This window comes from Ruegeria sp. AL1 (genome assembly GCF_056540905.1).
The window spans coordinates 226,285-282,405 of sequence record NZ_JBQFXP010000004.1 but is presented as its reverse complement, the minus strand read 5'-3'; the positions used below and the strand labels follow the sequence as shown (position 1 = coordinate 282,405).

Sequence of the window (56,121 nt, the reverse complement as noted above, 5' to 3'; positions counted from 1 at the left end):
GATAAAATTGGTGATCGCTGCCATTTGGTCGAATTTGTTGGCGTAAATCCCGGCCAGCAACCCCAATGCGCCCATGAAGGCTCCGCCGAGGGTCACGAAGATCAACGCAACAAACGGGTGCTGTGGGACGATGCCCAGAACCAGTGCAAGTGCGATCATCACGGCCAGCGCGATGAAGACGCCGCGGATTACGCCTCCGGCCAGATAGCCCAGAAGAATTTCCAGCGGCGACAAGGGCGGCATCAGTGTATCAACAATATTGCCCTGCACCTTGGCCACCACCATCGACGACGACGTATTGGCAAAGGCGTTCTGGATCACGGTCATCATCATGATCCCTGGGGCCAGAAATGTCAGGAATGGCACGCCCATCACATCTGCCCGACTGGGGCCTATGGCGATGTTGAAGATCAAAAGGAACAGGCCCGCAGTGACCAGAGGGGCCAGCAAAGTTTGCGTCCAGACCGCCATGAAGCGCTGCGTCTCGCGCTGCGCCAGCGTGTAAAGGCCCATCCAGTTGACCGCGCCGAACCGGCGCGCGTTCTCATCCATAAGATTCTGCATGATCTGCCCTATAACTGATTCGATGACCGCTTGTAACTCGGCCCGCAGTGATTAGAATAGGACGCTGAGACGAATTCCCAAGGCGGCCCGAATCCGGGGCCGCTTTCCGCTTTTGAAAGGCAAATGATGTCCTGGACTGACGAGCGTGTAGAGCTGCTGAAAAAGATGTGGGGCGAGGGCCAGTCGGCCAGCCAGATCGCCAAGGAACTGGGCGGCGTGACCCGCAACGCGGTGATCGGTAAGGTCCACCGTCTGGGCCTGTCGAACCGCGCCACCGGTGCCGCACCGGCCAAGGCCGAGCCCAAGGAAAAACCGGCCCCCGCTGCCCCCAAGGCCGAGGCCAAGCCAAAACCCACGCCCAAGACCGAACCGGCGCGCCCGGCCCCTGCGCCCGAGGCGAAACCGTCTGTTCCCGCCCGCCGTCAGATCATCCCCGCCGGTCAGCCACTGCCACCGCAGCCCTCGGCCAACGAGATCAGCCCCGAGGCGCTGGCCAAGGTCAACGAGGTTGAGAAGAAGGCCAAAAAGCTGACGCTGATGGAACTGACCGAGAAGACCTGCAAATGGCCCGTCGGCGACCCCGCGACCGAGGATTTCTGGTTCTGCGGCCTGCCGGTTGAAGCGGGCAAACCGTACTGCGAAGCGCATGTGGGCGTGGCGTTCCAGCCGATGAGCTCGCGCAGGGATCGTCGGCGGTAAAAGTTAGCTACGCACGCCGTTATTTACGGCATGACATTTTTCTTGTCTTAACCGCTTACCCGTCGCAAGACAGGTGGGCGGAAATTTTTGACCCGAGAGATTCTTTCATTCAGCCCAACCTGAAATACAAGGTCCTGTTCTGTGCCTATGGTGTGTTGATCTTTGCTGCCTACGTACAGCCCATAGATCCGTATCTTTTTGAAGCCGACACGGACAAGAAAACCCTGTTATTATTCTTTCAAGGCCTACTTTTATCCTTGTGGCTCGTTCCCGCAATACCCGCATTCATTGGCGGCCTCGCCTTTCTGGGAATATGGCCGATCCCGCGACTTCTAGCAGGTTTCTTGGGATTTCTGTCGGTCGTGGTTGGTCTACTTCTAACGTTGCTCCATGGTTCACTTTCACTGTTTTCAAAAACTGAGCAGGTGCATGGGGTGACCCTTACAATTGCGGTTGCATCCAGCTTTCTCATTTGGTCAGGCCGTGATGGCAAGCCACAGCCCTCATGGATAGCAAAATCTGGGATTTCGATCGCAACGCTGACCGCGTTTTGGTCGCTGCTGACAATTCCGGTGGTTCTTTTTCAGGCCCGCTTGACCGCGGATGGCAATCCATATTGCATCGCCAAACATGTAGAAAATACTCCGATAGAAACCCTGCACGAACTACGTGGATTCTCTTTCTACACCACGGCAACAGGCTATAAATCCACGTCGGAATGGTACTTTCACGGTCTGATGATCGTCGATCACCCTGATGAGCAGCGCATCTATAACTGGTCTCCAAGAAGATGGAGGTTCGATCTGGTTGAACGCCCAGATGCATTGATCATACCTGTCCGCGAGGTCTGCGTTCCAAACTGACCCCTACTGCGCCGGATGCGACGGCAAATCCGGCATCAGCACCCACCCCGGCAGTTCATCCGGCGAAACCGAGACATGCAGACGCTCGGACCTGTCCCGCCCGACCTTCCGGTGCTTGCGCAGCAGGAAAATCTTGCCCCAACCGCGCCAGGTGCCGACCGAGGGGCCAGTGGTCGCGGTCGGGAAACGGTCGCGCCAGCCTTCGGGCAGGGGCAAACCGTGCATCTCGGCCTTGTCCAGCATCCAGATCAGGGAGATGTTGCTGAGAGGGCGGGCCTCTTCGAACCCGTTCAATTGGCCCCCGACATCGCCGTGAGTGCCCCGGAACCAGACCTGTTCCACATGGCCGTTAAAGCCGGGGGTACATTTCCACAGCACCGGCTCGAACACCTCGCGGGTCTCGTCCAGTGCCATGGCGTGATAGCCATGGCGGGTGGCGGGGCCAAGCTGGTGGTTGTGGAAGGCGTGGCGTTCCTCGGCCCAGCGCCACAGCAGCGGCAGGCGCAGGCCCAGCGCTTTGACCGTATCCCAAACGCCGACCATCTCGATGGCAACATCTTCGTGGCAGAACTGCCTGCGAAACGCGGCGGCTGCAGAGCCGCTGGCGTTGCATTCGTAATGGCGATAGGCCTGCTGAATATTGCGTTCCGTCGCATGTTCGGCCTTGAGCAGGCCAATGGCGTCGATCACACCGGCCAGGCTGCGCACACCGTAAGCCCCGCGCGAATATCCTATGAAAAAGATGCGATCACCGGGTTTGTAGCGCGAAGCGAGATAGCCATAGGCACGGCGGATCTGCCGGTTGATCCCCCGCCCCATCATCACGTCCAGAGAGGACTTCCAGCTCTCCCACTGCACCCCGGCCTCGTAGAAGACCGAGACCTTGCTGCCCATCTCGCAGCATAGGCGAAAAGTCTGACCCGCATGGGTCTCGAACCCCTGCTCAAGCGTCGACATAGTGCCGTCGAGGATAATCACATGGCTGATCGGTTCGCGATGGCGCGACTCGGCCGAGTGCTCGGACCGTAAAGGCCGCCCGAGCCATCCCAGTACCTTTCTACTCAGCCGCGACAGAACCATGTGTCAGCAATTCCCATACTTTAAGGGGTGTGAACGGCATATCCGCCTGCCGCACCCCGTGATCCCAGAGCGCATCCTGAACCGCATTTGCCACAGCGGCCAGCGCGCCCACGGTGCCTGCCTCGCCACATCCTTTCATCCCCATCAGGTTGGACGTTGACGGAACCGGCGCCGAGGTAAACTTAATCATGGGTATCCCGGCGGCACGGGGCAAGGCGTAGTCCATCAACGAAGCCGTGAGCAGTTGCCCGCTGGAATCATGCACCACATGCTCGGACAAGGCCTGTCCGATCCCTTGCACAACTCCGCCATGCACCTGCCCTTCGGCCAGCATCGGGTTGATAAGGTTACCAAAATCATCGACCACTGTATAGCGCTCCACCCAAGTTTCACCGGTGTAAGAATCTATAACGATTTCGGCAACATGCGCGCCATTGGGATAACTGCGCGCATCAAGGTTGGCGCGCGCCTCATGGCGCAGCAGGTCGGTGCGGCCATCGGCGCGGGCCATGTCTGCGGCCTCGGTCAGCGTGGGTGTCAGGTTCGATCCCGGCGCACGGAAGGTCTCATGATCAAAACGCACGTCCTCCTCCTCGACGCCCATCTTATCGGCCAGATAGGGCGTGAATGCGGCAATCATCACGTCGATTGTGGCCAGAGTGGCCGTGCTTTGCACCGTAACGGACCGGGACCCGCCGGTGCCGCCGCCGTGGGACAGACGGTCGGTATCGCCCTGCACTACGGCGATCCGATCCACCGGAACCCCGGTCTGATCCGACAGGAACTGGGCATAGACCGTCTCATGCCCCTGCCCGTTCGATTGCGTGCCGACATAGAGGTTGACGGTGCCATCGTCGCAAAACTCGATCTTGGCGTTCTCAGACGGGTCGCCCAGAATGCTTTCCACATAATAACACAGGCCCTGCCCCCGGATCAGACCGCGTTCGGCATCAGCTGCTTTGCGCGCGGCAAACCCGCTGGTCTGTTCAGCCGCACGGCTCAGCACCATGTCGAACTCGCCCACATCATATGTTTCACCTGTGGCGGTTTTGTAGGGGAACGCCTCGGGTTTGATGAAGTTCCGGCGGCGCAGCTCCCACGGATCGACGCCCAGCTCGCGCGCCGCCCGATCCATGACACGTTCAAGGACATAGATCGCCTCGGGGCGGCCCGCGCCACGATAAGCGTCGAGCTGTGTGGTGTTGGTAAAAAACCCCTCAACCCGCAGATAGGTGGTTTGGACGTCATAAACGCCCATCAGCACCTTGCTGAACAGGCTGGTCTGGATCGCCTGCCCGAAATGACTGCTATAGGCCCCGAGGTTTACCTTGCTGTGCACCCGGTAGGCGGTGATCCTGTTGGTTTCGTCAAAGGCCAGTTCCGCCAGCGAGGTCAGATCGCGGCCATGGTGATCGGACAGCATCGCCTCGGACCGGTCGGACATCCAGTGTACGGTCCGGCCAAGTTTCATGGCGGCAACCGAGACACAGAAATATTCGGGGTAAGGCATGACCTTCATGCCAAAGCCGCCCCCAACATCTGGGGTCGTAACACGGATAGCCTCGGCCTCAAGCTTCAGCTTCTGCGCCAACTGCGCGCGCATGGCCCAGACACCCTGCCCGCCATAGGCAAAGTGCAACCGTCCATCGACCCAGCTGGCCTGACAGCCGCGCGGTTCAATCGAGGTGATGATCACGCGGTTGTCTACAACATTCAGCGACACCGTGCGGGCCGCCGCGCGGAACGCAGCCTCGGTCGCGGCTTCATCGCCCAAGCCCCAGTCAAAGGCGCGGTTGTCCGGGGCTTCTGGATGAAGCTGCGGACCGCCCGCCTGAATATCCAGCTTTGCGGGCAATTCGTCGATCTCGGCCCAGATCAGCTCGGCTGCGTCACGGGCCTGATTGAGGGTGTCGGCGATGACAACGGCAATCGGTTCTCCGACAAAGCGGACGCGCTCCGCAGCCAGCACATGCCTTTCGGTTTGGATGACATCCGAGCCATCGCGGTTCGGCACCGTAGCCGCGTTCATCACAGTGTCGATCCCGGCGGCCTTCAGGTCATCCAACACCATCACCAGATGTACCCCGTCAGCCGCCCGCGCCTCGTTCAGATCCAGCGCGGTGATCTTGCCATGCGCCACCTGACTGCGGACAAACACCGCATGCAGAGCTCCGTCAGGCACCGCGTCGTCCATGTACTGTCCCTGCCCGGTCAGAAATCGCAGGTCTTCGGTGCGCGTGACGGACTGGCTTTTACCGAACTTTTCCATGGGGGACCCTCTAATTGCCTACCGGCGCGACACTAGCCCCATGCGAAGTGATGTCCAGAGGCCCGCACATCTGCGTGAGACAATCCGAATGTCGCAATTGGCAAAGCAGAACGTATGTGCCGATTTCAAGATTGGGATAACACTCAGTTCATGGGAGGTATCATGACCGTTTCACTCACCCTGACGGATGGTCGTTTGGACAGAAATTCTGTGACTGCGTATTGGAATGACGGATACGTTTTTCCGATACCCGTATTCACCCCCGAAGAAACAAAGCTGTTCCGGCAAGAGCTGGAAGACATCGAACAAAACTGGCGTGAAGCAGAGCTTCCTTTGCCAATCAATACCTACAAGCGGGTCAATGCACATGTCGTGATACCACTGGCTGCGCGCATCGCAATGGACCCCCGTGTGTTGGACGTCGTTGAGGGTGTACTGGGACCCGACCTTCTGATCTGGTCCGCCGAGTTTTTCATCAAAGAGCCGCATACAACCCAGATCGTCGGAATGCATCAGGACCTGACTTATTGGGGAATGGGAGAGACGCCGGATCAACTGACAGCCTGGATCGCGCTGTCGCCGGCCACGGTCGAAAGCGGATGCATGGATTTTGTAAAAGGCAGTCACAGGAATCCGATCCTGCCGCATAACGATACGTTTTCCGAAAACAACTTGCTTTCGCGGGGTCAGGAGATCGCGGTGGATGTGGCGGAGGCAGACAAAACACATATAGAACTACAGCCGGGTCAGATGTCCCTGCATCATGGCCTGACAATTCATGGCTCGGGCCCCAACACGTCAGGCGATCGTCGGGTCGGTCTGGCCATTCGCTATTTGAACCCGAATGTGCAGCAACACGTGGCTGACCGTGACTATGCCATTCTTGCGCGTGGCGAAGACAAGGTCGGGAATTTCATCCACATACCAGCCCCGGCCGAGTTGTTTTCGCCCGCGGCGCTGGACCTTTATGCCCGCATTCGCGCCGATCAGGCCAAAGCGCTGGCCCAGGGTGCGGCCGAGAAACTGCATCTGTACTCTGCAGCAACCACTGCGCGTTAAGACTGTCGGAATGTAACCCGATGCGGTGGTGCAGGGCCTTTCCCTTCCCGCCTCCATTCGCTATTGCAGGCGCTGACCAAGGATTGATGACGCAGGACGCACCCCATGGCGATGGAAAAGACATTCAACGCGGCCGAGGCCGAGGCCCGTATCTACGAGGCCTGGGAACAGGCCGGAGCCTTCAAGGCAGGCGCGAACCGCTCGCGCGACGAAAGCTTTACCATCATGATCCCGCCGCCCAACGTGACGGGCGCTTTGCACGTGGGTCACGCGTTCAACAACACGCTGCAGGATATTCTGATCCGCTGGCACCGGATGCGTGGGTTCGACACGCTATGGCAGCCCGGGCAGGACCACGCGGGTATCGCCACGCAGATGCAGGTCGAAAAGATGCTGATGCTGACCCAACAACCCGGTCGGCGTGAGTTGGGCCGCGAGAAGTTCCTTGAGAAAGTCTGGGAATGGAAGGGCGAATACGGCGGCACGATCATCGAGCAGTTGAAGCGTCTGGGTTCATCCTGCGACTGGTCGCGTAATGCCTTCACGATGGCGGGTGCCGCGGGTGATCCGCGCACGGGCCACGAAAATTCTGCGAATTTTCACGACGCGGTGATCAAGGTTTTCGTCGATATGTACGAGAAAGGTCTGATCTATCGCGGCAAGCGTCTGGTCAACTGGGACCCGCATTTTGAGACTGCTATTTCCGATCTTGAGGTCGAGAATATTGAGGTCGCCGGTCATATGTGGCATTTCAAGTACCCCTTGGCAGGCGGCGAGACATATGAGTATTTGGAAAAAGATGAAGAAGGGAATGTGATCTTCCGCGAGGAGCGCGACTACATTTCCATCGCCACGACGCGCCCGGAAACCATGCTGGGTGACGGTGCGGTGGCGGTTCATCCATCGGATGAGCGTTATGCGCCAATCGTAGGGAAACTCTGCGAAATTCCGGTTGGCCCGAAAGAGCATCGCCGTCAGATTCCGATCATTGTGGATGAGTACCCCGATCCCGATTTTGGCTCGGGCGCGGTGAAGATCACCGGCGCGCATGACTTCAACGACAACATGGTCGCCAAGCGCGGCGGTATTCCGATGTACCGGCTGATGGACACCAAAGGCGCAATGCGGGCAGATGGCGCACCTTATGCCGAAGAAGCGGGCAAGGCGCAGGAATACGCGCGTGGGCGCGAGTTCACCGAGAACGAGATCGACGCGATCAACCTGATCCCCGATCACCTGCGCGGGCTCGACCGGTTCGAGGCGCGCACGAAGGTCGTCGAGGAAATCACCGCCGACGGTCTCGCCGTGATGACCCGCGCGGATGATCCGCGTCTGGGCACCAAACTGGCTGAGGATGACGACCCGGCGGCTCTGGTCCCACTGGTCGAGAGCAAACCGATCATGCAGCCCTTCGGTGACCGCTCAAAAGTGGTAATCGAGCCGATGTTCACCGACCAGTGGTTCGTCGATGCCGAAAAGGTCGTTGGCCCCGCGCTGGACGCGGTCAAGGATGGCACGGTCAAGATCATCCCCGAGTCGGGCGAGAAGACCTATTACCACTGGCTGGAAAACATCGAGCCCTGGTGCATCTCGCGCCAGCTGTGGTGGGGGCATCAAATTCCGGTTTGGACTGCCCAAGTGCCAGATTTGGACGGCACTGTGGGTACACATAGCGTCGGTATTGGCTCCGGGATTGAACTTTCAAGAGCTGTAGATTTTCTACGCGAGAACGCTCCTAAAGATTACCCGGAAGCTGGCTATCGAAGCCGAGGCGGCCTATTGGTAAAAGACTTTTGTGCTGCATCCATTGAGGAAGCTCAGGCACAGATTTCAAAAGTTTGGATGGATCGCGCGGGTTACACTCCTGCAAGTTTCTTCGACACCGAAGGAGATCCGGGTTCTTGGGAAATGAACTTCCCAGAAGCCCCAAGTGGTGCTTGTCCAATGTGGCGCGACCCCGACGTCCTCGACACATGGTTCTCCTCCGGCCTCTGGCCCATCGGCACGCTGGGCTGGCCCGAACAGACCGAGGAACTGCAACGCTACTTCCCCACCGACGTTCTGATCACCGGCGCGGATATCCTCTTCTTCTGGGTCGCCCGGATGATGATGATGCAACTGGCCGTCGTTGATCAGATCCCGTTCCACACCGTCTACCTGCACCAGCTTGTCCGCGACGAGAAGGGCAAGAAGATGTCCAAGACCACCGGCAACGTCATCGACCCGCTGGAGATCGTGGACGAATTCGGCGCTGACGCCTTGCGCTTCACCAATGCCTCGATGGCGGCGATTGGCGGCGTGCTGAAACTGTCGCGCGACCGCATCACTGGCTATCGCAACTTCGGCACCAAGCTCTGGAATGCTGTTCGATTTGCCGAGATGAACGAGGTCTTCACCGACGCCATCCCGCAACTGGATGTGGCCGACCTAAAACCCAAAGCCGCCGTAAACCGCTGGATTATCGGCGAAACCGCCCGAGTGCGGGCCGAGGTTGACGCGGCGCTGGAAAGCTATCGCTTCAACGATGCCGCCAATGGGCTTTATGCCTTTGTTTGGGGCAAGGTCTGCGACTGGTACGTCGAACTGTCCAAACCCCTGCTGCAGGGTGACGACGTCGAGGCTCAGGCCGAGACCCGCGCCACCATGCGCTGGGTTCTGGATCAATGCATGGTGCTGCTGCACCCGATCATGCCGTTCATCACCGAAGAACTCTGGGGCCTGACCGGCAACCGCGCCAAGATGGTTGTCCATGCCGACTGGCCCACCTACGGCACCGAACTGGTCGATGCCGAGGCGGATCGCGAGATGAACTGGGTGATCTCGGTGATCGAAAACACCCGCTCGGCTCGCGCGCAGATGCGGGTTCCGGCGGGCCTCTATGTACCAATGCTGGTGACCGAAATCGACGCCCACGGCCAGGCCGCCTGGGACCGCAACGAGGCGCTGATCAAACGCCTCGCCCGCATCGACAGCCTGACCAAGGCTGATGAATTGCCCAAAGGCACCATCTCAATCGCTGCCCCCGGTGCTTCTTTCGGCCTGCCGCTCGCGGATATCATCGACATCGGCGCGGAAAAAGAACGGTTGGAGAAAGCCAAAGGCAAACTGGCCAAGGAATTGGGCGGCCTGCGCGGACGTCTGAACAACCCCAAATTCGTGGCCTCGGCCCCGGAAGAGGTGGTTGAAGAAGCCAAAGCAAACCTCGCCGCCCGCGAAGAGGAAGAGGCCAAACTGAACGAAGCCCTCGCTCGTCTGGCTGAAATCGCCTGATCTTCTTCTCGTTCCAAATACGGAAATCCCAGCCTCACCGCCCTTGCCTGCGGTGAGGTTTTTCTTTGCCCTCAAAGCTTTCCCCTTGTTCGCGCCACCCGCTGCTTGTTAGCACTTCGGCACAGCAATCCTCTGAGGCTCTGATGGCGCGACCTCTCCCTCCGATGCAAACCGTCTCAACCGGGTTGGTTGTGGCCATTGTCGGGTTCTTCAGTTCCTTCCCCATCGTCCTGCAAGGGCTGGGCGCAATGGGCGCATCACCCGCGCAGGCAGCCTCAGGCCTAATGAGCGCGGCGATTGCCATGGGGCTGGCGGCGATCATCCTCAGCCTGCGGTACAAGCTGCCGATCAGCGTTGCATGGTCCACACCGGGGGCCGCGCTACTGGCCGTGTCCGCCGCCCCGGTCGAGGGCTATTCCGCCGCTATCGGAGCGTTCCTGTGCGCCGGGGCGCTGACCGTTCTGGCGGGCTCGTGGAAACCGCTCGGGCGGTTGGCGGCGGCAATCCCGACGTCGCTGGCGCAGGCGATGCTGGCGGGGGTGCTGTTGCCGCTGTGCCTTGTACCGTTCAAGGCGGCGGTCGAAATCCCGTGGCAGGCGTTGCCGGTGATCGTGACATGGTTCATCGCGGGGCGGTTCAACCGATTGTTCGCCGTTCCGGCAGCTGTGGTCGCCGCCGCCATCGTTGTGACCCTGAATGCCGGAGAAGCGCAGGTGATGCCTGACCGGCTGGTGGCGGCGCCGGTCTGGACCATGCCCACGTTCACCTTCGCCTCGGTCATCGGCATCGGTGTGCCATTGTTCATCGTCACCATGGCGACGCAGAACATCCCCGGCGTCGCGGTGATGCGCAGCTTTGGCTTTGCACCCGTCCCCGGACGTCTGTTCTCAGCCGTCGGCGGTGCAAGCCTGCTCTCGGCCCCGTTCGGAGCGCCAGCGACCTGCCTTGCCGCCATCACCGCCGCAATGTGTTCGAACGAGGACAGCCATCCCGACAAGGCGCAGCGGTATTGGTCGGCGATCATGGGCGGTGTATTTTATTGCCTGTTCGGCATCTTTGCGGTGGCGATTACCAGCTTTGCCGCCCATGCCGATCCGTTGCTGATGGGAACCTTGGCCGGGGTCGCCCTGATCGGAGTGATGGCAAACGCCATCCACGCAGCGCTGGACGTACCCGCCGAGCGTGAGGCGGCCATTCTAACGCTCGCCATCACCGCATCCGGCATCACCGTCTTTGGTTTGGGCGCAGCGGTTTGGGGACTTTTGGCGGGCGGCGTCGCGTATCTGGTCACAAACAGAATGCGTTAACCGCTTTCGCCCAATCATCACAGACGGTATAATCGCGGCATGTTCGGATCACTTGGAAAACTGGTGGAACGCCAGATCAAGAAGGCGCAGGCCGAAGGGCAACTGAAGGGTCTGGAGGGCGAAGGCGCGCGCCTGCCTGATCGTTCCTCCGAGGCGCAAAGCGATCCGGTCATTGCCGCGGGTCACCGGATCATGGCGCAGGCCGGCGTGCTGCCGCAAGAGTTCGACATCAAGAAACAACTGGACGCGGCGCGCAAGGACTATGCCACGCTGACCAAGGCAGAGGACCGCAAGGCCGCGATGGCAAAAAACGCTGATCTTGAGATGCGCTATAATATGGCCCGCGATGCGCGACGGGCATTCATGCGGTGATCATTTGAACTCGGGCTTGCGGCCCTGCATCTGCGCCATCACGACCTCCATCTGGTCCGGCTTGCCGATCAGGTCCACCTGTTCCGAGGACTCAGCCATCAGAACATCGGCGCGATCCCGGGTTTCGGCCACGTCGATCAGGCGTTTGGCAGCCCGGATGGCCGAAGGGCTTTTGCCTGCAATATCTTCGGCCAACGCCAGCGCTTCGGTCAGCGGGTCATCGGACAGCTTCGTCACCAGCCCCCAATCGGCGGCCTGCTGCGCGCCGATGGGACGGGCCGTGTAGGTGAGCAGCCGCAGCACGTCCGAGCGCACCAGCTCGGGCAGCAGCACCATGCCACCCATGTCGGGGATGATACCCCATTTCATCTCCATCACCGCCAGCTTGGCCTCGGGGTGGGCGATGCGGATATCAGCGCCCAGCGCGATCTGCAAACCTCCACCATAGGCCACGCCCTGAATGGCGCAGATCACCGGAACCGGCACGCGCCGCCAGATCAGGGCAAGCTCCTGCATCTCGTTGGCGTCCTCGTGGCTGCGGGTCATCAGCCATTCGGTCGGGTCGGTGTGAGCCATGCTGGCAAAACTGGCCATGTCCAGCCCGGCGCAAAAGCTCTTGCCCTCGCCTGAAAGCACCACGGCGCGGATATCTGCGGCGGCGACCTCTTGCCCCGCCGACAGGATCGCCTTGATCATCGCATCATCCAGCGCGTTCATCTTGTCGCCGCGTGTCAGCGTGACATGGGCGATGTGGTCTTTGTATTCGATGGAAACGCGAGACATCAGGACCTCCGGACAGCAATCTTGCGCCAACCCTGCCAGACCGCGGGCCCAAGCGCTACCGCGACGTCAGGGCAGATCGGCGACAGGGATGCGCCCGAACCATGGCGAGTCCAGCGTCATGACGTAGAACTGATCCCCGACGATCTGACCCGCCGTGGTGATCCCCAGACGCCCATCCGGGTCTTGAAGGGTGCGCAGAATAGTCCCATCGCCATCGAATTGCACCAGCATTCCCCGATGGATCGGCGCGGGACGGACCATCGGGCCCAATCGCCAGATCACCTTCCGCAGGAAGGGGTAAGGCATCAGAGCCTCGGCGGGTACGCGCGGGCTGGCGAAGGCCATCCAATAGGTCCCGTCACCCTGCGCCTTTATGTTGTCGGGATAGCCCGGCAGGTTGTCGAGCAGAACCTCTTGCGTGCCCGCCTTGGGTCCGGTGAGCCAGAGTTTGTGCACCCGCGCCCGGCCTGTCTCTGCGATCAGCAGAAAGTCTTCATCCGGAGACAGGGCGATGCCGTTGGTATAAACAAACCCGTCGGCGATTTTCTCGGCGGTGCCATCGGGAGAATAGCGGGCGACATATCCGGTGGGCGATTGCTCCCAGATGGTCATTACCGAGGTGGGTTTGGTGCCACCCATCGTTTCGGGATCAAACCGATCCGAGGAGTTCGAGAAATAGACTGTGCCGTCCTGCGCCACATCAAGATTGTTGGCATAGACCACCGGAGCGCCATCAATCTCGGACACCAGCGTTTCCAGCGTCCCCGGCCCGGTCCAGCGCATCAACCCGCGAAAGCTGTCAGCTATGTAGAGCGCGCCGTCCGGACCCGCACGCAAGCCAAGGGGGCGACCGCCCAGTTGATCAACCAATGCCGGCTGATCCCCATCGATACGATAGAGCGCGCCCGTCAGGCTGGTCGTATAGATCGTGCCGTCCGGCAGCACCGCAATGTCCTCGGGTCCGCTCTCGCCGTCCGGTAGCGAGATCAGTTGCGCTTTGTCCAGATACGTGTTCTCGGCAAAATCGCCGGTGAAACCGGGCGGTTCGGGCATTTGGTGGGCGACGGGATCAACCGGGACGGGCCAGAACAGCAGATAGGCAAGGCCAATAAGAATTAATCCAAGCAGATACCGCATGTCGCCTCCCTCATTTTCTGCGTAACCTGACGGCGAATGCTTGGCGTTGCAAGGCTTGCCCCGATTGGGCGGTTGCGCTTATCTGCGGCTATGACTGGTCCTCGCTATACCCCGCTTGCGCAATCTCTGCCCGCAACCGTGCCCTTTGTCGGCCCCGAAACGCAGGAACGCCAGCGCGGCGCGCCCTTTGTTGCACGGCTTGGTGCGAATGAAAGCGTCTTTGGCCCCTCGCCCCGCGCCATTGAAGCGATGCAGCGGGCGACAGAAGATATCTGGATGTATGGCGACCCCGAGAACCACGATCTGTGCCATGCACTGGCCGCGCATCATGGGGTTGCGCCCGAAAACATCATGGTGGGTGAGGGCATTGACGGGTTGCTGGGCTATCTGGTGCGATTGCTTGTTGGCCCCGGTGATGCGGTCGTGACGTCGGACGGGGCGTATCCGACGTTCAACTATCATGTGGCCGGGTTTGGCGGCGATGTGCACAAGGTTCCCTATCGCGATGATCACGAGGACCCGACAGCCTTGTTTGCCAAGGCCGCCCAAGTGGATGCAAAGCTGGTCTATCTGGCCAATCCCGACAACCCGATGGGCAGTTGGCATTCGGGTGCGGACATTGTTGCGGCGATGGAGGCATTACCGGACGGGTGCTTGCTGGTGCTGGACGAGGCTTATGTGGAATGTGCGCCTGAAGGAACCGCCGCGCCGGTTGCGGCGGATGATCCGCGCGTGATCCGGATGCGGACGTTTTCCAAGGTTTACGGCATGGCCGGAGCGCGGGTGGGCTATGCCATCGGTGCGCCAGAGCTGATCGCGGCGTTCAACAAGGTGCGCAATCATTTTGGTATGAACCGCGCGGCACAGGCCGGGGCCTTGGCGGCGTTGCAGGATGAGCCGTGGCTACAGGAGGTCCAGAACAAGATATCCGATGCGCGCGACAGGATTGCCCAAGTCGCGCGTGAGAACGGCCTGACTCCGCTGCCTTCGGCAACCAATTTCGTCGCCATTGATTGCGGGCGGGATGGGGCGTTCGCCAAAGCGGTATTGGATGCGCTGGTGGCACAAGGGGTGTTCGTGCGGATGCCCTTTGCGGCGCCTCAGAACCGGTGTATTCGGATAAGCTGCGGCGAATCTGCGGATTTGGAGGCTTTTGCGTCAGCCTTGCCCGGGGCGCTGACCATCGCCGCGGAGTAGTGTGGCTGATCGGTGCAGGGGGGCTGTCTGCCCCCCATCGCGCCATTTGGCGCGATTCCCCCCGAGGATATTTTTGGCCAGATGAAGCGACGGATCGGTGTTAGCTGGCGAGTGCCGCGGCGGCGGCTTCGAGCGCGCCTGAGCCGCGTGGGATGTCGAGCGCGGCCATAGCGGTTTCCATACTGCCAAGCATCGCCATGACCATCTGCGCGTTGACGTGGCCCATATGACCGAGGCGGAAGCATCCGTCCCAATCCTCCATCCCCAGGCCGATGCCGAGGGTCAGGCCAAGTTGGGTTTCGGTGAATTTGCGCAAGGGTGTGCCGCGCCCGTCGGTCAAGCGCAGGGCCGTCACGGCGTGGCTGCGATAGGCGCGGTCAGGCACGTTCATCTCAAGCGCACCGCCCTGGGCCCATGTCTCGCAGGCGGCCCAGATGGCTTGAGCGAGACGTTCGTGGCGGGCCCAGACATGCTCGATCCCCTCAGCGTGGATCAGTTCGAGCGCGGCGCGCAGGCCGTAGAGGTGGTGCGTCGGCGCGGTGCCGTTGAAATGCTGATAGAACAGTTCGGGGTTGGCGCGCGGTTCCCAGTCCCAATACTTCGAGACGCGGGGCATAGCGGCCCGTTTGGCTTGTGCCTTTTCGTTGAAGAAGACAAAACCGGTGCCTGCAGGTGTCATCAGGCCCTTCTGGCAAGCGGTGACCGTGACATCGACGCCCCAGGCATCCATCTCGAACCGGTCGCAGCCCAGCGAGGCGATGCAATCGGCCATCAGCAGCGCGGGATGGTTCAGATCATCCAGCAGGGCGCGCAGTGCGGGGATGTCGTTTCTGATCGAACTGGACGTATCGACATGGACGGCAAGAACCGCTTTGATCTTGTGGTCTGTGTCGGCCCGCAGCGCGTCCTCGATCCGGTCGAAATCCCACGGCGACGAGGTGCCAAAGTCGATCAGCTGCGCCTCAGCCCCGATCCCTTCGGCCATTTCCGCCCAGCCATTGGTAAAGCGTCCTGAGGCCGGGGCCAGCACGGTCTCTCCGGGGGCAATGATGTTGGACAACGCGGCTTCCCATGTACCGTGACCGTTGGCGATGTAGATCGCGACACTGTGCTGGGTGCGGGCGACACGGCGCAGGTCTTCCAGCAGCGCAGGCATCATCTCGACCAAAGCGCCTTCATAGATGTTGGGCGAAGCGCGGTGCATCGCCTGCAGCACCGCGTCGGGCATGACCGAAGGGCCGGGAATGGCCAGATACTCGCGCCCCTGCGCGAGGGAAATAGTGTTTGTCATGAGGGCAACCTGTTTGAATTGAGGCCTACCCTAGCGCGTCGTCCTGTGGCGTCAATCCATCAGGCTGGCGGCCTCGCGCGCAAGTGTTTCGATCCCGGCCCAGTCGCCGTTTTGGACCATCTGTTTCGGAGCGACCCAGCTGCCGCCCGCGCAGATCACGTTGGACAACGATAGGTAATCGAGGGCATTGGACGGCGACACGCCACCGGTCGGGCAGAAGGTGATCTGCGGCAGGGGTGCGCCGATGGCTTTCAGGGCGGGTGCGCCGCCTGAGGCCTCGGCGGGGAAGAATTTCAACATGTCATAACCCTTGGCCAGCAGAGCCATCGCTTCTGTCGCGGTGGCCGCACCCGGCAGCAGCGGCAGGCCTTCGGCCTCGCAAGCGGCAATCAAAGCGTCGGTTGCGCCCGGTGAGACGCCGAATTGCGCGCCGGCGTCCTTTGCCGCGCGCACGTCTTCGGGCGTGATCAGCGTGCCTGCGCCGACGACGCCGCCGGGAACGTCAGCCATGGCGCGGATGGCGTCGAGGGCTGCGGGGGTGCGCAGGGTGACTTCGAGCGCGGGGAGGCCTCCGGCAACCAGCGCTTGGGCCAGCGGGCGGGCGTGCGTGGCGTCATCGACGACGAGCACCGGGATGATGGGGGCCAGCGCGCAGATCTCGCGGGTGCGTTGGGTTTTGGACATGAAGTTAAACTCCGAAAATGCTGGCACCTGTGTCGGCGGAACCGACATTCTGGCGGAATGCACCGAACAGGTCGCGCCCGACTCCGTGCTGATTGGCCGAGAGATCGGCGGTGGCAGGGTCACGGTCGAGAACGCCGGGGGTGAGGATTTCAAGCTGGCCTTTGACGGCGTCGACGCGCAAGAGGTCGCCGTCTTGCAAATAGGCGATTGGGCCCTGATCCAGTGCCTCGGGACAAACGTGGATGGCTGCGGGCACTTTGCCGGACGCGCCAGACATGCGGCCATCAGTGACCAGCGCCACTTTTTGGCCCCTGCCTTGCAGGATCGACAGCATCGGCGTGAGCGAGTGCAATTCGGGCATTCCGTTGGCCTTGGGGCCCTGAAAGCGGACGACGACTATGGTGTCGCCAGTGAACTCTCCGGCTTTGAAGGCCGCTTTCACGTCGTCCTGATCGTGGAACACGCGCACCGGTGCTTCGACCACCTGATGTTCGGGCGCGACGGCTGAGACTTTCATGACGCCGGTGCCCAGATTGCCGGTCAGGCGTGAGAGGCCGCCGGTGGGCTGGAAGGGATCATTGGCGGGGCGCACGATCTTTTCGTTCAGGCTGTGGCCTGCACCGTCTTCCCAGACCAGTTCGCCATTTTTCAGCTTGGGTTCTTTGGTGTAGTTGTGCAGCCCCTGCCCGGCGACCGTCAGAGTATCGGGGTGCAGCAGGCCTTCGTTCAGCAGCGTGCCGATGGCAAAGCCCAAGCCGCCTGCGGCGTGGAAGTGGTTCACATCGGCCAGACCGTTTGGATAGACCCGCGCGACCAGAGGGACCACGGCGGAGATGTCAGAGAAATCCTGCCAGTCCAGCACGATACCGCCTGCACGCGCCATGGCGATCAGGTGGATCAGCAGGTTGGTGGAGCCGCCGGTGGCCATCAGTCCGACGATGCCGTTGACAAAGGCGCGCTCGTCCAGGATCTGACAGACCGGGGTGTAGTGATTGCCCAGCGCACTCAGCGACAAGGCGCGGCGGGCGCCTTCCTCGGTCAATGCATCGCGCAGGGAGGTGTTTGGATTGACGAAGCTGGAGCCCGGCAGGTGCAGGCCCATGAACTCCATCAGCATCTGGTTGGTGTTGGCGGTGCCGTAGAAGGTGCAGGTGCCGGGGCCGTGATAGGCGGCCATTTCGGCTTTCATGAGCTCATCGCGGCCCACTTCTCCGGCAGCGAATTTCTGGCGAACCTTGGCCTTTTCGTCATTCGGCAGACCGCTGGTCATGGGACCGGCGGGCAGGAACACGGCGGGCAGATGGCCAAAGGCCTGTGCACCGATGATCAGACCGGGCACGATCTTGTCGCAAACGCCGAGGAACACAGCCGCGTCATAGGTGTTGTGGCTAAGCGCCACGCCGGTGGCCAGCGCGATCACGTCGCGGGAAAACAGGGACAGTTCCATCCCCGCCTCGCCTTGAGTGACGCCGTCGCACATGGCGGGCACCCCACCCGCGACCTGCGCGGTACCGCCCGCGGCCCGGATCGAATCGCGGATCAGGGCGGGATAGCATTCGAACGGCTGGTGGGCCGAAAGCATGTCGTTATAGGCGGTGACAATCCCCAGATTTCCTGCCGTGCCGGTGGCCATCGACTGCTGATCTTCGCCAGCGCCAGCATAGGCATGGGCCTGACCGCTGCAGGACAGATGCGCGCGGGCGGGGCCTTTGGATTTGGCCTGCTCCATCCGCTCAAGATGCGGGCCGCGCAGATCGGCGCTGCGGTCGATGATGCGTTTGGTGACGTCAGAAATTACTGTATTGACCATGATTAACCTCCGATCTGCCGCCAACGGCGGCCATCGCGATGCATCAGCATCAATGCCTCTTCCGGGCCGGAACTGCCCTGATCATATTTCGCCGGCTTGTCGCCCCGATCTTCCCAGCCCTGAATGATGGGATCGACCCAGGCCCAGGCGGCCTCGGCCTCATCCCCGCGCATGAACAGGGTCTGGTCACCGCGGATCACGTCCATGATCAGGCGTTCATAGGCGTCGGGGGATTGCTGGCCGTCGCCCAGCGCATCGGCGAAGCTCATATCAAGCGCGACGTCGGACAGGCGGAAACCGCCCTGCCCCGGTTCCTTGATCGTGGTGCGCAGGGTGATGCCTTCGTCCGGCTGAAGGCGGATCACCAGCACGTTGCCGTGCAGAGGGCCCACGTTGGGGAAAATCGTATGCGGTGGGTCGCGGAAGAAGACCGCGATTTCGGATTCGCGCGCCCGCAGGCGTTTGCCTGTGCGCAGGTAAAACGGCACGCCCGCCCAGCGCCAGTTGCCGATATGGGCCTTGAGCGCGATGTAGCTTTCGGTCCGGCTGGCCGGGTCACCGACGTGATCCAGATAGCCGTCGCCGCCCTTGTCGGTGCGGTATTGGCCTCGGGCGATGTCCCTTGGCTCCACCGGCTCCAGCGCTTCGATCACCTTGACCTTTTCGTCACGCACCGCGTTGGGCGCGAATTTCGAAGGTGGCTCCATCGCCGTCAGACACAGCAGTTGCACCAGATGGTTCTGGATCATGTCCCGCATCGCGCCGGATTGATCGTAATAGGCCCCGCGCCCCTCAACCCCGACCGTCTCGGACACAGTGATCTGCACATGATCGACATGAGTGGCATTCCAAAGAGGTTCAAACAGGGAATTGGCAAACCGCAAAGCCATCAGGTTCTGCACGGTTTCCTTGCCCAGATAATGGTCGATCCGATAAATCTGATGTTCTTCGAAACAGGCGCGCAGACCTTCGTTCAGCGCCTTAGCCGAAGCGAGATCATGGCCAAAGGGTTTTTCCACCACAATGCGGCTGTCCGGCGTCGCCAGCCCGTGATCATTCAGGCGCTGCGCAATCCCCGCAAACAGGCCGGGCCCGACAGAAAGGTAGAACGCGCGCACCACATCAGGGCGCAGCGCCTTGGCCAGAGTGTCCCAGCCCCCTTCGCCCTTCACATCAACCGGAACATAATCGACCAGTTTCAGAAATTCATCCAACACGTCGCTTTTGAATTCTGGTGCGAATTCCTTCATCGATTTGCGAAGCTGGTCACGAAATCCTTTGCTGTCCATCTCGGACCGCGCTGTACCGATGATCCGGGCCCCTTCGGGCATCTGGCCAACCTCGAACCGGTGGTAGAGGCCGGGCAATATCTTGCGTTGCGCCAAATCTCCGGTGGCTCCGAACAGCACCAGATCAAAGGGGTTTACGGGAATGACGCGTGAAACCATCAGCGGTCTCCTTCAGATCACACTTACACTGCTCGGGCGCGGGGTCCAGCGATGCAGATTTATGTTATCGCTAACATTCATGGTGTGGATATGAAAATCCGGTGCATAAATCAACAGCGGATTTGAATAATATTTCAGACCGGGCACTCTCAGCTTTGATTGCGCAGCCAGTCCATCACGGAAGGCCGCACAGATTGTTCGCCTCGATGACGCGCATCGGCGATCACTTTCCGCAGCGATTGCAAATCGGTGCGCAGCAGCACGCTTTTGACCGGCCCGATCGAGGCTGGACGCATTGACAGCGAGCGAATACCCATGGCGGCCAGACACAGCGCCTCGACGGGGCGACCGGCATCTTCACCACAAAAACTCAGCGGAGTGTTCGAGATATTGCACCGCTCGACGATGCGTTCAATGAAGCTCAGAAAGCTGACATTCAGCGTGTCATAACGGCGGCGCACCAGCTCGTTCTCGCGATCGGCGGCAAAGAAGAACTGTTTCAGATCGTTGCCGCCGATTGAGACAAAGTCCACTTCGTCAAAGAACTTTTGCGGCGCAAAAGCCAGCGAAGGCGTTTCCAGCATCGCGCCGACTTCGATCTTCTCGGGCAAGACATGGCCCAGGCGTTTCTCGCGTTCGATGGTTTTATTGACTTCCCAGCGGGCCTCGCGGAACTCATCCGCCTGTGCCACGAAAGGAAACATCAGCGTCAACGGCCGCCCGTTTGCAGCGCGCATCAAGGCCTGCAATTGCATCCGCATCACGCCGCGCTTGTCCAACCCGACCCGGATAGCGCGCCAGCCCAGCGCAGGGTTCGGTTCCGCCACATGTTTCATGTAGGGCAAAACCTTGTCCGACCCGATATCCAGCGTTCGGAAGACCACGCGCTTTTCCCCGGCCGCATCCAGAACGCGCTGATATTGCGTTACAAGCTCTGACCGTTTGGGCATCTTGTTTCGGATCAGGAACTGGAGTTCAGTGCGGAACAGCCCCACCCCTTCGGCCCCGGAATTGCCAAGCGAAGGCAGATCGGCCATCAGACCGGCATTCATGACCAGATTGATCCGCTCGCCGTCGCGCGTCACCGTCGGTGTATCCCGGATCGAGGCATAACGCTCCTGCGCCTTGGCCTGCATCGCAATCTTGTCGCGGAACGCATTGACCACCTGATCTTCGGGGCGCAGATGCACCAGACCCTGATCCCCGTCGACCAGAATATGATCGCCGTTCAGCGCCTCGGTCGTGATGCGTCCCACATGCACCACCAACGGAATGGCCAGAGCCCGCGCGACGATCGTGGCGTGGCTGCCGACCGAACCTTCCTCCAGCACGATCCCTTTCAGTGAGCGGCCATATTCCAGAAGGTCCCCCGGACCGATATTGCGCGCGATCAGGATCGGATCGGGCGGCAGGTCCGCCCCGTTGGTATTGCCCTGCCCGGTCAGAATGCGCAGCAGCCGGTTGCTCAGGTCATCCAGATCGGCCAGCCGTTCGCGCAGATAGGGGTCGGTCACCTGCCCCATGCGGGCACGGGCCTGCGATTGCTCTTTTTCAACGGCCGCCTCGGCGCTGAGGCCGCGGGCGATGTCTTCTTCCATCCGGCGCATCCAGCCCTTGGAATTGGCAAACATCCGGTAGGCTTCCAGAACCTGCAGTTGCTCGGTATCGCCGTCTTTCGAAATCTCAAGCATCTTGTCGACGCCCACGCGCAGCTCGTCCACCGCATCCGTCAGACGTTCACGCTCGCGGTGCGGATCCTCTGCGATCGGGTTGGTGACCACGACGCGGGGCTCGTGCAGCCAGACATGGCCCTCGGCCGACCCTTCCTGCGCAGGACCACCAGTAAGCTGTACCGACTGCTGGTGTCGCGGCGACAGGGCCGCACCCTCGCCGACAAATGCGCCAAGTTCCGCCATTTCGGCCAGAACCATGGCGACGACTTCCAGCGCATAAACCTCATCTGCCGAGTATTCGCGGGCTTCACGGGACTGAACAACCAAAACGCCCAGATGCTCGCCCAGTCGCTGAATCGGAACCCCCAGAAACGACGAAAACCGCTCCTCACCCGTCTCGGGCATATAGCGGAATCCTTTGGCCGAGGGCGCGTCAGCGGTGTTGACGATCTTGCCCGAATTGGCGACGCGGCCCACCAGCCCCTCGCCGATCCGCATCCGCGTCTTGTGCACCGCCTCGGGAGACAATCCTTCCGTCGCACAGAGTTCCAGCGTTTCTTCATCGCGGAACAGATAGATCGAGCACACCTCGGCGGCGATGCTGTCTGCAATCAGGTGGGTGATCCGGTCGAGACGCTCCTGACCGGCCGCCTCGCTCGCCATCTCTTCGCGCAGCCGCCCCAGCAGCTTACGGGATTCAGTTTCGGTGCCGTCGGCCATGGCCCACCCAAATTAATGCGTCAGGCAAATCCTTTGGCAGAAAATCCTCAGGCCGCCTTATCCAGTTCAAAGGCATCATGCAGCGCCTGAACCGCAAGTTCCATGTATTTCCTGTCCACCAGAACGGAAATTTTGATCTCGGAGGTTGTGATGACCTTGATATTGATCCCCTCATCCGAGAGGATTTTGAACATTTTGGCCGCCACGCCCGATTGCGAGCGCATGCCGATACCGACAACCGACACCTTGCAGACATCCTCGTCCGCAACCAGTTCGGCATAGTTCAACTCACCCGCATCCTTGATCGCCAGCAGTGCCTTTTCCGCGCGGGCCACCTGATCGGTCGGGCACGAGAAAGTCATATCCGTGCGTCCCTCGTCCGAGATATTCTGGACAATCATGTCGACATTCACCCCTTCATCGCTGAGCGCGGTGAAAATAGTCGAAGCGATACCGGGGCGGTCGGCCACCGAAACCACGGTCATCTTGGCTTCGTCGCGGGAATAGGCCACACCGGCCACAACATTGGATTCCATGATATCCTCCTCGTCGCAGACCAGTGTCCCGGCCTCGTCGGATTGTTCTTCAAAGCTTGAAAGAACGCGCAGTTTCACCTTGTTGCGCATCGCCAGCTCGACCGAGCGGGTCTGCAGCACCTTGGCCCCCAGCGAGGCCAGTTCCAGCATTTCTTCGAACGAAATACGATCCAGCTTGCGCGCCTTGTCGCAGATGCGCGGGTCGGTGGTATAGACACCGTCCACATCCGTGTAGATGTCGCACCGTTCGGCACCGAAGGCGGCAGCAAAAGCAACGGCTGTGGTGTCGGACCCGCCCCTGCCCAGTGTGGTAATCCGGCCTTCGGGGCTAAGCCCCTGGAACCCGGCGACCACGGCAACTTTCATGCCTTCGTCGAATTTCTGGGTGATGTTCCCGGTCGGAATGTCTTCGATCCGTGCTTGGCTGTGGGCGCTGGTGGTCAGCAGCGGCACCTGCCAGCCTTGCCAGCTGCGCGCAGGTACATCCATTTCCTGCAAAGTCAGAGCCATCAGGCCAGCGGTCACATTCTCACCCGAGGACACCACGGCGTCATATTCCCGCGCGTCGAACAAGGGTGATGTTTCGTTGACCCAACCCACCAGTTCATTCGTCTTGCCCGACATGGCCGATACAATGACGATCACGTCATATCCCTTGGCCACTTCAACGCCCACGCGTTTGGCCGCGCGGCGGATACGGTCGAGATTGGCAACCGAGGTGCCACCGAATTTCATCACGAGTAAGGGCATGGGGGCAAATGTCTCCGCGCCTTGCATTTCTGGTTCCGTGCGTCTTATGCGAGGGGGGGCGCAAGGGCAAGTGCGCAAAGTCGTCTCACCGGATCGACGGCCGGCTTTACTTTGCCCGCCTGCAATGTCAGCCTGACTGCAACACCTTACGAAAAGAGGACATTCATGTTTCGCCTTGCTTTTGCCCTGACCCTGATGTCCGGCCCCGCGCTGGCGCAAGAGGCTACACTGTCTGCAACCGATGGGCAGAATGCGTTGGGCACCGTTCCCTGCGCCGTCATCGCAGGCGATCCGCTGCGTTCATGCAATGCCGAACTTCGCCGCCGTGACGACGGCACTGCCACCCTGGCCGTGGCCATGGGAAATGGCGAGGTACGTCGCATCTATTTCACAGATGGCGTGCCAGATTCCAGCAGTTCGACATCCCCTCTCAGCTATGAGACGCGGGGCGATATCATGGTGATCTTCATCGAACCCGGTGAAGTGTATGAAATTCCGCAGGTTGCGCTGAACACTCAGTAAGCGTGCGGCGTCCCGTCATATGTTTCAAAACAGCCCGTCGTTTCCAGTGACAGGGCAGCAAACCGGTCGACCAACCCGTCTGCGGATTGTTCGACAGTAATGTCCGCAGCCTGACCGCCCATGTCGGTCTGGACCCAACCCGGATGGTAGATACCAATCGCGACCCCATCCGCCTTCAGGTCCATAGCCAGGTTGCGCCCAAGATTTAACGCTGCCGCCTTGGACGCGCGGTAGATATAGCTGCCCCCCGGCGCGCGCGTGTGCGATGCCATTTGCGACGACATGATCGCAATTTTGCCCCGCGCGGCGCGCAACTGCGGCAACAGGTGCTGGATCGTCAGAAAAACCCCGGTGACATTGGCGGCAAAGCTCTGGGCCCACATGTCCACAGGATAGCCACTCAGATCCTGCCCTTTGTCCAGATAAACACCCGCATTGCAAATCAGCAAATCAACCGGCATATCGCTCAGCTGCCTTGCCATATCGGCATGCATCTTTGGGTCTGTGACATCCAATGCGATTTCACATTCCGCAGTTCTGGACGTTCCAGTTACCTCATGACCCAGAAGGCGATATTTCTCGGCCAAAGCTTTTCCGATGCCACGGTTGGCCCCCGTCACGACCACATGCATCGGTCAGTTGGTCTTGCGGCTGGGCACAAACGGCAAAGGGGCGACGGGTACACCGTCTTCGACCAGTGCTTTGGCATCTTCGGGTTTGGCCTCACCATAGATGGCGCGTTCCGGCGCATCACCCAGATGAATCTTGCGGGCTTCGCTGGCAAAATCGCCGCCCACATAATCCGCGTTCTGTTCTACTTTGCGTCGCAGTTCCGACAGAACCTTTTCGATTTCCGGCGCAGGTGTCGCGACATCAATTTCAGTTGGCGGAGCCTTTTTGACCTCGTGCCCCGTTTTAGCCTGACGGGCCGGGCGCACACGCGGCGTCATCACTGCCTTTTCGACATTGCTACACCCGCAAACCGCGCAGGTCACCATCCCCGCAGCGGCAAGTTTGTCAAACGCCGCTGCCGATTGAAACCAACTGTCAAAACTGTGGCCGTCTCTGCATTTCAAAGCATATTGAATCATGAATCGCCCATAAGCCGGATGGCGAATAGATACCGACGGGCCAGATAAGATCAAGCCTTGACCTTTGTCACTTATTGCAAGAAGCGCGCGAAATCGCTTAACGCTGCAGCAAGTTCTCGTGAAATGACCAAATTCGAGGCATCCTCCGGCGACACCCATCTACGCTGTCGTTCGCCCGCCTCGGGAAAATCCTTCGCCAGCGTCTGCACGTGCAGAGGAAAAATCCGGACATTGCACAGCGCTGGTCCTTTGGTCGCCCGGTTTTTCACATATGTAAACTGACCGATACTGTCTGATCCACACCGACCCGAAACGCCAGCCTCTTCCCAGGCTTCCCGTTCTGCCGTTTGCGATGGGCTCAACCCGGGAATCAGCCACCCTTTTGGAATAATCCACCGCCCTGATCGACGGGTCGTAATCAGCAGGATTTCCGGCTGACCGACCCGAAACCGATAGCACAGCGCCGCCGATTGCACATGCACTGGCAAAACATCTGTACGATAGCCCCGCCGCGCACCAATCTCTCCCGAGATCTTACTTTTCCGCCTGTCCAACACTGTTCAATCCAGTTGCCTTACCCGCTTATCTTGCGGTGTATGGCTTGAATGCTACAATATTTCGACAAAGCGTCAACTTTTTGACGAAAAAGCCCCAGATCACACGCCCATACGGTGCGACAAGCGCTGCACAAGCTCGGCATGGGGGATATCGGCATCAATGGCCAGACGCCGCAGGCCGAAATGAACCCGCGCGATCTGCTGGTAATAGCGCATGTAGATAAAGTTGGTGCTCCCACCCGCCAGCGCCCCAAGAACGGGGACGGATTGCGCGGCCAACTTCTGCCCCAAAACCACCGACAAACGGGGCGCGACAGCGGCAATCAGGCGCTGTATGGCCGGGCCGGTCAATGTCATGCGCGTGGAAAAGAAACCCAAATCCGCGCCATCGTCCTCCGACAACGGACCTGCAGCGGACAACACCCGGATACTGTCGAACCGGACATTCTCGGCGGATGGGTCGAACCCTTCGCTCGCAGCAACTCCTTGAATCGAGCGCAACAGCATTGCCGTCGTTGCCGGAAGCTCAACCAGTGCCGAGGAAACGCCGCCCAACCCTCCGGCGGCCCCCATCGCAGTGGTGACCGCGGTGTTCACCCAAGCGCTTTGGTCCGGAATCGCCCGCCGCGAACCTTGCGCCGCATGCATCGCAAGCCAAAGCGCCTGTTCTGTTGCCTGGGTCAGTCCAATCCGTAGCGAATTGGGCAATTGTTCCAAAAGTGACTCGGCCGAGCCGCCCAATCGGTTCAGCAGCATCACACCCGATCCACCGGCTGTGCGATACAACCGGGCCAGTCGGTCAAGCTCGGCCTCGGGGTCAATGTCAGCAACTAGAACAACGTCTTGCATTTGTGCCCTCCTGCCAGTCCAAGATCGGCACGGAACCCGCGCATTTCAACTCCTCAGCGGGTCCAGCGGGTGACATTGCCCGACACCCCTTGCCATCCGCCGACGGCCAGTTCTACGCCCAAAACACGGTCCGGGTTGGTCGGAGGCGGCATCTCGATTCCCCGAAGTCTGAAGAACCCGAACCGCTTGTAATAGGGCGCATCACCGACCAGCATCACGCGACGCCAGCCCAGTTCACACCCTGCATTCAGCCCTTCGTGGATCAGATATCCGCCCAATCCTTCGCCCTGATGCGTCGGGTGAACCGCGACCGGACCCAGCAACAGAGCGTCATGATTGCCCACATGCACAGGCCAGAACCGGATCGCACCCGCCACGATCCCTGCACTGTCGCGCACGACAAAAGACAGATCCGCAACAGGGGGCACGTCATCGCGCAACCGGTACGAGGACAAGGCCTCGCGCCCCGGTGCAAAGCACAGGTCATAAAGCGCCTCAACCTCCCACCAGTCCTCCGGTGTTTCCGGCTTGATCCCGAACTGCTGCACCCCTGCCCTCTTTTCCTTGCTGGAATTCGCCCTAGCACTTCGGTACGCCTTGGGCAAACGCTTGGAGACCACATGTTCTATCGCCCCGAAGATGGCCACGGCCTGCCTCATAACCCCTTCAACGCCATCATCACGCCACGCCCCATCGGCTGGATTTCATCCCGTGATGCGGATGGGATCAACAATCTGGCCCCATATTCCTTTTTCAACGGCGTCGCCTACACGCCTCCACAGGTCATGTTCGCAACAACCGGTGCCAAGCACGATCAGGATGGCGGCAAGGACAGCATCGCCAATATCGCAGCCACCGGTTTTTTTTGCGTCAATGTCGTGGCCCATGCGCACCGGGATGCGATGAATGCCAGCTCGGCTGGTTTACCCAAAGAAGTTGATGAATTCGCCCATGCAGGTCTGACGGCCGTTGAATGCGAAACCGTGCCTTGCGCGCGCATTGCAGATGCACCAGCAGCGCTGGAATGCAAACTGACTCAGATCGTGACCTTGCCTGGCGAAGCAAACCGCGTCGTGTTCGGAGAGGTGACAGGCGTCCACTTGCGTGATGATTGCCTGAAAGACGGCAAATTCGATGTGACAACCTTCCAACCTCTGGCGCGACTTGGATACAGGGACTATTCGGTTGTCACTGAATTATTCTCGCTCAATCGCCCGGATGACTGACGTAGCGCAACTGAGGCCGCTGCCCTGACGACGCCATCTCAAGGATGACGCCTTCCAAACAAAACAAGCGATCCTGCATTCATCTGGCTAAAAATATCCCGGAGCGCGAGGCAGAGCCTCGCAAAAAACTCAGTGTCCCCCAAGAATGCCGGTTCGGACCGAATAGTCCACAGCGATTTCATAATCCGGGTCGTCATCGCTATCGACCATCAGATGACCCGCCTTGTTAAGCAGCTTGTGACAATCACGGCTCAGGTGGCGCAGCATGACACGCTTGCCGGCAGTCTCATATTTGGCAGCGATATTTTCGATGGCCTGCAACGCCGACTGGTCAACAACACGGCTTTCGGCGAAATCCACGATGACGGTTTCCGGGTCATTGGGAACATCAAATAGCTCCACAAACCCCTCGGACGATCCAAAAAACAGCGGACCCTGAATTTCGTACACTTTCGCGCCTTTCTCCGTCTCGGATTCGCGCGTAATCGCGTGGATGCGCTTGGCGTTGTTCCACGCATATGCCAGCGCCGAGACGATCACCCCCACAACCACGGCAACCGCGAGGTCCTCCATCACCGTGACAACCGTCACCAGCACAATGACAAACGCATCAGTCATGGGCACTTTGCGCAGGATATTGAACGAGTTCCAGGCAAAGGTTCCAATCACCACCATGAACATCACACCGACCAGGGCAGCCAGCGGGATTTGCTCGATCAAGGGTGAGGCAAAAAGGATAAAGATCAGCAAGAACAAGGCAGCGGCGATCCCGGCGATACGGGTGCGTCCCCCCGATTTTACGTTGATCATCGACTGTCCGATCATGGCGCAACCGCCCATGCCGCCGAAAAAGCCGGTGGCGACATTGGCAACGCCTTGCGCGATGCACTCCTGCGATGCCCCGCCACGCTTGCCGGTAATCTCGCCCACAAGGTTCAGGGTCAGCAAGGATTCAATAAGCCCAATCGCAGCCAGAATGACCGCATAAGGCAGAATGATCTCGAAAGTTTCCCAGGTCAGCGGCACCATCGGGATATGCAAAGGTGGCAGGCCGCCCTCAATCGAGGCAAGGTCACCCACACGCGGCACATCCAATCCAAGGCCAATCACCAGCGCGGCCACCACGACAATCCCGGCGAGCGGTGCCGGAATGATACGCGTGATGCGCGGCATGACCCAGATCACCGCCATCGTCAGCGCCACCAACCCCAACATCGTATAGAGCTGCAGACCCGAAAGCCAATCTCCGCCGCCCATGCCGTGGCCGGTATTTTCCATTGTGCCCGGAACTTTGAACTGGCCCATCTGCGCCAGAAAGATCACAATCGCCAGCCCGTTCACAAAACCCAGCATCACCGGATGCGGCACCAGACGGATAAAGCGGCCCCAATGCATCGCTCCGGCGATTACCTGCAAGATGCCCATCAGAACAACGGTTGCAAACAGGTATTCGACACCATGTTCGGCAACCAGCGCCACCATGACCACGGCCAACGCCCCGGTTGCACCGGAAATCATGCCCGGTCGGCCGCCGATCAGCGCGGTGATCAGACCCACCATGAACGCTGCATAAAGACCAACCAGAGGATGCACGCCAGCCACGAACGCAAACGCGACGGCCTCGGGCACCAAGGCCAGTGCAACCGTCAGCCCCGACAGCAACTCGATGCGTACCCGCGACAGGGTGAACCCTTCGTCAGGCATCCAACGCAGATCGGGAATGGCGATACGGTTGGCAAAGCTTGCCAGCAAGGCTCGGGGCATTGGACGGTCCTGTCGGTCTGATGGGTTCGCGCGAAAGGGGCCTTCTACCTGCGATCCGCCCTCGGAGCCACCGCAATAGGTGGGAGGCTGGTATGCACCTGATGCATATCGTAAGCCTCTCAACTTCGTGAGTTGAAGACCGCATCACACTCCCGCAGGTTTGGATCATGCGATGGATTGTCCTGTTCTTGCTGGTTCCGACAGCTGCGTTTGCGCAGGATCTGGAAGGCAATGACACTGCAAGCAACTGGCGTGTGACTCACTACGAATCTTTCGGTGTCTGGAATTCGATCTGTGATGAGCGCGAAGAATTAGGCGCTCTGAAGCAACGGTGCTACATCCGTCGGGCCGAGGTGTTTTCATACCGCCCGAAATTCGGCGCGCAGTATCTGTTCATCACACCTTCGCCCACAGGCATCGAAATTGAATTCGGCATCGAGCCCGGCACGTTGTTTCGACCCTCCGGCTTTCGCATTGATGGCGCGGATGGCGTGATCTGGCGCACGCGACGACCCGGGTGCCTGACCGGGTTGAGTTGTACGTTCGGCGGCCCCGACGCCGATCAGATTGTCGAGGCAATGTTGACTGGCGTCGACTATCGTTTTGTCTTTCGCGACCGCCATGGGCAATCACAGGATCTGACATGGCCGCTGCAGGGGTTTGATGCAGCCTGGAGCGATTTTCAGAGCGAAGCGCAGGCCCGCGCGCTGTTGCCCCGGTAGTCCCGGGCATTGCCCCTTGTCAAACAAGGCTGCACGACGCACAAATTCCCGAACACACAAAACAAACGGAGAAAACCAGTGACCCAAACCAAAATCGCTGTCATCGGCGGATCGGGGATTTACGATATCGACGGTCTGGAAAACGCGGAATGGGTCACGGTTGAAACCCCCTGGGGTGCGCCCTCAGATCAGGTGCTTACCGGAACGCTGGACGGGGTAGAAATGGCGTTCCTGCCGCGTCACGGACGGGGCCATATCCATTCGCCGACCGACGTGCCCTATCGCGCCAATATTGACGCATTGAAGCGGCTGGGTGTGACGGATGTGATCTCGGTCTCGGCCTGCGGGTCCTTCCGCGAACATATGGCGCCAGGTGATTTCGTGATCGTCGATCAGTTTATCGACCGGACTTTTGCACGTGAAAAAAGCTTCTTCAGCTCGGGCTGTGTTGCCCATGTCAGCGTTGCCCACCCCACCTGTCCCCGACTTTCTGATGCATGCGAGACTGCCGGCAAGGCGGCTGGCATCAATATCCACCGGGGCGGAACCTATCTGGCAATGGAGGGGCCACAGTTCTCGTCGCTGGCCGAATCCATCATGTATCGCGAGCAATGGGGCTGCGATGTCATCGGCATGACCAACATGCCCGAAGCCAAGCTCGCCCGCGAGGCCGAGCTGTGTTACGCCTCGATCGCGATGGTCACCGACTATGACAGCTGGCACCCCGATCACGGCGAGGTCGACGTCAGCGCCATTATCGCTACGCTGACAGGTAATGCTGACAAAGGACGTGCCTTGGTCAAGGGTTTGCCCGCCCTGTTGGGCGCAGATCGCGCGCCTTGCGAGCATGGCTGCGACCGGGCGCTTGAATATGCTATCCTGACTGCTCCGGAAAAACGCGACCCGGCACTGCTGGCCAAACTGGATGCGGTCGCGGGTCGGGTGCTCTGAGCCGGTCCTGAGTTCAGTTTTGGGACAAGTCGTGTTGCACCTTGTCCCACAGACCGTGGGACCACAGATCATTATGGGTCCCACCCGGCACAATGAACAACTGCGCTGTGTCACCCGCGAGGGCGGCCAGCGCCTTGCCATGGTGAACCGGCACCACTGTGTCATCCGTGCCGTGAAAGATCAGAATCGGAACGGAAATGTCACTCACCCGGTCTCGCGTGGCGAATTGATCCGTCATCAGCGCGTTCACGGGCAGCCATGGATACCGCTCGGCCGCGACATCAACCGTTGCGGTAAAAGGCGCTTCCAGCACCAACATCATCGCATCAGGGCGCTGTTCGGCCACGGCAGCCGCGATTGCCGTGCCAAGGCTTTGGCCATGCAAAACGATTTCCGCGCCCTTGTCATTCAGCATATCGTACATCTGAACACCGTCGGAAATCAGTGCCGGTTCGGACGGTGTTCCTTCGCTGCCCGGATAGCCGCGATAGCTGGGCGCAAACAGGCCGAAGCCGCTGTCAAGAATTTCGCGCAATCTGTCCGCGCGATCCCCCAGATTGCCACCTTGACCATGAAAGAACAAAACCGTCGGCGCGGTATCAGACGCCGGTGGCGCGGACCATGCGGTCAGAACCGTGCCATCCGCCATCGGTAGAGCGATCACCTCCACTTCCGATAACCCCACCGCGCTTGGTTCAGGCAAGGCACCTTCGGGTTTAAACAGCAATGCGCGCTGGTTCAGATACATATAGCCCAAAATGGCACAATAGAGGACTGCCGCGACGACGCACAGCGCGACAAGCCCACGCCCGAGGCGCGCCCTGCTCGTTAAGGTTCGCGTGGCGGGCATGTCGGGATCAAGATCCTGTGCCATCAACTTCTCCCAAAGGGTCATATGCCGTCTGATACTGGGCAGCGACGTTCCGGTTTCAAGAGAATGGCGCTGGCTTTCATCCAATCTTTAACTCTTGGCTACATTGCAACACAGGCCTGACCAAAGGCGAACCAGTCTTGAAAATCTTCTTCCGGACTCGCGATTTGTTTATTTGGACCAAAGGATCGGGTCGTACTTGCGCCACAAATCAAGGTCACAAGACGTCCACGTGACAGCGAAAGAGGGCGTACATGCAGCGGTTAGAAGCTTTGGATGCGGCGCGGTTTTTGGCCTTCTGCGGCATGGTCCTGATCAACTTTCGCATCGCCGCACAAGTAGCGCCGGGCAATGATTGGGCCTCGGCGCTGATCGACGCGCTGGAAGGTCGGGCTGCCGCGCTGTTTGTCATCTTGGCGGGCGTCGGTGTCGGCCTTTCGCGCATGTCAGCGGGCACGCTGCTGCGCAGGGCAGCATTCCTGTTTGTGCTCGGACTGATAAATATGACGATCTTCGATGCAGATATTCTGCATTTCTACGCGCTCTACTTCGTTGTCGGAGCGATCTTTCTGACCGCGTCGCCCCGAGGATTGTGGCTGGGTGCGGTTGCAATCGTCTTGCTGGCAGTACTGGCCAATCTGGGTTTCAACTATGATCGGGGCTGGGACTGGACGACCCTGACCTATCCCGATCTATGGTCCCTGTCCGGGTTTTGGCGAAACGCGCTTTTCAACGGATGGCACCCGGTTCTACCTTGGGCGGCGTTTCTGCTGGTCGGGATGGCGCTGGGGCGAACTCAACTACATACGATTTGCATTCAGCATCGGCTGATCATGTGGGGGTTTGGCGCATCTGTATTGGCTGTGTTTCCACAAACTCTTGCGTCCGATCCTGATCTGACCGCCTATCTGGGCACCGCCTCCATTCCGCCCGGGCCGTTCTATGTTCTGGCGGCCACCGGGTCTTCCTGTGTCGTGATCGGAGGGTTGCTGAAACTCTGGCCGCGTATCGCCGGGCTGGGCCTTGGCCCCGCGCTCGTGGCGCCCGGACGGCAAAGTCTGACCTTGTATATGGCGCATATCCTGGTCGGAATGGGCGGACTCGAAGCAGCCGGGTTGCTGAACGGGTCGCTCAACACCCCTCAGATTGTCGGATTTGCGTTGGCGTTTTGTGCCCTGTCTTCAGCTTTTGCGCTGCTTTGGAGCCGCCATTTCGTGAGCGGCCCGCTAGAGGCCCTCATGAGACCGGTCGTCGGCCCACGAAAGGCTTGACCTGCACCGCATTGGCGGGCTTGGTGCCAGAAACGTTTGAACAGGACCTGGTATGTCGCTTGATCTTTGGTTGACCTTTGTGGCCGCCTCTACCGCATTGCTTTTGATCCCTGGACCCACGGTGTTGCTGGTCCTCAGCTACGCCTTGTCAAAGGGACGCAGCGTGGCAGTCGCGTCGGCCACCGGGGTTGCTGTGGGCGATCTTGTTGCAATGACCGCGTCGTTGCTGGGGCTTGGCGCATTGGTATTGGCATCTGCCACGCTGTTTTTAATCCTGAAATGGGTCGGCGCGGCTTATCTGGTCTGGTTGGGCATCAAACTGTTGCGCAGCGCCCCGTCAGGCGGCCTGAGAGCGGTGGACACCAGGCGTGACGTGACCGCGCGTGGCGTCTTTGGGCATGCCGCTGCAGTCACGGCGCTGAACCCTAAATCCATCGCGTTTTTCATCGCTTTCGTGCCGCAGTTCCTGCGCCCGACTGACCCTTTGGGCCCGCAATTCACTATCTTGATCGCGACATTTGTCGGCCTCGCCTGGCTTAACGCACTGGCCTATGCGCTGTTGGCCGACCGGCTGCGCCTGATGATCGGGCGCGCAAGCGTCATCATCGCATTGACGCGGTTCGGAGGGCTGGCACTGATCGGTATGGGCGTGGCAACCGCCGTTCTGCGCCGCCCGGCCTGAGGCGTCACTCTTCGACGTTTTCTTTCATGAAACCACGTATGAAGCGTCGGATTTCCCGCGCGGCTGACGTGTCCAGCTCTTTGCACAGTTCGACAAATGCGTCGCGTTCATCCTTGTCCAAACGCAAGACCAACTGACTGTTTTTCTTGGTGGGCCTTTTGCCGTCTTTCTTTGCCACGTGCTTTTTTCCCGCGGAAATCTTGATTCACTTCGCGATGCAATGTATATACACTGCATATAGGTTGTAGTTATCGAGCACCTAACAAAAAACAAGGATTATGGCAATGAATCTTCATGCTGCTCAGGCATTTCTTTTGCGCGACCAGAGAAACTGGCGGAAACCTCACCTGTCCTGGTTACCCGCTGCACTGTACCGATATTACAGCCTGCCAAATTCCGTTTCCAAACGCCGCAAGTAACTTCAGTCTTTTCTTGCAAGCCTAACCGGTATGGGCCAAACACCTTGGCGTGTGTTGATGCCAAAGGGGTGGTTTATGTCCAGAAACAAAACGGTCAAGGATTACATTCGGACCATCGTTGATTTCCCGCATGACGGGATCATGTTTCGCGATGTCACAACCCTGTTTGCCGACCCGCGCGGGTTCCGCATGGCGATTGACCAGATGCTGCACCCCTATGCGGGTGAACAGATCGACAAGGTCGTCGGACTTGAGGCGCGCGGTTTTATTCTGGGCGGTGCCATTGCCCACCAGCTGAGCGTCGGATTTGTGCCGATCCGAAAGAAAGGCAAACTGCCCGGCACTACGATCAGCCAGGACTATAAGCTGGAATATGGCGAGGCCATCGTCGAAGTTCATGATGACGCCATTCAACCGGGCGAGAAGATACTTGTGGTCGATGACCTGCTGGCCACCGGCGGCACAGCCGCAGCCGGGATCAAGCTGGTCGAACGTCTGGGGGGCGAGATCGTTTCCTGCGCGTTCATCATCGATTTGCCAGCCCTCGGCGGCCGAAAAGTGCTTGAGGACATGGGTATGGATGTCCATGTGCTATGCGAATTCGACGGTTTGTGACTTGGATCTGATCACAAAAACGTGAGTGGAAAACTTTTGACGCACTGGCTTAGCGCAGCTTGCTGCCCGGTCAACGTTATTTCATCCACATATTCGATGATCTTGTTTCGTGAAAGGCCCGTAACCTGAATGATGCCGCTTCGGGCATCCCAACAAGGGAACCTTATCATGTTTCGCAAAATCGCACTTGCCGGAGTGTCTGGCGCCTTGATCGCCTCTGCTGCATTCGCGGGTGGCAAAAAGGATATCGTTGATACGGCTGTCGGCGCAGGCAGCTTTGAAACTCTCGTCGCAGCTGTTCAGGCGGCCGAACTGGTTGATACGCTGAAAGGCGATGGTCCGTTCACTGTCTTCGCCCCTACGGATGAAGCTTTCGCCGCGCTGCCCGAAGGCACGGTCGAAACTCTGCTGAAGCCCGAGAACAGGGATCAGCTGGTTGCGATCCTGACCTATCACGTTGTGCCGGGCAAAGTGATGTCGGGTGATTTGTCCGACGACATGACAGCCGCAACCGTGCAGGGCAGCGACATCACAGTTGATCTGGACAATGGCGTCATGATCAATAATGCGTCGGTCGTTCAGGCAGATATCGAAACGTCGAATGGCGTAATCCACGTCATCGACAAAGTAATCCTGCCGGAAACCTGAAATCCCGCGCGTGGTCCGGTTCTGGCCGGGCCACGCCTACGGCTTCAAGACTGCGCCGGGGTTCATGATGCCTTTGGGATCCAGCGCAGATTTTATAGCGCGCATAGCACCCAGCTTTACCGGATCACCATAGGTTTCAAGGTCCCCGCTTTTCAGACGCCCCACCCCGTGTTCCGCGCTGACCGAACCACCGAATTGATGCACCAGATCATGAACCGCTTGCCGGATATCTCCGCTCAGAGCATCAAACTCTGACCGAGACCGCCCGGGCGGCGGGAACACGTTGTAGTGCAGGTTCCCATCCCCCAAATGTCCGAAACAATTGATGCGGAAAACACCGAACTGCGCAACAACATCAGGCGCCTGCCGGATAAATTCGGGAATTTCCGAGATAGGAACCGAGATATCGTGGCTTGAGATCGCTCCGATCAAACGATTGGCTTCCGGAATTTGCTCGCGTACGGCCCATAGGGCCAGTCGCTGCGCCTCACTTTGGGCGATCACCGCATCGGTCACAAGCCCTCGGTCCTCTGCCGCCATATACAGGGTTTCCAGGGTGGCATCGGGGCGCTGACCTGCGGACAGTCCGATCTCGATCAACACGGTCCATTGCGGTTGATGCGCGAACGGCTGGCGGATCTCGGGCAAGACTTCGGACAGAAACGCAAGACCCTGCTGGTGGATCAGCTCGAATGTGGTGACGCCATCACCGATCTGATCCCGCGCCAAAGCCAGCAGGTCAATCGCGGCCTCGGGCGAAGGGACTTCGATCATCGCCGTGCCCACCGCTGCGGGACGCGGAAACAATTTCAGAGAAGCCGCCGTGATGATACCAAGCGTCCCTTCCGCCCCGATCAGCAGGTTGCGCAGATCATAGCCTGTGTTGTCCTTACGCAACCGGCTGAGCCCATGCCAGATTTGCCCGTTTGGCAAAACCGCCTCTAACCCCAGGCACAGATCACGTGCATTGCCATAACGCAGCACATTGACCCCGCCCGCATTCGTGGCCAGGTTGCCCCCGATCTGGCAAGACCCCTGCGCAGCCAGGGCCAAGGGAAACAGCCGATCTGCGGCTTCCGCCGCTGCCTGAACCTCGGCCAGAATGACGCCCGCCTCTGCAATCAGGATATTTTCGGTCGGATAGACGGCACGGATCGCCTTCATGCGTTCCAAAGACACAAGCAAAGGCGCAGGACCGTCGGGCATGACCTGACCGCCGACCAGCCCCGTACCCCCACCATAGGGTAGAACGGGCACCAAAGCCTCGGACGCCAGCCGCACCAGCGCGGCAACCTGATCCACGGTACGGGGTAAGGCCAACACCCCCGCCTGCCCGGCAAACCGTCGCCGGGGCTCTTCGATATAACGCGCCGAGACCGGGCTCAGGATGTCATCGCCCAGCACATCGCGAAGGGATTGGGAAAAAGCGTCATCGGCAGGGTTCAAACTCATACCCTTTCCATGCCCAACGCAGGCTGCCCCGGCAAGCCCTATTCCAGATCGATCAGATACTGCGGTTCCAGCACGACCACCGTGGGACGGTCCGGCAGAGACCGCAATGAAACCGTGATCTCGGACACGCCATCGCGCACAACCGGAAACTCATCCCGGATGTCGACAAGGAACCGATCCAGCGAAAACCCGGAAAACCAATGCATCGGAATGATGACCGAACTTTTCAGCCGTTTCAGAACCGAGATCATCTCGGGCAGCGGCATTGTCGTGCCCCCGTCCACAGCGGCCATCACCACATCCAGCCGGCCCAACGCCGCGAATTGTTCGTCGGACGGGATATGATGCAAGTGCCCCAGATGGCCGATGCAAAGTCCCTCAATCTCGAACACGAAGATCGAGTTTCCACGTTCCTCGACCCCACCATAGACCGACCGGATATCGGTCGAGACATTCCGCACCAGCATCTCACCCAGATCCAGATGATGCTCGATCCCCTGCCCGAACTCGCCCCAGCCCGGCAATACATGGGGAATGGCGGGATCGGGAAACGCGGTCCAATGAGTGTCATGGGCATGGTTCATGGTCACCACATCCGGGATCAGATCGGCACTGCCGATAAACCCCGTGAAATCCGTCACCGCATTCAGGCCACCCCGGGTCTGGATCAAAAAAGACGCATGCGCGACATAGCTGATCCGAACCGAAAACTCGGGCACCGGGTCCTGCCACGCCGCCTTTTGGACGAATTCAATCCCAGGTGCTGCGTCTGCAATGGCAATGCAATGGCTCGGCCGCCGCTCCTGCGCCGAAGCCCCGCCTGAAACCAATATCAATGCCGCAATCAAACAGCGCATATGCAAAGTGTAGCGTACCGTCCGCATATGTCACGCGTGCAGACAGTAGCTTAGTCAAAAAGCGGCAAAGGGTGCTGACCTAAATCACAATACACTTACGCAAACTGAACGGTCTGGAAACCTTCGCGTCTCGCAACGCCCTCGCTAGCGCATCGCTCACGAAGAACGCATCGCGCATAACAGTGTCTACCCATATGTCGGGACCATCCAAGGCAGCCGCACTGACCGCAATATCATTGTCTTTCATGACCATTGGCGGCTGCCAAATATCGTAATCTGGATACGGCCTTGCAATATTCCGTGATTCACTTGTCAAAACCGCCGTTTTTTGATTACCGAAATTTATACAAAAATACTCACCCTCAACGGGTGTAATGCGATCATGCAGAAACAGTTTAACCGGATATAAATTTCCATCGCCCAGATCGAAATTCCGCAAAACAGCGGCGCATTCTCCAGAAACTGTCCGTGCCCCGCCAGCTAAGAACAGGTGCGGCTGTTTCTTTTCTTTTTTGTTGCGGTACTCCGAGTACATTTCTTTAGGAAAGTGCTCAGCGGCCAAGGGCTCACCCTCTTGATTACGCAGCATTGCACTTAATCCCTGCTTCTCGTTTTCAAGAAGGATATCGCTGTCAAACGCCCGATTGTTCGTCGGGCTGGCCATAGCGTCGCTGATCCAGACTGTGGGTTTCTTTGTCCGCGCCATTGCTCTACCCCGCGTCGGTCTTGCCCCGCCGGTCCGACCGCAACGAGGCATACAGGACATGCGTCCGCCACCGCCCATTGATCTGCAGATACGACTGCGCCACGCCCTCGTATTTGAAGCCCGAGCTTTCCAGCAATCCGCGCGACGGTTTGTTCTCGGGCAAACAGGCCGCCTCGATTCGGCTCAGGTCCAGCCGCGTAAAGGCATAGTGGACCACTGCACCGATGGCTTCGCGCATATACCCTTGCCGGGCGAACGCCTGCCCTGTCCAATAGCCGAGTGTTCCGGCCTGCGCCGGGCCGCGCCGGACATTGTCCAGGGTGATCGCGCCCATCAAAACGTCATCACTGCGCCGGAACAGAAACAGCGGGATCGCGGTTCCGCTGGCCACCGACCGTTGGGCCCAATAGACCCGGTTGGTGAAGGACTTGCGGCTCAGATGGTCCTTGGCCCAGATGGGCTCCCACGGCACCAGATAGTCCTTGGACGCCCGTCGCAGTGCGGTCCAGTCGTTGAAGTCGGAATGTACGGGCGGGCGCAGGCTCAGCCGCTCGGTTTCGAGTTTCAGCTTGCGTCGGCCCAGCAACATCACGCCGCGCGCCTCGCCTGCAACTCCTCCAGCGATGGCGCGCCCGAGACGGGACCATAAAGCGCCAGCGCCGCTGGGGCCTGAATGGCCATGTCTTCGGCAAAAGCGCGCACATCCTCGGTGCAGACCGCATCGATCTTTGCCACGGTGTCTTCAAGCGAGGGCAAACGTCCCCAGATCTGCACCAGCCGCGCCAGACGCTCGGCCCGGTTTGACGGGCTTTCCAACCCCATCAGCATCCCGGCCTTCATCTGGGCACGGGCGCGGGCCACCTCTTCGGCGCTCATGTCATCGGCGGCGCGCTTCATCTCGTCGATGGTGATGGTCGCCAGTTCGCCCACCTGATCAGCGGACGTTCCGGCATAGATCGTGGTCGTACCGGTATCGGCATAAGCCCCGGTCTGCGCGAAGATCGTATAGCACAGCCCACGCGACTCACGCACTTCCTGGAACAGGCGCGAGGACATGCCGCCGCCCAAAGCGGTCGAATAAATCTGGGCGGTATAGATCGCATCATCGCGATAGCCGGGGCTTTCCAGCGCCAGTGCGAAATGCGCTTGTTCCAGCTCTTTCTCCTGCCGCGCTTCGCCGCCGGTGAAGCGGGCGGTTTCCGGGATCAGACCTTTGCGAGGTTGCAAGTGGCCAAACATCTCTTCGGCCATTTTCATCAGGGTATCGTGATCCACAGCACCCGCCGCCGATAGGATCATCTGCTCCGGTCCATAGTGTTCAGCCACAAAACCCGAGAGGTCTTCGCGCGAAAACGCGCTGACCCGTTCGGACGGTCCGAGAATGGTGCGACCCAGCGGCTGATCGTGATAGCTCTGTTCCTGCAACCAGTCGAAAATTACATCGTCGGGCGTATCATAGGACTGACCGATTTCCTGCAGGATCACGCCGCGCTCAACCTCGATCTCGCGCGGGTCGAAGATCGGGTTCAGAACGATGTCGCCGATCACATCCATCGCCAGCGCCACGTCATCCTTCAGCACGCGCGCGTAATAGGCCGTCACCTCGCGCGAGGTATAGGCGTTGATATAGCCACCCACATCCTCGATCGCCTCGGCGATTTGCAGCGCGGACCGACGCTCGGTTCCCTTGAACGCCATATGCTCAAGGAAATGTGCGATGCCGTTCTGTTCGATCCGTTCATGCCGCCCACCGGCGGTTACCCAGATGCCGATGGCTGCCGATTGCAGCCCCGGCATATGTTCACTGACGATACGGAAGCCGTTCTTCAGTTGGTCTTGTCTGACAGTCACTCAGCGATGTGCCTTCTGATATGATCCTCAAGGGCACCCAGATCGTTGGCAATCCGGGTCACCCGTTCCGGACGTTCATACAGATCAGACATGCGGGATGGAAGGGGCGGATGTTCTCCGCTTGCCTTCTCGACCGCCGCTGGGAATTTCGCCGGATGCGCAGTGGCCAGAGTAACCATCGGCGTGTCCGTGCGATGCTCTTCACCGACCTTGATGCCAATCGCCGTGTGCGGGCAGACCAGTTCCGCGCTGTGGGCCAGCGTGTGCTTGATTGTCTCCAGCGTTTCATCCTCGGACACGCGCCCCGAGTCAAAACTCTCACGCAGCGCCTCCATCGCGCCTTGGCTGACGTTGAAGCCACCGGTTTTCAGCTCATCCATCAACTGCGCAACGGCCGCGCCATCTTCGCCATAGGCATAATACAGCGCGCGTTCAAAGTTCGAGCTGACCTGAATATCCATCGACGGGCTGATCGAGGGGATGGTGTCGCCCTTGAAGTACCCCTCACCCGACAGACACCGATGCAGAATGTCGTTCTGGTTGGTCGCCACCACCAGACGGTCGATGGGAAGCCCCATGCGCTTGGCCAGATAGCCCGCAAAGATGTCGCCGAAATTGCCGGTGGGCACCGTGAAACTGACCTTGCGATGCGGCGCACCAAGGCTGACAGCGGCCGAGAAGTAATAGACGATCTGCGCCAGAACCCGCGCAAAGTTGATCGAGTTCACACCGGCCAGCTTGACCCCGTCGCGGAAGTCGAAATCGTTGAACATATCCTTTAGCGCGGCCTGACAATCGTCAAAGTCCCCATCCACGGCCAGCGCGTGCACGTTCCTGTCGGCGGGCGTCGTCATCTGGCGGCGCTGCACCTCGGACACCCGGTCATGGGGAAACAGGATGAACACATCCACCGCATCCAGCCCCCGGAACGCCTCAATCGCGGCTGATCCGGTATCGCCACTGGTCGCGCCGACGATGGTCACACGGTCATTGCGCCTCTTCAGTGCCACTTGGAACAGTTGGCCGATGAGCTGCATGGCAAAGTCCTTGAAGGCCAGCGTGGGCCCGTGGAACAGTTCCAGCAGGAAGTGGTTCTCGTTCAACTGCTTCAGCGGCGCGCGGGCGTCGTGGCCGAAGCCTTCATAGGCACGCGCGATGATGTCTTTGAACTCATCTTCCGAGAACGAACCGCTGACATAAGGCCACATCACACGGAACGCGATCTCTTCATAGGGCAGACCGGCCAAAGCGGCGATTTCGTCATGGCTCATCACCGGGATCTCGGCGGGCAGGTACAGACCGCCGTCACGGGCCAGCCCGGTCAACATCGCTTCTTCAAATGTCAGTTCGGGCGCCTGCCCACGGGTCGAGATGTATTTCATGTCGCTTCACTCTCAGACGGGGCGCGGCTGCGCCACAGGAAATATGCGGTCATCGCGGCCCAGACCAAGGCCAGACCAAACCATGTGATTGCGTATTGCAGATGATCGTTTGGGATACCTGCCGTATCCACCGGCAGAGGCGTCACGCCCGGATCGGTCTCAAACCGAGCGATCAGCAGAATGGGCTCGGCCCCCAACGCAGCGGCCAGATTGGGCACGTCGCGGGCGAACCAGATGTTGGCGTCGATATCGGGTTCTGGCGTATAGCTGTCGATCTCATCGGGCCAGTGCAGGTTGCCGGTGACCTCCATTTGCCCTGTCTGCCGCGCAGTGTCTTTCGCGCTCACCGGAACAAAGCCCCGATCCACCAGAATGGTCCGACCCTCAGTGCTGAAAGACTGGATGATCCGATACCCCGCACCAACCTGCTTGACCGAGACCAGAACGTGGATTTCTCCCGGTTCCATCTCGCCCGAAACCGTGACCGGAAGGTACCTGTCAGTGCCAGCCGCGACCTGATCCGGCAGAGCCACAGGGTCCGCAGAAATCCGACTTTCGATATCGGACAGAACACCCTGCTTCCACGCCAGCCGCTGAACCTGCCACATCCCCAGCGACAGCAGGATTGCCAGACCGGCAATACCAAATATCAGCGGAAACAGGATGCGGCGCATGACGGGACCATGTCTGGTTGCTTCGGGGGCGTTTCAACGGCGTCTTGTTAAGGGCGGCACATACTGGAATGCAACCACGCAATTGTATGGGGCGCAATCTTGCGCCCCGGATAGAGAAAAAGCCGCCCCAAGGGGCGGCTTTTGCAATTGGATCATCTGAGGCCGATCAGAATAGCGGGGCCTGACCCCAAATGTAGACGGCGAAGAACAGGAACAGCCAGACAACGTCCACGAAGTGCCAGTACCAGGCGGCCGCTTCAAACCCGACGTGTTTCTCGGGCGTGAAATCCCCTTTCAGCGCCCGGATCAAGCAGACCGTCAGGAAGATTGTACCGATAATCACATGCGCGCCGTGGAAACCGGTCGCCATGAAGAAATTCGAATAGAACTGGTCGCCACCAAATTCCCAGCCTTCATGAGCCAGCAACTCATAGTATTCAAAAGCCTGCAACGCGGTAAAGGCGATACCCAGAACGATACCGATGGCCAGACCCTGCACCAGCGCCTTGCGGTCGTTGTTATGCACCAGCGCGTGGTGCGCCCATGTGATCGCGCAGCCCGACAGCAGCAGGACCAGCGTGTTGATCAGCGGCAGATGGAACGGGTCAACCGCGTGGATATCCGGCTGGATATATTCGGTGCCGGCATAGTCGTACATCGGGTACATGCGATGTTTGAAGAACGACCAGAACCAGGCAAAGAAGAACATCACCTCGGACATGACGAACAGGATGAAGCCATAGCGCAACCCGATGCGCACCACCGGCGTATGGTCACCCTGACGGCTTTCGACCACCACCTCGGACCACCAGGCAAACATGGTGTAGAGAACACCCACCAGCCCCATCCAGAAGATCCAGGCGGTGATGCCGTGCATCCAAAGGACGGCTCCGAACAGCATCACGAACCCGCTGACCGCGCCAATCAGCGGCCAGATCGAGGGGTTCAGAATGTGGTAGTCATGGTCTTTTGCGTGTGCCATCAGCGTCCCTCACCTACAGGCGTTAGTTCTTGTTTGTCTCAGCCTGCACGTCAAGGGCGGCATAGCCCTCGGGCAGGTCGATTTCGTAGAATGTATACGACAGAGTGATCGTATGCACATACTTGGCTTCCAGATCCTCGACCATTTCGGGGTCGACGAAAAAGCTGACGGGCATCTCGACCCGCTCACCCGGTTGCAAAACCTGCTCTTCAAAGCAGAAACAGGCGATTTTCTCAAAATACCCACCGGCGGAATAGGGCGTCACATTGTAGGATGCCTGTCCCGCAATGGGTCGGTCGGTCGGGTTATAGGCCTCATAAAAGGCCAGACCGGTTTCGCCGATGCGCACTTCCATCTCGCGCACGACCGGTTTGAATTCCCAAGCCATGCCTTTGGCCTTCGAGGCATCGAACCGCACGGTCACAACGCGATCCAGCACATCTTCGGGCGCGGCTTCGGCCACACCCGTGGTGCCGCCAAATCCGGTGACACGGCAGAACCAGTCGTAAAACGGCACCGCCGCCCAGGCGAGGCTGCCCATCAGGACAACCACACCCACGGTCTGCGCAACCGTTTTCTGCGGACCCGACAACGCCATCAGTTCTGCACCTCTTGCGTCGCCATGTTGAAATCGGTGCCTGACACCTTGACGATGGTCAGACCGAAGATGATCACAATGAACGCGGCCAGCGTCAGGCCGACGCCCAGATTGCGGCTGAACCGGCGCTGATGCAGCTCGTGGCTTTTGCGCAGGCTCATGACCAGCCTCCCAGCCCATAGGGCTTCAACAGGGCCTCGGCCAGAATCGCACCAAAGTGCAGGAACAGGTACAGCAGCGACAGCTTGAAGAAACTGCGCTCGACCTTGAAATTGTCGGCTTCCGAGTCGTCCTCGGTCCGGCGCGAAATTTGCCACGCGCCGCGCAGGAACAGGGCGTTCATCACCACCGCAACGGTCAGATAGATTGGGCCGCCGATGCCCGAGAATGACGTCCCGACCGCCAGCAGCGCCAGCAGAGCCGTATAGACCAGAATGTGCCAGCGCGTCGCACGGCGTCCGTGGGTCACGGTCAGCATCGGCACGCCCGCATCGTCGTAATCGGACCGCATGAACAGCGCCAGCGCCCAGAAATGCGGCGGCGTCCACATGAAGGTCAGGGCGAACATCAACCACGGCTCCAGCGTCATCGATCCCGTAGCCGCGACCCAGCCGATCACAGGCGGGAAAGCTCCTGCGGCGCCGCCGATCACAATGTTCTGCGGTGTCGAGCGTTTCAGCCACATCGTGTAGACGACGACATAGAAGAAGATGGTGAAGCCCAAAAACGCGCCTGCAAACCAGTTGGTCGCAAGCCCCAGCATGATCACCGACAGACCGGACAGCGCCAGACCCAGCGCCAGCGCCTCGCCCTCTTCAACCTTGCCCGAGGGGATGGGGCGGCCCTTGGTGCGCTTCATAACGCGGTCGATATCCGCATCCCACCACATATTCAGCGCACCTGACGCACCACCGCCGATGGCAATGAACAGAATGGCGCAGAAACCTACAAACGGGTGCACAGGCACCGGAGCCGCCAGCAGCCCGACCAGAGCGGTAAACACCACCAGCGACATCACCCGCGGCTTCAGCAAGGCGAAATAGTCGCCGAAGCTGGCCTCGTCCGCGCGGGGCTGCGCGGTGACGGTGCTGGCGTTGAAGCTTGCGTCGCTCATGTCCGGTCCTTTTCGGGGCAAAAGCTGCGCGAAACCCGCGCAGCCCGCATGTTTTACCTAACCCGAGATGGGCTTAGTTCGAGGCCACCTGATACGCAGCAGGCTGACCCGCATACTCTTCCAGAGCACCCTGCAGCCATTCCTCATACGCCGCTTCGCTAACCACTTTCACGGTGATCGGCATATAGGCATGGTCCTTGCCGCACAGTTCCGAGCATTGGCCGAAATAGATGCCTTCCTTATCGGCCTGGAACCACAGCTCGGCCAGACGACCGGGCACACCGTCCTGCTTCACGCCGAACGAGGGGATAGTCCACGAGTGGATCACGTCGGACGCAGTAACCTGCATCACGATGACCTTGCCCACGGGCACCACAACGGCGGTGTCAGTGGCCAGCAGCCACTCGTCTTCGCCATAGCCTGCATCGGCCAGTTTGGCGCGCATTGCATCATCCAGAACAAACGGGGTTACGTCTGCATCCGCCGGGCGTGCACCTTCGTCGAGTGTGGCCGGATGGCCAAGCAGATAGCTGTCAAAGGCGAAATCGTGATCGACATATTCGTAGGTCCAGTACCACTGGTTCCCTACCACCTTGATGACAACGTCACCTTCGGGAATTTCCTGCTGTTTGAACAACACAGGCAGCGAAAACGCGCCGATAAAGACCAAAATCAGGATCGGGCCCAGAGTCCATGCGACCTCGACCGGCGTGTAATGCGAGAACCGCGCCGGCGTCGGGTTGGCCCGCTCGTTGTAGCGCACAATGCAATAGACCAGTAGGCCGGCGACAAAGAGACAGATCGCTGTGATGATCACCAGAATCAGACCGTCCAGGTCCCGAATCCCTTCGGCAAGGCTGGTGGCTGCAGGTTGGAAGCCCATGCCGCCATCGACCGGCTTGCCAATAATCTCAAGCTCCTGAGCCATGGCGGGAAGGCTGGAGAGGGCTGTCACAAGCCCCGAAAGCATCAAAGCATTCTTCATTTTCTGTCCTGATCGTTTGATCTTTGCGTCCCTGGCGAAAAGGTGTGAATCGGTCGCACCTCTCCCGTTGTCTTTGGCCGCGTTAAAAACCATATTCCGTCGGGTAGATAAAGCAAAATGCTTGCGTCAAACAGACGCTATTTTTGATCTGGATCAAACCCGAAAGGTCGCAACCGATGACTCAGGCCCCGTTTCGCCCCTTTGAAAGCACTCTTCCGCAGGATGAGGCGCTTGCGGTTCTGCAGACAGCCACTGCCGGAGCCGAGGACGGAGAGCTGTTTATCGAGAGGCGGAAATCCGAATCTCTGGTCTTTGACGATGGCCGTTTGCGCACCGCGTCTTATGACGCGTCCGAGGGGTTTGGCCTGCGCGCCGTACAGGGAGAAGTGGCCGGATATGCGCATTCGACCGATGTGTCGATCCCGGCGCTGAAACGTGCCGCTGAAACGGCCCGGCTGGCCGTGGGCGAAGGTGGCGGTACCCTGTCTGACGCCCCCCGCTCCACAAATGTTCGTCTGTACACAGACGAAGATCCGATCGAGTCCGCTGATTTTCCGGTCAAGATTGAGACCTTGCGCGCTATCGACGCCTTTGCCCGCGATCTGGATCCACGGGTGGTACAGGTCAGCGCCACCATCGCCGCCGCCGTGCAGGAGGTCGAGATTTTGCGGCCTGACGGCGTGTTGGTGCGTGACGTGCGCCCAATGACCCGCCTGAACGTCTCGGTCATCGTCGAACAGAACGGACGGCGCGAGAGCGGCTCGGCCGGTGGTGGCGGTCGCGTCGGGCTGGACGGGTTGATTGATCCAGCAGACTGGCAGGGCAAAGCGCGCGAGGCGCTGCGCATCGCTTTGGTCAATCTGGATGCGGTACCCGCCCCTGCCGGTGTGATGGAAGTCGCGCTCGGCCCCGGTTGGCCCGGTATCCTGCTGCACGAGGCCATCGGACACGGGCTTGAGGGCGATTTCAACCGCAAGGGCAGTTCGGCCTTTGCCGGGCTTATGGGGCAGCAAATTGCCTCGAAAGGGGTGACGGTCGTTGATGACGGCACGATTGCGGACCGTCGGGGCTCGATCACCATGGACGATGAAGGCACGCCCAGCTCGCGGACGGTGCTGATCGAAGACGGCATCCTGACAGGATATATGCAGGATCGCCAGAATGCGCGTCTGATGGGCGTCGCGCCCACGGGCAACGGACGGCGACAAAGCTATGCGCACAAACCGATGCCGCGCATGACCAACACGATCATGCTGGGCGGAGATGCGGACCCTGCCGCACTGGTGGCTGACATCAAAGACGGTATCTGGGCCGTTGGCTTCGGCGGCGGTCAGGTCGATATCACCAACGGCAAATTCGTCTTCTCCTGTACCGAGGCTTATCGCGTCGAAAATGGCAAGATAGGCGCGCCTGTCAAAGGTGCCACGCTTATCGGCGACGGACCATCCGCCTTGAAACGCATTCGAGGGTTGGGCAATGACATGGCGCTGGACCCTGGTATGGGCACCTGCGGCAAAGACGGTCAATGGGTGCCGGTCGGTGTCGGGCAGCCGACAGTTCTGATGGACGGGCTGACCGTGGGTGGTTCGGCGGCCTGAGACAGAATCAGCGAAAGAGCAAGAGCGCAAGGCTAACACCGCGCGCTCTTGGATCGCAGCTGAACCGCAATCCGCACCAAGAAAATTCGTACGAATTTTCTCTTCCGCCTCAAATACATAAGCAAACTCTCTACGTCGATTTCGGAAAAAATCGCATCTAATTTTCTTCGATTTACAAGCTGTTAACCCCATTCGCCGTAAACCAGTTCTGCAATCAGGCGGAGCATCGGATGACCGAAGAGCAGCTTTCTTCCAATCACCCCACACTCCCACCCACCACGGAAGAGGACCGGTTCTCCTGGCTTCGTCTGTTGCGCTCACGCAAGGTTGGCCCGGCGACGTTTCGTCGGCTGCTGCGCGAACATGGCTCAGCGCAGAATGCGCTGGCCGCGCTGCCTGAAATGGCGCGCGCTGCCGGAATCAAAGGGTATGAAATCTCCCCCCCCGGCGTGATTGAGGCAGAACTCAAGGCCGCAAAAGCCGCCAATGCGCGGCTTTTGTGCCTTGGTGCCACCGATTTCCCCACGTCTCTGACTGACCTGGTGGACGCACCACCTCTGCTCTGGGCAATCGGAGATGTCTCGCTCTTGCAAAAACCTGCAATCGCCATGGTCGGTGCGCGAAACTGCTCCTCTCTCGGTGCGCGCATGGCGCGCGGGCTGGCGACTGATCTGGGGAAAGAGGGGCACGTCATCGTCTCGGGTCTGGCCCGGGGCATAGACACTTCGGCCCATCTTGCGGCGCTCGGAACCGGGACCATTGCGGTAATGGCGGGCGGCGTAGATGTCATTTATCCGGCTGAGAACACGGATCTCGCGCGACAGATCGCATGCCAGGGCCTGCGCCTATCCGAACAACCGATGGGTGTCACACCCCAAGCCCGACATTTTCCGCGACGCAACCGAATTATCTCGGGCCTTGCACAGGCGGTCGTGGTGGTCGAGGCTGCGGCAAAATCCGGTAGCCTGATCACGGCTCGCGACGCCCTGGACCAAGGTCGAGAGGTTCTGGCCGTTCCCGGACATCCCTTTGACGCGCGCGCAGCCGGGTGCAATCTGTTGATTCGCGACGGCGCGACGCTTGTGAGGTCTGCCGAGGACGTGATCGACGCCTTGCCGCGACAACATGATCTGTTTCGCGAACAGACGGAACCACCACGCCCCGCGGCGCCCCTACCTGCCGCAGCGCTGCAGGCACAGATTTTGGCGCGACTTGGCCCCTCTCCCATCGCAGAAGACCAGCTGTTGCGCGATATCGCAGCCTCGGCTGGCGAGCTCGGACCAGCCTTGGTCGATCTGGAACTCGACGGTCGAATCCAACGTCAGCCCGGTGGGCTCTTGTCACTGGCAGACTGACGACTTATCGCGCGTCGCGGCAAAGCGTGCGGTACCGGCGCAATGGCGGATAGCACACTGGACTCAAGCCAATTTAACACCTGCTAAAGGAACGCATTGACAATCCCGTCTTGCCCCACACATTTTGCACCACCATATATGGCGCCTATTTCGTCGAGCGAGGATTCCCCTTAAATGCCCGTAGTTGTTGTAGAATCTCCGGCCAAAGCAAAAACGATCAACAAATATCTCGGCCCCGACTACACGGTTCTGGCCTCGTACGGCCATGTGCGGGATTTGCCGCCCAAAGACGGATCGGTCGATACCGACCACGAATTTTCCATGAAATGGGAGGTCGGGAACGACAGCAAAAAGCATGTCAAAGCCATCGCTGATGCACTGAAAGAGGACAACGCCCTGATCCTCGCCACCGACCCTGATCGCGAGGGCGAGGCGATCAGCTGGCACCTGCAGGAGGCGCTGACCAAGCGGCGTTCAATCAAGAAGGACACGCCGGTCAGCCGCGTGACCTTCAACGCCATCACCAAGGATGCCGTGACCGAGGCGATGCAGAACCCGCGTCAGGTCGATATGCCTCTGGTCGAAGCCTATCTGGCCCGTCGCGCGCTGGACTATCTTGTGGGCTTCAACCTCTCGCCGGTTTTGTGGCGCAAGCTTCCGGGTGCGAAATCCGCTGGCCGGGTGCAATCGGTCTGCCTGCGTCTGATCGTTGAGCGCGAGATGGAGATCGAGGCGTTCAAACCGGTTGAATACTGGTCGGTCCGGGCTTTGTTTGAAACTCCGCGCGGACAGACCTATGAGGCGCGTCTCGTCACTTATGCCAGCAAGAAGCTGGACAAGCACGACCTCAAAGACGCCACGCAGGCGGAATTGGCGGTACAGGCGATCACCAGCCGCGCGCTGAGCGTCACATCGGTCGAGGCCAAGCCCGCCGCCCGCAACCCCAGCGCGCCGTTCATGACCTCGACCCTGCAGCAAGAGGCCAGCCGCAAGTTCGGCATGGGCGCGCGGCATGCGATGCAGGTGGCGCAGCGGCTGTATGAAGCGGGCTACATTACCTATATGCGGACCGATGGCATCGACATGGCCCCCGAGGCCGTAGCCGCCGCCCGCGATGCGATCTCGGACCGATATGGTGCCGAATACGTGCCGGACAGCCCGCGTATCTACAAGAACAAGGCCAAAAACGCGCAGGAAGCGCACGAATGTATCCGCCCAACGGATATGACGCGCGATGCCAAGGCGCTGAAAGTCACCGATGAAGATCAGCGCAAGCTTTATGATCTGATCTGGAAACGCACCATCGCGTGCCAGATGGCGGCTGCTCGGTTGGAACGCACGACGGTTGAGATCGGCAGCGACGACGGTCAGGTCGGCCTGCGCGCCACCGGACAGGTGGTTTTGTTTGATGGCTTCATGCGGGTCTATGAAGAAGGTCGCGACGATGTGGCCGATGACGACGAAAAGCGCCTGCCGCAGATCATGCAGGGCGATCCGGCGCGCTTTGCCAAAACCTCGCTGCGGGATCAATTCGCGAAAGCCGAGGACAAGGCCGCGATCCTGTCCGACAACGAAGCCGTCCTGGCCCTGCAGCACCATACACAGCCGCCCCCACGCTATACCGAAGCCACGCTGGTCAAGCGGATGGAGGAGTTGGGGATCGGGCGGCCCTCGACCTATGCCAGCATCGTCACCACGATTCAGGACCGAGAATATGTGCGCAAGGACAAGAACCGGCTGATCCCCGAGGAAAAGGGCCGGATCGTCACTATCTTTTTGCTGAACTTCTTCCGGCAGTATGTGGGCTATGAGTTCACAGCCAATCTGGAGGAAGAACTCGACGACGTCAGTGCAGGCGACCGGGATTACAAGGACCTGTTGGGCAAGTTCTGGCGCGATTTCTCGGCGGCGATTGGCGAGACTTCGGAACTGCGCATTTCGGAAGTGCTGGACAAGCTGGACGAGGCATTGGCCCCCCAGCTTTATCCCCCGCGCGAGGACGGTTCCGATCCGCGCATCTGCCCGAAATGCGGTCTGGGGCAGTTGCACCTTAAAACCTCGCGCACAGGTGGGTTCGTCGGCTGCGGGAACTACCCCGAATGCACCTATACCCGTCCCATCGCAGGCGAAGGGGCCGAGGGCGACGAACGGTTGCTGGGTGAGGATGCCGGAGATGAGATCTGGCTGAAATCCGGTCGCTTTGGGCCTTATGTGCAGCGCGGCGAGCCCACGCCCGAGAACAAGAAACCACCGCGCGCCTCCTTGCCCCGAGGATGGAGCAAGGATGACATGGATCTGGACAAGGCGCTGACGCTCTTGTCTCTGCCCCGCCAGATCGGCGAACACCCCGAGGGCGGTATGATCACCTCGAATTTCGGGCGCTTTGGTCCGTATCTGATGCATCAGTTGGCCGATGAGGCCAAGCCGGTCTATGCCAACCTCAAAGACCCCAATGATGTGTTCGAGATCGGCATGAACCGCGCCGTAGAACTTCTGGCCGAAAAGCGCGCCAACCCGGGACGCGGACGGCGGGCCGCGGCGAAGGCGCTTAAAGAGTTGGGTGAACATCCTGACGGCGGCGCGATGCAGGTACTGGATGGGCGCTATGGGCCTTATGTGAAATGGGAGAAGGTCAACGCAACCATTCCCAAGGACATCAAACCCGAAGACGTGACACAGGAAATGGCCATTGAACTGGTCAATGAACGCGCAGCCAAGAAGGGCACCAAAAAGAAAACCGCTCCGAAAAAGAAAAAGGCAGCGACCAAGAAAAGCTGACCTCGACCCAAGCCTCTTGCGCAAGGTTTGACCGGTCCGGCGTCTGTATCTGAATAAAACGGTCAGGTTGTGTGTTTCCTTTCAGACGCGACGTGAGGATGCGTTGCCGAGAAAGGGAACAAACACATGATCAGATTAGCCGTATTGGGCGCTGCAATGGTTTTTGCCTGCGCAGCGCAGGGACATGCAGGCAATAACGCTAAAACCGCAACCGCCGAGATCATCAATGCCCAGGGCGAGGTGATCGGCGAGGCCCATGCCACGCAGGGTCCAAACGGTGTGCTGCTACACGTCAAGGTCTCGGACCTTCCGCCGGGGAAACACGGGCTGCATTTGCACAGCCACGGTGTTTGCGAGCCCGGCGAGGGCTTCAAAACGGCCAAAGGCCATGTCGGCAAAGTCGAAGGAGCCCACGGGCTGATGAACCCCGAAGGCCCCGAGCCGGGCGACTTACCCAATCTCTATGTCGGTACGGACGGCACCGGCGAGATGGAGGCCTTCACGACCCTGATCACGCTGGAAGGCGGCGATCATGCGTTGCTGGATGCGGACGGGTCGACGTTCATCATTCATGAAAGGGCCGATGATCATATCACCCAACCGATTGGGGGCGCAGGTGGGCGAATAGCCTGCGGTATACTAAAGGCCTCGTAAGCAACTTACCGGTCGGGCACCGTAGAAATACCACAACCCCCTTGGATTCGTTGACTTCCCTGTGACGTGGCGGCACAACTCGGCCCAACACCACGTCATTGGGGGAGTTTTCCATGAAGAAAGTCTATGCCAATGCCACTGAGGCGCTCGATGGAGTGATCTCGGACGGCATGCTGATCGCCGCGGGTGGATTCGGCCTGTGCGGCATCCCGGAACTGCTGCTTGAGGCGATCAAAGCCTCTGGTGCCAAGGACCTGACATTTGCCTCGAACAACGCGGGCGTGGATGATTTCGGCATCGGCATCCTGCTGCAGACCAAGCAGGTCAAGAAGATGATCAGTTCGTATGTCGGCGAAAACGCCGAATTCATGCGCCAGTATCTGAGCGGTGAGCTTGAACTGGAGTTCAACCCGCAAGGCACTCTGGCCGAGCGCATGCGCGCCGGTGGTGCAGGCATCCCCGGTTTCTACACCAAGACAGGCGTGGGCACCGTGATCGCCGAGGGCAAAGAGCACAAGGATTTCAACGGCGAGACCTATATCATGGAGGAAGGCATCTTCGCCGACCTCGCCATCGTGAAGGCGTGGAAAGCGGATGACACCGGTAACCTCGTGTTCCGCAAGACCGCCCGCAACTTCAACGTGCCTGCCGCGACCTGCGGCAAGATTTGTGTGGCCGAAGTGGAAGAGATCGTGCCGCGCGGCTCGCTGGACCCGGATTCGATCCACCTGCCCGGTATCTACGTGAACCGCCTGATTCAGGGCAGCCATGAAAAGCGCATCGAACAGCGCACCACCCGCAAGAAGGAGGACGCATAATGCCACAAGAAATTAAAGGGTGGGACCGCAATCAGATGGCCGCGCGCGCGGCAGAGGAACTGGAAGACGGCATGTATGTGAACCTCGGCATCGGGATTCCGACGCTGGTGGCGAACTATGTGGGCGACAAGGACATCACGCTGCAATCCGAGAACGGCATGCTGGGCATGGGCCCCTTCCCGTTTGAGGGCGAAGAAGACGCTGACCTGATCAACGCCGGAAAGCAGACGATCACCGAACTGTCCCGCACCTCCTATTTCGACAGCGCCACATCCTTTGCCATGATCCGCGGCGGCAAGATCGCCGCTGCGATCCTGGGCGCAATGGAAGTGGACGAAAAGGGCGATCTGGCCAACTGGATGATTCCCGGCAAGCTTGTCAAAGGCATGGGCGGCGCGATGGATCTGGTGGCTGGTGTCGGTCGCGTGATCGTCGTGATGGATCACACCAACAAGCATGGCGACTCGAAAGTGCTGAAAGAATGCACGCTGCCCCTGACCGGCCAAGGCGTGGTTGACCGTATCATTACCAATCTGGGTGTGCTGGATGTGGTGGAAGGCGGGTTGAAGATCGTCGAACTGGCGGACGGCGTTAGCGAAGACGAGATGCGCGCTGCAACGCAGGCGACGATCGTCGGCTGACAATCGTCTCGGACATTCAAAAGGCCCGCCCCTGTGCGGGCCTTTATGGTGTCAGCGTCTGAAACACACAGGCATCCGAGATAAACTGCGGCGGGGTCGTGCAAAGCGCGCTGGCCACCTGGAACGCGGCAAGGACCTTCGGTACATAATCCCGGGTCTCGGCATAAGGTGGAACACCGCTGTGTTTTCTCACTGCACCTTCACCCGCGTTATACCCGGCTAGCACAAGAATCGGATCGCTGCCGAATTCTTCCATCAGCCAGTCCAGATACCGCACACCGCCTTCAATGTTCTGTTCGGGTTTGAAACTGTCCTGAACCCCAAATCTCGCGGCTGTGGCCGGCATCAGCTGCATCAAGCCCTGCGCCCCGGCAGAGCTGACCGCCTCGCTCCGTCCAGCAGATTCGACCGAGATGACGGCCAAAACCAACGCCGGTGAGACATTTGTACCGACTGTCGAGCGCAGAATATCGACCCCGCGCTGCTCGGCGATGTTCTGGAGCGTCTGCAACCGAGGTGCAGCCACACCGATCGAAGATGCGGCCCGTATCGCTTGCGGCAACCGCCCCGCGTTGGCCTGTGCCATATCTGGCGACACACGGCCCCAGAAGGCTTTGTAAGACCCGACGGGTTTGGGTGTTGTCGCAATAGGTGGCACGACCGACGCTGGAGGTTTGGTACGCGCGATGATCTCGGGCACGGCCAACTCGGCCCCGGTACTCGGCGCGGCGGGCGAGGCATCATGCTGTTCTGGGGTGATCTGAATCGTCACGCGCGGGCGCTGCCCCGGCTTTGGCGCTTTTATACGTTTATATACGCCACGCGGTTCTTGCTCGGCCGTATATGCGGGCATAGCGCCCGAAATGAGTAACGCCGTCACGGCGGCGCATGCGACTGCGTCCCGGAAATACATTTGCCTGCCTCTGCTTTCTTGTTTTTCAGTATTTTGAACCCCGAATCCGCCCGCAACACCAGAAAAACTAAGTCAAATGGGGCAATTTCGCCTCATTTGCCGCCGTTTTGCATCGCCGCCCATAACGCCCTCAAAAAAGATTCAGAATATTTATATTTGATTACAGTGAGTTGCGTAATTTTTTGCGAAAAAGTTAAGGTTTGAGAAAAAAAACCGGTGTTTGGCCCAATTCCTGCCACGCACAAGGGGCAAAACTATTCCCATACCGAGACGAACGGGAGCGGACTGAGAGAGAAAGCTCTGGAAGACGCCGAGGTTAATTTACTTTTTGATCCTTTAGGAGGGACGTACCATGATCAAGTTCATCAAGAACTTCCGCAAAGACGAAGACGGCGCCGTAACTGTAGACTGGGTCGTTCTGACCGCAGCTGTTGTTGCTCTGGCAGCCATTGCATACGGCCAGGTTAAAGCCGGCGCCAGCGATCTGGCGGGCGACGTTGAATCGGCACTGAAAGGCGCCAACGTCGGCACCATCGTACTGCGCTAATCTAGCAGTTACGTAAAAAGAATTGGGGCTGTGCCTTCTTTAAGGCATAGCCCCTTATTTTTAACACCAACTTGATGGTCCGATATGTTTACTAAATATCAGCGTTTTTTGAAGGATGAGTCCGGCGCCATCACTGCCGATTGGGTCGTTTTGACCGCCGCAATCGTCGGCCTCGGCGCGCTGGCCTTTTCATACCTTTCCGGTCCTGTCCAAAATATTGACGCGCAAACCGGCAAAGCACTTGCAGATGCGGATGTGGGGACTTTGGTCATCCGCTAGGGTTAGCGCGTATTCTGGGGTTGGCGGGTGAAAAACCCCAGGCAACATGCGGAGCCTGCTAAAAATCTCAGGATTGTCCCCCTTTTCGACACAATTCGCCGCTAACAGATTCGATGAGTTAGGTTTGCGCTGTGCGTGCAAGCTGAAATGAACAACTAAGAATAAAGGGGACGCGAATGCGTGCAGTATTTGGACTGGTCCTGATCATAGGGGTCGCGTTGGCTGCTGGTGCAGTTT

The 56,121-nt window shown here is 59.6% G+C and carries 56 protein-coding genes (2 of these 56 cut by a window edge); 24 read left to right on the top strand and 32 right to left on the bottom strand.

The genetic code is table 11. The features are described 5' to 3' along the window. Positions 1-564 carry the 5' portion of an ABC transporter permease gene (locus ACRZ9X_RS08675; protein WP_480517811.1) on the bottom strand. Its footprint begins 240 nt before the window's first position, so 564 of the gene's 804 nt are visible here — the first part of the coding sequence; its start codon is at positions 562-564; the stop codon falls past the left edge of the window. A 126-nt stretch (positions 565-690) separates the two neighbouring features. Here ACRZ9X_RS08675 and ACRZ9X_RS08670 point away from each other — a divergent pair, with 126 nt between their 5' ends. Both ACRZ9X_RS08670 and ACRZ9X_RS08665 read left to right on the top strand, forming a co-directional pair. Next, positions 691-1,263: a GcrA family cell cycle regulator gene (locus tag ACRZ9X_RS08670; protein ID WP_480517809.1), complete on the top strand. Its 573-nt coding sequence runs from the start codon at positions 691-693 to the stop codon at positions 1,261-1,263. Between the two features lie 152 nt (positions 1,264-1,415). After that, the gene (locus ACRZ9X_RS08665; RefSeq protein ID WP_480517807.1) at positions 1,416-2,126 is read left to right on the top strand and encodes a hypothetical protein; all 711 of its coding nucleotides are present in this window, start codon (positions 1,416-1,418) and stop codon (positions 2,124-2,126) included. A 3-nt stretch (positions 2,127-2,129) separates the two neighbouring features. Here ACRZ9X_RS08665 and ACRZ9X_RS08660 read toward each other — a convergent pair whose 3' ends face one another. After that, entirely contained in the window at positions 2,130-3,206 is a 1,077-nt protein-coding gene (locus tag ACRZ9X_RS08660; protein WP_480517805.1) for a DUF2235 domain-containing protein, read from the bottom strand. Further along, complete coding sequence (locus ACRZ9X_RS08655) at positions 3,184-5,475, bottom strand: xanthine dehydrogenase family protein molybdopterin-binding subunit (RefSeq protein ID WP_480517803.1); 2,292 nt, start codon at positions 5,473-5,475, stop codon at positions 3,184-3,186. The genes ACRZ9X_RS08660 and ACRZ9X_RS08655 overlap by 23 nt, the downstream gene beginning before the upstream one ends. 162 nt (positions 5,476-5,637) lie before the next feature. On the opposite strand from ACRZ9X_RS08655, the gene ACRZ9X_RS08650 reads away from it, so the two are divergent. The 4 genes from ACRZ9X_RS08650 (at position 5,638) to ACRZ9X_RS08635 (ending at position 11,483) form a co-directional block, all read left to right on the top strand. Further along, positions 5,638-6,534 (top strand): phytanoyl-CoA dioxygenase family protein, encoded by an 897-nt coding sequence (locus ACRZ9X_RS08650; protein WP_480517801.1) that lies wholly within the window; start codon positions 5,638-5,640, stop codon positions 6,532-6,534. A gap of 105 nt (positions 6,535-6,639) precedes the next feature. Further along, complete coding sequence (locus ACRZ9X_RS08645; protein WP_480517799.1) at positions 6,640-9,804, top strand: valine--tRNA ligase; 3,165 nt, start codon at positions 6,640-6,642, stop codon at positions 9,802-9,804. Between the two features lie 143 nt (positions 9,805-9,947). Further along, entirely contained in the window at positions 9,948-11,111 is a 1,164-nt protein-coding gene (locus tag ACRZ9X_RS08640) for a benzoate/H(+) symporter BenE family transporter (protein ID WP_480517797.1), read from the top strand. A 39-nt stretch (positions 11,112-11,150) separates the two neighbouring features. After that, positions 11,151-11,483 carry a DnaJ family domain-containing protein gene (locus ACRZ9X_RS08635; protein WP_480517795.1) on the top strand — a complete coding sequence of 111 codons (333 nt, stop codon included), beginning with the start codon at positions 11,151-11,153 and terminating at the stop codon, positions 11,481-11,483. On the opposite strand, the gene ACRZ9X_RS08630 is transcribed toward ACRZ9X_RS08635, so the two are convergent. Then, complete coding sequence (locus tag ACRZ9X_RS08630) at positions 11,484-12,266, bottom strand: crotonase/enoyl-CoA hydratase family protein (protein ID WP_480517793.1); 783 nt, start codon at positions 12,264-12,266, stop codon at positions 11,484-11,486. Between the two features lie 66 nt (positions 12,267-12,332). After that, a complete protein-coding gene (locus tag ACRZ9X_RS08625) occupies positions 12,333-13,403 on the bottom strand; it encodes an SMP-30/gluconolactonase/LRE family protein (RefSeq protein WP_480517791.1) in 1,071 nt (356 codons plus the stop codon). Positions 13,404-13,493: 90 nt separating this feature from the next. On the opposite strand from ACRZ9X_RS08625, the gene ACRZ9X_RS08620 reads away from it, so the two are divergent. Then, positions 13,494-14,600, top strand: a complete 1,107-nt coding sequence (locus ACRZ9X_RS08620) for a pyridoxal phosphate-dependent aminotransferase (RefSeq protein ID WP_480517789.1) — start codon at positions 13,494-13,496, stop codon at positions 14,598-14,600. A gap of 100 nt (positions 14,601-14,700) precedes the next feature. Here the strand turns inward: ACRZ9X_RS08620 and ACRZ9X_RS08615 are convergent, their stop codons facing one another. The 6 genes from ACRZ9X_RS08615 to ACRZ9X_RS08590 all read right to left on the bottom strand — a co-directional run bounded on the left by ACRZ9X_RS08615 (position 14,701) and on the right by ACRZ9X_RS08590 (position 23,512). After that, positions 14,701-15,891, bottom strand: coding sequence for a pyridoxal-phosphate-dependent aminotransferase family protein (locus ACRZ9X_RS08615; RefSeq protein ID WP_480517787.1), 1,191 nt, complete (start codon positions 15,889-15,891; stop codon positions 14,701-14,703). A gap of 51 nt (positions 15,892-15,942) precedes the next feature. Beyond that, positions 15,943-16,575: a bifunctional 4-hydroxy-2-oxoglutarate aldolase/2-dehydro-3-deoxy-phosphogluconate aldolase gene (locus ACRZ9X_RS08610; protein ID WP_480517786.1), complete on the bottom strand. Its 633-nt coding sequence runs from the start codon at positions 16,573-16,575 to the stop codon at positions 15,943-15,945. A gap of 4 nt (positions 16,576-16,579) precedes the next feature. Continuing rightward, positions 16,580-18,385: a phosphogluconate dehydratase gene (edd, locus tag ACRZ9X_RS08605; protein ID WP_480517785.1), complete on the bottom strand. Its 1,806-nt coding sequence runs from the start codon at positions 18,383-18,385 to the stop codon at positions 16,580-16,582. Between the two features lie 2 nt (positions 18,386-18,387). Beyond that, positions 18,388-19,833 (bottom strand): glucose-6-phosphate dehydrogenase, encoded by a 1,446-nt coding sequence (zwf, locus tag ACRZ9X_RS08600; protein ID WP_480517784.1) that lies wholly within the window; start codon positions 19,831-19,833, stop codon positions 18,388-18,390. A gap of 149 nt (positions 19,834-19,982) precedes the next feature. Beyond that, the gene (ptsP, locus tag ACRZ9X_RS08595; RefSeq protein ID WP_480517783.1) at positions 19,983-22,226 is read right to left on the bottom strand and encodes a phosphoenolpyruvate--protein phosphotransferase; all 2,244 of its coding nucleotides are present in this window, start codon (positions 22,224-22,226) and stop codon (positions 19,983-19,985) included. A 47-nt stretch (positions 22,227-22,273) separates the two neighbouring features. Next, entirely contained in the window at positions 22,274-23,512 is a 1,239-nt protein-coding gene (locus ACRZ9X_RS08590; protein WP_480517782.1) for an aspartate kinase, read from the bottom strand. Between the two features lie 165 nt (positions 23,513-23,677). Between ACRZ9X_RS08590 and ACRZ9X_RS08585 the strand changes: the two genes are divergently transcribed. Then, positions 23,678-24,034: a hypothetical protein gene (locus ACRZ9X_RS08585; protein ID WP_480517781.1), complete on the top strand. Its 357-nt coding sequence runs from the start codon at positions 23,678-23,680 to the stop codon at positions 24,032-24,034. Here the strand turns inward: ACRZ9X_RS08585 and ACRZ9X_RS08580 are convergent. The 5 genes from ACRZ9X_RS08580 to ACRZ9X_RS08560 form a co-directional block, all read right to left on the bottom strand. Next, positions 24,028-24,666 carry an SDR family NAD(P)-dependent oxidoreductase gene (locus ACRZ9X_RS08580; protein ID WP_480517780.1) on the bottom strand — a complete coding sequence of 213 codons (639 nt, stop codon included), beginning with the start codon at positions 24,664-24,666 and terminating at the stop codon, positions 24,028-24,030. The genes ACRZ9X_RS08585 and ACRZ9X_RS08580 overlap by 7 nt on opposite strands. A 3-nt stretch (positions 24,667-24,669) precedes the next feature. Further along, complete coding sequence (locus ACRZ9X_RS08575) at positions 24,670-25,125, bottom strand: DUF1178 family protein (RefSeq protein WP_480517779.1); 456 nt, start codon at positions 25,123-25,125, stop codon at positions 24,670-24,672. A 71-nt stretch (positions 25,126-25,196) separates the two neighbouring features. Next, complete coding sequence (locus ACRZ9X_RS08570) at positions 25,197-25,601, bottom strand: NUDIX hydrolase (RefSeq protein ID WP_480517999.1); 405 nt, start codon at positions 25,599-25,601, stop codon at positions 25,197-25,199. A 180-nt stretch (positions 25,602-25,781) separates the two neighbouring features. Then, on the bottom strand, positions 25,782-26,531 hold the full coding sequence (locus ACRZ9X_RS08565; protein ID WP_480517777.1) for an EcsC family protein: 750 nt from the start codon (positions 26,529-26,531) through the stop codon (positions 25,782-25,784). 53 nt (positions 26,532-26,584) lie between these two features. Further along, positions 26,585-27,079, bottom strand: a complete 495-nt coding sequence (locus ACRZ9X_RS08560) for a GNAT family N-acetyltransferase (RefSeq protein WP_480517775.1) — start codon at positions 27,077-27,079, stop codon at positions 26,585-26,587. A 72-nt stretch (positions 27,080-27,151) separates the two neighbouring features. On the opposite strand from ACRZ9X_RS08560, the gene ACRZ9X_RS08555 reads away from it, so the two are divergent. Then, positions 27,152-27,757, top strand: a complete 606-nt coding sequence (locus ACRZ9X_RS08555) for a flavin reductase family protein (RefSeq protein ID WP_480517773.1) — start codon at positions 27,152-27,154, stop codon at positions 27,755-27,757. A gap of 129 nt (positions 27,758-27,886) precedes the next feature. Here the strand turns inward: ACRZ9X_RS08555 and ACRZ9X_RS08550 are convergent, their stop codons facing one another. Continuing rightward, the gene (locus tag ACRZ9X_RS08550; RefSeq protein WP_480517771.1) at positions 27,887-29,521 is read right to left on the bottom strand and encodes a SulP family inorganic anion transporter; all 1,635 of its coding nucleotides are present in this window, start codon (positions 29,519-29,521) and stop codon (positions 27,887-27,889) included. A gap of 167 nt (positions 29,522-29,688) precedes the next feature. Between ACRZ9X_RS08550 and ACRZ9X_RS08545 the strand changes: the two genes are divergently transcribed. Together ACRZ9X_RS08545 and ACRZ9X_RS08540 are read left to right on the top strand one after the other, a co-directional pair. Next, the gene (locus tag ACRZ9X_RS08545) at positions 29,689-30,243 is read left to right on the top strand and encodes a hypothetical protein (RefSeq protein WP_480517769.1); all 555 of its coding nucleotides are present in this window, start codon (positions 29,689-29,691) and stop codon (positions 30,241-30,243) included. Positions 30,244-30,321: 78 nt separating this feature from the next. Continuing rightward, a complete protein-coding gene (locus tag ACRZ9X_RS08540) occupies positions 30,322-31,194 on the top strand; it encodes an S-methyl-5'-thioadenosine phosphorylase (RefSeq protein WP_480517767.1) in 873 nt (290 codons plus the stop codon). Between the two features lie 13 nt (positions 31,195-31,207). Here the strand turns inward: ACRZ9X_RS08540 and ACRZ9X_RS08535 are convergent, their stop codons facing one another. Then, the gene (locus tag ACRZ9X_RS08535; RefSeq protein WP_480517765.1) at positions 31,208-32,068 is read right to left on the bottom strand and encodes an alpha/beta hydrolase; all 861 of its coding nucleotides are present in this window, start codon (positions 32,066-32,068) and stop codon (positions 31,208-31,210) included. Between the two features lie 251 nt (positions 32,069-32,319). Between ACRZ9X_RS08535 and ACRZ9X_RS08530 the strand changes: the two genes are divergently transcribed. Continuing rightward, positions 32,320-33,336: a DUF418 domain-containing protein gene (locus ACRZ9X_RS08530; RefSeq protein WP_480517763.1), complete on the top strand. Its 1,017-nt coding sequence runs from the start codon at positions 32,320-32,322 to the stop codon at positions 33,334-33,336. Positions 33,337-33,388: 52 nt separating this feature from the next. After that, the gene (locus tag ACRZ9X_RS08525) at positions 33,389-34,018 is read left to right on the top strand and encodes a LysE family translocator (RefSeq protein WP_480517761.1); all 630 of its coding nucleotides are present in this window, start codon (positions 33,389-33,391) and stop codon (positions 34,016-34,018) included. A 4-nt stretch (positions 34,019-34,022) separates the two neighbouring features. Here ACRZ9X_RS08525 and ACRZ9X_RS08520 read toward each other — a convergent pair whose 3' ends face one another. Next, the gene (locus tag ACRZ9X_RS08520) at positions 34,023-34,196 is read right to left on the bottom strand and encodes a hypothetical protein (RefSeq protein ID WP_480517759.1); all 174 of its coding nucleotides are present in this window, start codon (positions 34,194-34,196) and stop codon (positions 34,023-34,025) included. Between the two features lie 316 nt (positions 34,197-34,512). Here ACRZ9X_RS08520 and ACRZ9X_RS08515 point away from each other — a divergent pair, with 316 nt between their 5' ends. Together ACRZ9X_RS08515 and ACRZ9X_RS08510 are read left to right on the top strand one after the other, a co-directional pair. Continuing rightward, complete coding sequence (locus tag ACRZ9X_RS08515; protein WP_480517757.1) at positions 34,513-35,052, top strand: adenine phosphoribosyltransferase; 540 nt, start codon at positions 34,513-34,515, stop codon at positions 35,050-35,052. Between the two features lie 168 nt (positions 35,053-35,220). Further along, complete coding sequence (locus ACRZ9X_RS08510) at positions 35,221-35,700, top strand: fasciclin domain-containing protein (protein ID WP_480517755.1); 480 nt, start codon at positions 35,221-35,223, stop codon at positions 35,698-35,700. Between the two features lie 36 nt (positions 35,701-35,736). On the opposite strand, the gene ACRZ9X_RS08505 is transcribed toward ACRZ9X_RS08510, so the two are convergent. The 12 genes from ACRZ9X_RS08505 to coxB form a co-directional block, all read right to left on the bottom strand. Beyond that, the gene (locus ACRZ9X_RS08505) at positions 35,737-37,152 is read right to left on the bottom strand and encodes an FAD-binding oxidoreductase (protein WP_480517753.1); all 1,416 of its coding nucleotides are present in this window, start codon (positions 37,150-37,152) and stop codon (positions 35,737-35,739) included. A gap of 38 nt (positions 37,153-37,190) precedes the next feature. Next, a complete protein-coding gene (locus ACRZ9X_RS08500; protein ID WP_480517751.1) occupies positions 37,191-38,036 on the bottom strand; it encodes an MBL fold metallo-hydrolase in 846 nt (281 codons plus the stop codon). A 52-nt stretch (positions 38,037-38,088) separates the two neighbouring features. Continuing rightward, entirely contained in the window at positions 38,089-38,715 is a 627-nt protein-coding gene (locus tag ACRZ9X_RS08495) for a hypothetical protein (RefSeq protein WP_480517749.1), read from the bottom strand. A 4-nt stretch (positions 38,716-38,719) separates the two neighbouring features. Further along, positions 38,720-39,304: a GNAT family N-acetyltransferase gene (locus ACRZ9X_RS08490; RefSeq protein WP_480517997.1), complete on the bottom strand. Its 585-nt coding sequence runs from the start codon at positions 39,302-39,304 to the stop codon at positions 38,720-38,722. Beyond that, positions 39,304-40,566: a M16 family metallopeptidase gene (locus ACRZ9X_RS08485; protein ID WP_480517747.1), complete on the bottom strand. Its 1,263-nt coding sequence runs from the start codon at positions 40,564-40,566 to the stop codon at positions 39,304-39,306. The genes ACRZ9X_RS08490 and ACRZ9X_RS08485 overlap by 1 nt, the downstream gene beginning before the upstream one ends. Continuing rightward, positions 40,563-41,948, bottom strand: coding sequence for a threonine synthase (gene thrC, locus ACRZ9X_RS08480; protein ID WP_480517745.1), 1,386 nt, complete (start codon positions 41,946-41,948; stop codon positions 40,563-40,565). Before thrC ends, ACRZ9X_RS08485 begins: the two co-directional genes overlap by 4 nt. Beyond that, positions 41,945-42,622, bottom strand: a complete 678-nt coding sequence (locus tag ACRZ9X_RS08475; RefSeq protein WP_480517743.1) for an SURF1 family protein — start codon at positions 42,620-42,622, stop codon at positions 41,945-41,947. The genes thrC and ACRZ9X_RS08475 overlap by 4 nt, the downstream gene beginning before the upstream one ends. A gap of 166 nt (positions 42,623-42,788) precedes the next feature. Further along, a complete protein-coding gene (locus tag ACRZ9X_RS08470) occupies positions 42,789-43,604 on the bottom strand; it encodes a cytochrome c oxidase subunit 3 (RefSeq protein ID WP_480517741.1) in 816 nt (271 codons plus the stop codon). Between the two features lie 22 nt (positions 43,605-43,626). Then, positions 43,627-44,202, bottom strand: coding sequence for a cytochrome c oxidase assembly protein (locus ACRZ9X_RS08465; RefSeq protein WP_480517739.1), 576 nt, complete (start codon positions 44,200-44,202; stop codon positions 43,627-43,629). Beyond that, entirely contained in the window at positions 44,202-44,363 is a 162-nt protein-coding gene (locus ACRZ9X_RS08460; protein ID WP_162896804.1) for a hypothetical protein, read from the bottom strand. Before ACRZ9X_RS08460 ends, ACRZ9X_RS08465 begins: the two co-directional genes overlap by 1 nt. After that, positions 44,360-45,316: a heme o synthase gene (gene cyoE / locus ACRZ9X_RS08455; protein ID WP_480517737.1), complete on the bottom strand. Its 957-nt coding sequence runs from the start codon at positions 45,314-45,316 to the stop codon at positions 44,360-44,362. The genes ACRZ9X_RS08460 and cyoE overlap by 4 nt, the downstream gene beginning before the upstream one ends. 73 nt (positions 45,317-45,389) lie before the next feature. Continuing rightward, positions 45,390-46,301 (bottom strand): cytochrome c oxidase subunit II, encoded by a 912-nt coding sequence (coxB, locus tag ACRZ9X_RS08450; RefSeq protein ID WP_480517735.1) that lies wholly within the window; start codon positions 46,299-46,301, stop codon positions 45,390-45,392. Between the two features lie 176 nt (positions 46,302-46,477). On the opposite strand from coxB, the gene tldD reads away from it, so the two are divergent. The 6 genes from tldD to ACRZ9X_RS08420 all read left to right on the top strand — a co-directional run bounded on the left by tldD (position 46,478) and on the right by ACRZ9X_RS08420 (position 54,145). Then, positions 46,478-47,899 carry a metalloprotease TldD gene (gene tldD, locus ACRZ9X_RS08445; protein ID WP_480517733.1) on the top strand — a complete coding sequence of 474 codons (1,422 nt, stop codon included), beginning with the start codon at positions 46,478-46,480 and terminating at the stop codon, positions 47,897-47,899. Positions 47,900-48,129: 230 nt separating this feature from the next. Further along, the gene (gene dprA / locus ACRZ9X_RS08440; RefSeq protein ID WP_480517731.1) at positions 48,130-49,254 is read left to right on the top strand and encodes a DNA-processing protein DprA; all 1,125 of its coding nucleotides are present in this window, start codon (positions 48,130-48,132) and stop codon (positions 49,252-49,254) included. Between the two features lie 174 nt (positions 49,255-49,428). Beyond that, positions 49,429-52,032: a type I DNA topoisomerase gene (gene topA, locus ACRZ9X_RS08435; protein ID WP_480517729.1), complete on the top strand. Its 2,604-nt coding sequence runs from the start codon at positions 49,429-49,431 to the stop codon at positions 52,030-52,032. Positions 52,033-52,158: 126 nt separating this feature from the next. Beyond that, a complete protein-coding gene (locus ACRZ9X_RS08430) occupies positions 52,159-52,686 on the top strand; it encodes a superoxide dismutase family protein (protein ID WP_480517727.1) in 528 nt (175 codons plus the stop codon). Between the two features lie 113 nt (positions 52,687-52,799). Continuing rightward, positions 52,800-53,504: a CoA transferase subunit A gene (locus tag ACRZ9X_RS08425; RefSeq protein WP_480517725.1), complete on the top strand. Its 705-nt coding sequence runs from the start codon at positions 52,800-52,802 to the stop codon at positions 53,502-53,504. Then, positions 53,504-54,145 (top strand): 3-oxoacid CoA-transferase subunit B, encoded by a 642-nt coding sequence (locus ACRZ9X_RS08420; RefSeq protein WP_480517723.1) that lies wholly within the window; start codon positions 53,504-53,506, stop codon positions 54,143-54,145. Before ACRZ9X_RS08425 ends, ACRZ9X_RS08420 begins: the two co-directional genes overlap by 1 nt. Positions 54,146-54,188: 43 nt before the next feature. Here ACRZ9X_RS08420 and ACRZ9X_RS08415 read toward each other — a convergent pair whose 3' ends face one another. Continuing rightward, positions 54,189-55,058, bottom strand: coding sequence for a lytic transglycosylase domain-containing protein (locus tag ACRZ9X_RS08415; protein WP_480517721.1), 870 nt, complete (start codon positions 55,056-55,058; stop codon positions 54,189-54,191). A gap of 352 nt (positions 55,059-55,410) precedes the next feature. Here ACRZ9X_RS08415 and ACRZ9X_RS08410 point away from each other — a divergent pair, with 352 nt between their 5' ends. The 3 genes from ACRZ9X_RS08410 to cpaB form a co-directional block, all read left to right on the top strand. Continuing rightward, entirely contained in the window at positions 55,411-55,605 is a 195-nt protein-coding gene (locus ACRZ9X_RS08410) for a hypothetical protein (RefSeq protein WP_480517719.1), read from the top strand. 84 nt (positions 55,606-55,689) lie between these two features. Beyond that, on the top strand, positions 55,690-55,884 hold the full coding sequence (locus ACRZ9X_RS08405) for a hypothetical protein (protein WP_480517717.1): 195 nt from the start codon (positions 55,690-55,692) through the stop codon (positions 55,882-55,884). A 176-nt stretch (positions 55,885-56,060) separates the two neighbouring features. Further along, positions 56,061-56,121: the 5' portion of a Flp pilus assembly protein CpaB gene (gene cpaB, locus ACRZ9X_RS08400; protein ID WP_480517715.1), read on the top strand. Its footprint extends 821 nt past the window's final position; only the first 61 of its 882 coding nucleotides appear in the window; it begins with the start codon at positions 56,061-56,063; its stop codon lies off the right edge, out of view.

Excerpts from the sequence above, each read along its gene's own strand:
- ACRZ9X_RS08670 (WP_480517809.1), top strand. The coding sequence starts at position 691 with ATGTCCTGGACTGACGAGCGTGTAGAGCTGCTGAAAAAGATGTGGGGC.
- ACRZ9X_RS08660 (WP_480517805.1), bottom strand. The coding sequence starts at position 3,206 with ATGGTTCTGTCGCGGCTGAGTAGAAAGGTACTGGGATGGCTCGGGCGG.
- ACRZ9X_RS08655 (WP_480517803.1), bottom strand. The coding sequence starts at position 5,475 with ATGGAAAAGTTCGGTAAAAGCCAGTCCGTCACGCGCACCGAAGACCTG.
- ACRZ9X_RS08650 (WP_480517801.1), top strand. The coding sequence starts at position 5,638 with ATGACCGTTTCACTCACCCTGACGGATGGTCGTTTGGACAGAAATTCT.
- ACRZ9X_RS08645 (WP_480517799.1), top strand. The coding sequence starts at position 6,640 with ATGGCGATGGAAAAGACATTCAACGCGGCCGAGGCCGAGGCCCGTATC.
- ACRZ9X_RS08640 (WP_480517797.1), top strand. The coding sequence starts at position 9,948 with ATGGCGCGACCTCTCCCTCCGATGCAAACCGTCTCAACCGGGTTGGTT.
- ACRZ9X_RS08635 (WP_480517795.1), top strand. The coding sequence starts at position 11,151 with ATGTTCGGATCACTTGGAAAACTGGTGGAACGCCAGATCAAGAAGGCG.
- ACRZ9X_RS08630 (WP_480517793.1), bottom strand. The coding sequence starts at position 12,266 with ATGTCTCGCGTTTCCATCGAATACAAAGACCACATCGCCCATGTCACG.
- ACRZ9X_RS08625 (WP_480517791.1), bottom strand. The coding sequence starts at position 13,403 with ATGCGGTATCTGCTTGGATTAATTCTTATTGGCCTTGCCTATCTGCTG.
- ACRZ9X_RS08620 (WP_480517789.1), top strand. The coding sequence starts at position 13,494 with ATGACTGGTCCTCGCTATACCCCGCTTGCGCAATCTCTGCCCGCAACC.
- ACRZ9X_RS08615 (WP_480517787.1), bottom strand. The coding sequence starts at position 15,891 with ATGACAAACACTATTTCCCTCGCGCAGGGGCGCGAGTATCTGGCCATT.
- ACRZ9X_RS08610 (WP_480517786.1), bottom strand. The coding sequence starts at position 16,575 with ATGTCCAAAACCCAACGCACCCGCGAGATCTGCGCGCTGGCCCCCATC.
- edd (WP_480517785.1), bottom strand. The coding sequence starts at position 18,385 with ATGGTCAATACAGTAATTTCTGACGTCACCAAACGCATCATCGACCGC.
- zwf (WP_480517784.1), bottom strand. The coding sequence starts at position 19,833 with ATGGTTTCACGCGTCATTCCCGTAAACCCCTTTGATCTGGTGCTGTTC.
- ptsP (WP_480517783.1), bottom strand. The coding sequence starts at position 22,226 with ATGGCCGACGGCACCGAAACTGAATCCCGTAAGCTGCTGGGGCGGCTG.
- ACRZ9X_RS08590 (WP_480517782.1), bottom strand. The coding sequence starts at position 23,512 with ATGCCCTTACTCGTGATGAAATTCGGTGGCACCTCGGTTGCCAATCTC.
- ACRZ9X_RS08585 (WP_480517781.1), top strand. The coding sequence starts at position 23,678 with ATGTTTCGCCTTGCTTTTGCCCTGACCCTGATGTCCGGCCCCGCGCTG.
- ACRZ9X_RS08580 (WP_480517780.1), bottom strand. The coding sequence starts at position 24,666 with ATGCATGTGGTCGTGACGGGGGCCAACCGTGGCATCGGAAAAGCTTTG.
- ACRZ9X_RS08575 (WP_480517779.1), bottom strand. The coding sequence starts at position 25,125 with ATGATTCAATATGCTTTGAAATGCAGAGACGGCCACAGTTTTGACAGT.
- ACRZ9X_RS08565 (WP_480517777.1), bottom strand. The coding sequence starts at position 26,531 with ATGCAAGACGTTGTTCTAGTTGCTGACATTGACCCCGAGGCCGAGCTT.
- ACRZ9X_RS08555 (WP_480517773.1), top strand. The coding sequence starts at position 27,152 with ATGTTCTATCGCCCCGAAGATGGCCACGGCCTGCCTCATAACCCCTTC.
- ACRZ9X_RS08550 (WP_480517771.1), bottom strand. The coding sequence starts at position 29,521 with ATGCCCCGAGCCTTGCTGGCAAGCTTTGCCAACCGTATCGCCATTCCC.
- ACRZ9X_RS08545 (WP_480517769.1), top strand. The coding sequence starts at position 29,689 with ATGCGATGGATTGTCCTGTTCTTGCTGGTTCCGACAGCTGCGTTTGCG.
- ACRZ9X_RS08535 (WP_480517765.1), bottom strand. The coding sequence starts at position 32,068 with ATGGCACAGGATCTTGATCCCGACATGCCCGCCACGCGAACCTTAACG.
- ACRZ9X_RS08530 (WP_480517763.1), top strand. The coding sequence starts at position 32,320 with ATGCAGCGGTTAGAAGCTTTGGATGCGGCGCGGTTTTTGGCCTTCTGC.
- ACRZ9X_RS08525 (WP_480517761.1), top strand. The coding sequence starts at position 33,389 with ATGTCGCTTGATCTTTGGTTGACCTTTGTGGCCGCCTCTACCGCATTG.
- ACRZ9X_RS08515 (WP_480517757.1), top strand. The coding sequence starts at position 34,513 with ATGTCCAGAAACAAAACGGTCAAGGATTACATTCGGACCATCGTTGAT.
- ACRZ9X_RS08510 (WP_480517755.1), top strand. The coding sequence starts at position 35,221 with ATGTTTCGCAAAATCGCACTTGCCGGAGTGTCTGGCGCCTTGATCGCC.
- ACRZ9X_RS08505 (WP_480517753.1), bottom strand. The coding sequence starts at position 37,152 with ATGAGTTTGAACCCTGCCGATGACGCTTTTTCCCAATCCCTTCGCGAT.
- ACRZ9X_RS08500 (WP_480517751.1), bottom strand. The coding sequence starts at position 38,036 with ATGCGGACGGTACGCTACACTTTGCATATGCGCTGTTTGATTGCGGCA.
- ACRZ9X_RS08495 (WP_480517749.1), bottom strand. The coding sequence starts at position 38,715 with ATGGCGCGGACAAAGAAACCCACAGTCTGGATCAGCGACGCTATGGCC.
- ACRZ9X_RS08490 (WP_480517997.1), bottom strand. The coding sequence starts at position 39,304 with ATGTTGCTGGGCCGACGCAAGCTGAAACTCGAAACCGAGCGGCTGAGC.
- thrC (WP_480517745.1), bottom strand. The coding sequence starts at position 41,948 with ATGAAATACATCTCGACCCGTGGGCAGGCGCCCGAACTGACATTTGAA.
- ACRZ9X_RS08475 (WP_480517743.1), bottom strand. The coding sequence starts at position 42,622 with ATGCGCCGCATCCTGTTTCCGCTGATATTTGGTATTGCCGGTCTGGCA.
- ACRZ9X_RS08470 (WP_480517741.1), bottom strand. The coding sequence starts at position 43,604 with ATGGCACACGCAAAAGACCATGACTACCACATTCTGAACCCCTCGATC.
- ACRZ9X_RS08465 (WP_480517739.1), bottom strand. The coding sequence starts at position 44,202 with ATGGCGTTGTCGGGTCCGCAGAAAACGGTTGCGCAGACCGTGGGTGTG.
- ACRZ9X_RS08460 (WP_162896804.1), bottom strand. The coding sequence starts at position 44,363 with ATGAGCCTGCGCAAAAGCCACGAGCTGCATCAGCGCCGGTTCAGCCGC.
- cyoE (WP_480517737.1), bottom strand. The coding sequence starts at position 45,316 with ATGAGCGACGCAAGCTTCAACGCCAGCACCGTCACCGCGCAGCCCCGC.
- coxB (WP_480517735.1), bottom strand. The coding sequence starts at position 46,301 with ATGAAGAATGCTTTGATGCTTTCGGGGCTTGTGACAGCCCTCTCCAGC.
- tldD (WP_480517733.1), top strand. The coding sequence starts at position 46,478 with ATGACTCAGGCCCCGTTTCGCCCCTTTGAAAGCACTCTTCCGCAGGAT.
- dprA (WP_480517731.1), top strand. The coding sequence starts at position 48,130 with ATGACCGAAGAGCAGCTTTCTTCCAATCACCCCACACTCCCACCCACC.
- topA (WP_480517729.1), top strand. The coding sequence starts at position 49,429 with ATGCCCGTAGTTGTTGTAGAATCTCCGGCCAAAGCAAAAACGATCAAC.
- ACRZ9X_RS08430 (WP_480517727.1), top strand. The coding sequence starts at position 52,159 with ATGATCAGATTAGCCGTATTGGGCGCTGCAATGGTTTTTGCCTGCGCA.
- ACRZ9X_RS08425 (WP_480517725.1), top strand. The coding sequence starts at position 52,800 with ATGAAGAAAGTCTATGCCAATGCCACTGAGGCGCTCGATGGAGTGATC.
- ACRZ9X_RS08420 (WP_480517723.1), top strand. The coding sequence starts at position 53,504 with ATGCCACAAGAAATTAAAGGGTGGGACCGCAATCAGATGGCCGCGCGC.
- ACRZ9X_RS08415 (WP_480517721.1), bottom strand. The coding sequence starts at position 55,058 with ATGTATTTCCGGGACGCAGTCGCATGCGCCGCCGTGACGGCGTTACTC.
- ACRZ9X_RS08410 (WP_480517719.1), top strand. The coding sequence starts at position 55,411 with ATGATCAAGTTCATCAAGAACTTCCGCAAAGACGAAGACGGCGCCGTA.
- ACRZ9X_RS08405 (WP_480517717.1), top strand. The coding sequence starts at position 55,690 with ATGTTTACTAAATATCAGCGTTTTTTGAAGGATGAGTCCGGCGCCATC.